Origin of the sequence: Brachybacterium sp. (genome assembly GCF_036379615.1) — a bacterium.
Classification (GTDB): Bacteria; Actinomycetota; Actinomycetes; order Actinomycetales; family Dermabacteraceae; genus Brachybacterium.
Window position 1 is genome coordinate 1 of the sequence record NZ_DASVGJ010000068.1, and the last position, 57,040, is coordinate 57,040.

General features: G+C 69.1%; 54 protein-coding genes. 6 read left to right on the forward strand and 48 right to left on the reverse strand.

Translation table 11 applies throughout. The features are described from left to right. Window positions 1-720: nucleoside hydrolase (locus VF289_RS14965; protein ID WP_330884709.1), on the forward strand; the 720-nt coding region annotated here is incomplete at its 5' end. Between the two features lie 3 nt (window positions 721-723). Here VF289_RS14965 and VF289_RS14970 read toward each other — a convergent pair. The 3 genes from VF289_RS14970 to VF289_RS14980 all read right to left on the reverse strand — a co-directional run bounded on the left by VF289_RS14970 (window position 724) and on the right by VF289_RS14980 (window position 4,466). Then, the gene (locus VF289_RS14970) at window positions 724-1,743 is read right to left on the reverse strand and encodes a MaoC/PaaZ C-terminal domain-containing protein (RefSeq protein WP_330884710.1); all 1,020 of its coding nucleotides are present in this window, start codon (window positions 1,741-1,743) and stop codon (window positions 724-726) included. Further along, window positions 1,740-3,080 (reverse strand): 3-oxoacyl-ACP reductase, encoded by a 1,341-nt coding sequence (locus tag VF289_RS14975; RefSeq protein WP_330884711.1) that lies wholly within the window; start codon window positions 3,078-3,080, stop codon window positions 1,740-1,742. Before VF289_RS14975 ends, VF289_RS14970 begins: the two co-directional genes overlap by 4 nt. Before the next feature lie 63 nt (window positions 3,081-3,143). Then, window positions 3,144-4,466, reverse strand: a complete 1,323-nt coding sequence (locus VF289_RS14980; RefSeq protein WP_330884712.1) for an acetyl-CoA C-acetyltransferase — start codon at window positions 4,464-4,466, stop codon at window positions 3,144-3,146. 117 nt (window positions 4,467-4,583) lie between these two features. On the opposite strand from VF289_RS14980, the gene VF289_RS14985 reads away from it, so the two are divergent. From VF289_RS14985 to purL, 3 genes are all read left to right on the forward strand, one after another. Beyond that, window positions 4,584-5,258 (forward strand): TetR/AcrR family transcriptional regulator, encoded by a 675-nt coding sequence (locus VF289_RS14985; protein WP_330884713.1) that lies wholly within the window; start codon window positions 4,584-4,586, stop codon window positions 5,256-5,258. Then, entirely contained in the window at window positions 5,255-7,423 is a 2,169-nt protein-coding gene (locus VF289_RS14990) for an acyl-CoA dehydrogenase (protein WP_330884714.1), read from the forward strand. The genes VF289_RS14985 and VF289_RS14990 overlap by 4 nt, the downstream gene beginning before the upstream one ends. A 161-nt stretch (window positions 7,424-7,584) precedes the next feature. Beyond that, window positions 7,585-9,921, forward strand: a complete 2,337-nt coding sequence (gene purL / locus VF289_RS14995; protein ID WP_330884715.1) for a phosphoribosylformylglycinamidine synthase subunit PurL — start codon at window positions 7,585-7,587, stop codon at window positions 9,919-9,921. A 40-nt stretch (window positions 9,922-9,961) separates the two neighbouring features. Here the strand turns inward: purL and VF289_RS15000 are convergent, their stop codons facing one another. The 22 genes from VF289_RS15000 to VF289_RS15105 form a co-directional block, all read right to left on the reverse strand. Further along, window positions 9,962-11,083, reverse strand: coding sequence for a polysaccharide pyruvyl transferase family protein (locus VF289_RS15000; RefSeq protein WP_330884716.1), 1,122 nt, complete (start codon window positions 11,081-11,083; stop codon window positions 9,962-9,964). Window positions 11,084-11,090: 7 nt separating this feature from the next. After that, window positions 11,091-13,157, reverse strand: coding sequence for an S-layer homology domain-containing protein (locus VF289_RS15005; RefSeq protein ID WP_330884717.1), 2,067 nt, complete (start codon window positions 13,155-13,157; stop codon window positions 11,091-11,093). Between the two features lie 281 nt (window positions 13,158-13,438). Then, window positions 13,439-14,098 carry a 50S ribosomal protein L17 gene (gene rplQ, locus VF289_RS15010; RefSeq protein WP_330884718.1) on the reverse strand — a complete coding sequence of 220 codons (660 nt, stop codon included), beginning with the start codon at window positions 14,096-14,098 and terminating at the stop codon, window positions 13,439-13,441. A gap of 27 nt (window positions 14,099-14,125) precedes the next feature. Further along, on the reverse strand, window positions 14,126-15,121 hold the full coding sequence (locus VF289_RS15015) for a DNA-directed RNA polymerase subunit alpha (RefSeq protein WP_330884719.1): 996 nt from the start codon (window positions 15,119-15,121) through the stop codon (window positions 14,126-14,128). A 153-nt stretch (window positions 15,122-15,274) separates the two neighbouring features. Continuing rightward, on the reverse strand, window positions 15,275-15,679 hold the full coding sequence (rpsK, locus tag VF289_RS15020; protein ID WP_062947608.1) for a 30S ribosomal protein S11: 405 nt from the start codon (window positions 15,677-15,679) through the stop codon (window positions 15,275-15,277). Between the two features lie 112 nt (window positions 15,680-15,791). Further along, the gene (gene rpsM, locus VF289_RS15025) at window positions 15,792-16,166 is read right to left on the reverse strand and encodes a 30S ribosomal protein S13 (RefSeq protein ID WP_330884720.1); all 375 of its coding nucleotides are present in this window, start codon (window positions 16,164-16,166) and stop codon (window positions 15,792-15,794) included. A gap of 222 nt (window positions 16,167-16,388) precedes the next feature. Beyond that, entirely contained in the window at window positions 16,389-16,502 is a 114-nt protein-coding gene (rpmJ, locus tag VF289_RS15030; protein WP_010532506.1) for a 50S ribosomal protein L36, read from the reverse strand. A gap of 22 nt (window positions 16,503-16,524) precedes the next feature. Continuing rightward, window positions 16,525-16,746, reverse strand: a complete 222-nt coding sequence (gene infA, locus VF289_RS15035) for a translation initiation factor IF-1 (protein WP_330884721.1) — start codon at window positions 16,744-16,746, stop codon at window positions 16,525-16,527. A gap of 342 nt (window positions 16,747-17,088) precedes the next feature. Then, on the reverse strand, window positions 17,089-17,937 hold the full coding sequence (gene map / locus VF289_RS15040; RefSeq protein ID WP_330884722.1) for a type I methionyl aminopeptidase: 849 nt from the start codon (window positions 17,935-17,937) through the stop codon (window positions 17,089-17,091). Next, entirely contained in the window at window positions 17,934-18,545 is a 612-nt protein-coding gene (locus tag VF289_RS15045; protein WP_330884723.1) for an adenylate kinase, read from the reverse strand. Before VF289_RS15045 ends, map begins: the two co-directional genes overlap by 4 nt. Continuing rightward, entirely contained in the window at window positions 18,542-19,846 is a 1,305-nt protein-coding gene (gene secY, locus VF289_RS15050; RefSeq protein ID WP_330884724.1) for a preprotein translocase subunit SecY, read from the reverse strand. The genes VF289_RS15045 and secY overlap by 4 nt, the downstream gene beginning before the upstream one ends. Before the next feature lie 165 nt (window positions 19,847-20,011). Beyond that, window positions 20,012-20,479, reverse strand: a complete 468-nt coding sequence (rplO, locus tag VF289_RS15055) for a 50S ribosomal protein L15 (RefSeq protein WP_330884725.1) — start codon at window positions 20,477-20,479, stop codon at window positions 20,012-20,014. Between the two features lie 4 nt (window positions 20,480-20,483). Then, window positions 20,484-20,666 carry a 50S ribosomal protein L30 gene (rpmD, locus tag VF289_RS15060; RefSeq protein ID WP_330884820.1) on the reverse strand — a complete coding sequence of 61 codons (183 nt, stop codon included), beginning with the start codon at window positions 20,664-20,666 and terminating at the stop codon, window positions 20,484-20,486. After that, window positions 20,663-21,349 (reverse strand): 30S ribosomal protein S5, encoded by a 687-nt coding sequence (gene rpsE / locus VF289_RS15065; protein WP_330884726.1) that lies wholly within the window; start codon window positions 21,347-21,349, stop codon window positions 20,663-20,665. The genes rpmD and rpsE overlap by 4 nt, the downstream gene beginning before the upstream one ends. Window positions 21,350-21,386: 37 nt before the next feature. Beyond that, window positions 21,387-21,773: a 50S ribosomal protein L18 gene (rplR, locus tag VF289_RS15070; RefSeq protein ID WP_330884727.1), complete on the reverse strand. Its 387-nt coding sequence runs from the start codon at window positions 21,771-21,773 to the stop codon at window positions 21,387-21,389. Window positions 21,774-21,775: 2 nt separating this feature from the next. Next, complete coding sequence (gene rplF / locus VF289_RS15075; protein WP_330884728.1) at window positions 21,776-22,318, reverse strand: 50S ribosomal protein L6; 543 nt, start codon at window positions 22,316-22,318, stop codon at window positions 21,776-21,778. 19 nt (window positions 22,319-22,337) lie between these two features. Then, a complete protein-coding gene (gene rpsH / locus VF289_RS15080; RefSeq protein ID WP_330884729.1) occupies window positions 22,338-22,736 on the reverse strand; it encodes a 30S ribosomal protein S8 in 399 nt (132 codons plus the stop codon). 72 nt (window positions 22,737-22,808) lie between these two features. Continuing rightward, window positions 22,809-22,994, reverse strand: coding sequence for a type Z 30S ribosomal protein S14 (locus VF289_RS15085; protein WP_010550318.1), 186 nt, complete (start codon window positions 22,992-22,994; stop codon window positions 22,809-22,811). A gap of 1 nt (window position 22,995) precedes the next feature. Further along, the gene (gene rplE, locus VF289_RS15090) at window positions 22,996-23,565 is read right to left on the reverse strand and encodes a 50S ribosomal protein L5 (protein WP_330884730.1); all 570 of its coding nucleotides are present in this window, start codon (window positions 23,563-23,565) and stop codon (window positions 22,996-22,998) included. Window position 23,566: 1 nt separating this feature from the next. Beyond that, entirely contained in the window at window positions 23,567-23,953 is a 387-nt protein-coding gene (gene rplX, locus VF289_RS15095; protein WP_330884731.1) for a 50S ribosomal protein L24, read from the reverse strand. A gap of 1 nt (window position 23,954) precedes the next feature. Further along, window positions 23,955-24,323, reverse strand: coding sequence for a 50S ribosomal protein L14 (gene rplN / locus VF289_RS15100; RefSeq protein WP_096798618.1), 369 nt, complete (start codon window positions 24,321-24,323; stop codon window positions 23,955-23,957). 340 nt (window positions 24,324-24,663) lie between these two features. Beyond that, window positions 24,664-24,828 (reverse strand): hypothetical protein, encoded by a 165-nt coding sequence (locus VF289_RS15105; protein WP_330884732.1) that lies wholly within the window; start codon window positions 24,826-24,828, stop codon window positions 24,664-24,666. Between the two features lie 59 nt (window positions 24,829-24,887). Between VF289_RS15105 and VF289_RS15110 the strand changes: the two genes are divergently transcribed. Next, window positions 24,888-25,295 carry a hypothetical protein gene (locus tag VF289_RS15110; protein WP_330884733.1) on the forward strand — a complete coding sequence of 136 codons (408 nt, stop codon included), beginning with the start codon at window positions 24,888-24,890 and terminating at the stop codon, window positions 25,293-25,295. Between the two features lie 184 nt (window positions 25,296-25,479). Here the strand turns inward: VF289_RS15110 and rpsQ are convergent, their stop codons facing one another. The 14 genes from rpsQ to ngcE form a co-directional block, all read right to left on the reverse strand. Further along, complete coding sequence (gene rpsQ / locus VF289_RS15115; RefSeq protein WP_330884734.1) at window positions 25,480-25,815, reverse strand: 30S ribosomal protein S17; 336 nt, start codon at window positions 25,813-25,815, stop codon at window positions 25,480-25,482. 20 nt (window positions 25,816-25,835) lie between these two features. After that, window positions 25,836-26,069, reverse strand: coding sequence for a 50S ribosomal protein L29 (rpmC, locus tag VF289_RS15120; RefSeq protein WP_330884735.1), 234 nt, complete (start codon window positions 26,067-26,069; stop codon window positions 25,836-25,838). Next, on the reverse strand, window positions 26,069-26,488 hold the full coding sequence (rplP, locus tag VF289_RS15125) for a 50S ribosomal protein L16 (RefSeq protein WP_096802415.1): 420 nt from the start codon (window positions 26,486-26,488) through the stop codon (window positions 26,069-26,071). The genes rpmC and rplP overlap by 1 nt, the downstream gene beginning before the upstream one ends. 5 nt (window positions 26,489-26,493) lie before the next feature. Continuing rightward, complete coding sequence (gene rpsC / locus VF289_RS15130) at window positions 26,494-27,336, reverse strand: 30S ribosomal protein S3 (RefSeq protein WP_330884736.1); 843 nt, start codon at window positions 27,334-27,336, stop codon at window positions 26,494-26,496. Between the two features lie 10 nt (window positions 27,337-27,346). Continuing rightward, on the reverse strand, window positions 27,347-27,700 hold the full coding sequence (gene rplV / locus VF289_RS15135; protein ID WP_330884737.1) for a 50S ribosomal protein L22: 354 nt from the start codon (window positions 27,698-27,700) through the stop codon (window positions 27,347-27,349). Window positions 27,701-27,753: 53 nt separating this feature from the next. Continuing rightward, window positions 27,754-28,035, reverse strand: coding sequence for a 30S ribosomal protein S19 (gene rpsS / locus VF289_RS15140; protein WP_015776373.1), 282 nt, complete (start codon window positions 28,033-28,035; stop codon window positions 27,754-27,756). An 18-nt stretch (window positions 28,036-28,053) separates the two neighbouring features. Continuing rightward, window positions 28,054-28,890: a 50S ribosomal protein L2 gene (rplB, locus tag VF289_RS15145; RefSeq protein WP_330884738.1), complete on the reverse strand. Its 837-nt coding sequence runs from the start codon at window positions 28,888-28,890 to the stop codon at window positions 28,054-28,056. Window positions 28,891-28,936: 46 nt separating this feature from the next. Continuing rightward, window positions 28,937-29,239 carry a 50S ribosomal protein L23 gene (gene rplW / locus VF289_RS15150; RefSeq protein ID WP_330884739.1) on the reverse strand — a complete coding sequence of 101 codons (303 nt, stop codon included), beginning with the start codon at window positions 29,237-29,239 and terminating at the stop codon, window positions 28,937-28,939. Further along, a complete protein-coding gene (rplD, locus tag VF289_RS15155) occupies window positions 29,236-30,183 on the reverse strand; it encodes a 50S ribosomal protein L4 (protein ID WP_330884740.1) in 948 nt (315 codons plus the stop codon). Before rplD ends, rplW begins: the two co-directional genes overlap by 4 nt. Before the next feature lie 5 nt (window positions 30,184-30,188). Beyond that, window positions 30,189-30,869: a 50S ribosomal protein L3 gene (gene rplC / locus VF289_RS15160; RefSeq protein ID WP_330884741.1), complete on the reverse strand. Its 681-nt coding sequence runs from the start codon at window positions 30,867-30,869 to the stop codon at window positions 30,189-30,191. An 11-nt stretch (window positions 30,870-30,880) separates the two neighbouring features. Next, window positions 30,881-31,189, reverse strand: a complete 309-nt coding sequence (gene rpsJ / locus VF289_RS15165) for a 30S ribosomal protein S10 (protein WP_010550334.1) — start codon at window positions 31,187-31,189, stop codon at window positions 30,881-30,883. Between the two features lie 338 nt (window positions 31,190-31,527). After that, window positions 31,528-32,439, reverse strand: a complete 912-nt coding sequence (locus VF289_RS15170) for a carbohydrate ABC transporter permease (RefSeq protein WP_330884742.1) — start codon at window positions 32,437-32,439, stop codon at window positions 31,528-31,530. Beyond that, on the reverse strand, window positions 32,436-33,410 hold the full coding sequence (locus VF289_RS15175; RefSeq protein ID WP_330884743.1) for a sugar ABC transporter permease: 975 nt from the start codon (window positions 33,408-33,410) through the stop codon (window positions 32,436-32,438). The genes VF289_RS15170 and VF289_RS15175 overlap by 4 nt, the downstream gene beginning before the upstream one ends. Continuing rightward, window positions 33,407-34,867, reverse strand: a complete 1,461-nt coding sequence (gene ngcE, locus VF289_RS15180; RefSeq protein WP_330884744.1) for an N-acetylglucosamine/diacetylchitobiose ABC transporter substrate-binding protein — start codon at window positions 34,865-34,867, stop codon at window positions 33,407-33,409. The genes VF289_RS15175 and ngcE overlap by 4 nt, the downstream gene beginning before the upstream one ends. 174 nt (window positions 34,868-35,041) lie before the next feature. Here ngcE and VF289_RS15185 point away from each other — a divergent pair, with 174 nt between their 5' ends. Continuing rightward, window positions 35,042-35,986 (forward strand): general stress protein, encoded by a 945-nt coding sequence (locus tag VF289_RS15185; RefSeq protein WP_330884745.1) that lies wholly within the window; start codon window positions 35,042-35,044, stop codon window positions 35,984-35,986. A gap of 238 nt (window positions 35,987-36,224) precedes the next feature. Here VF289_RS15185 and tuf read toward each other — a convergent pair whose 3' ends face one another. The 9 genes from tuf to rplL form a co-directional block, all read right to left on the reverse strand. Next, window positions 36,225-37,412, reverse strand: coding sequence for an elongation factor Tu (gene tuf / locus VF289_RS15190; RefSeq protein WP_330884746.1), 1,188 nt, complete (start codon window positions 37,410-37,412; stop codon window positions 36,225-36,227). A 130-nt stretch (window positions 37,413-37,542) separates the two neighbouring features. Further along, window positions 37,543-39,690 (reverse strand): elongation factor G, encoded by a 2,148-nt coding sequence (gene fusA / locus VF289_RS15195; RefSeq protein ID WP_330884747.1) that lies wholly within the window; start codon window positions 39,688-39,690, stop codon window positions 37,543-37,545. 90 nt (window positions 39,691-39,780) lie between these two features. Then, entirely contained in the window at window positions 39,781-40,251 is a 471-nt protein-coding gene (gene rpsG / locus VF289_RS15200; protein WP_299298842.1) for a 30S ribosomal protein S7, read from the reverse strand. After that, window positions 40,251-40,625: a 30S ribosomal protein S12 gene (rpsL, locus tag VF289_RS15205; protein WP_087484111.1), complete on the reverse strand. Its 375-nt coding sequence runs from the start codon at window positions 40,623-40,625 to the stop codon at window positions 40,251-40,253. Before rpsL ends, rpsG begins: the two co-directional genes overlap by 1 nt. A gap of 572 nt (window positions 40,626-41,197) precedes the next feature. Then, the gene (locus VF289_RS15210) at window positions 41,198-42,448 is read right to left on the reverse strand and encodes a transglycosylase family protein (RefSeq protein WP_330884748.1); all 1,251 of its coding nucleotides are present in this window, start codon (window positions 42,446-42,448) and stop codon (window positions 41,198-41,200) included. A 464-nt stretch (window positions 42,449-42,912) separates the two neighbouring features. Further along, window positions 42,913-46,797, reverse strand: a complete 3,885-nt coding sequence (locus tag VF289_RS15215; protein ID WP_330884749.1) for a DNA-directed RNA polymerase subunit beta' — start codon at window positions 46,795-46,797, stop codon at window positions 42,913-42,915. Between the two features lie 114 nt (window positions 46,798-46,911). Beyond that, complete coding sequence (rpoB, locus tag VF289_RS15220; protein ID WP_330884750.1) at window positions 46,912-50,400, reverse strand: DNA-directed RNA polymerase subunit beta; 3,489 nt, start codon at window positions 50,398-50,400, stop codon at window positions 46,912-46,914. Between the two features lie 463 nt (window positions 50,401-50,863). After that, a complete protein-coding gene (locus tag VF289_RS15225) occupies window positions 50,864-56,239 on the reverse strand; it encodes a S8 family serine peptidase (protein ID WP_330884751.1) in 5,376 nt (1,791 codons plus the stop codon). 332 nt (window positions 56,240-56,571) lie between these two features. Then, window positions 56,572-56,961, reverse strand: a complete 390-nt coding sequence (gene rplL / locus VF289_RS15230) for a 50S ribosomal protein L7/L12 (RefSeq protein ID WP_330884752.1) — start codon at window positions 56,959-56,961, stop codon at window positions 56,572-56,574. Between the last annotated feature and the right edge of the window lie 79 nt (window positions 56,962-57,040).

Below are 57,040 nucleotides of genomic sequence, written 5' to 3' on the forward strand. Positions count from 1 at the left end.
CTCGGCCACGCGAGCGTGCCCGAGCCGACCCGCGCCGGGGACCCCCGCAGCGGTGCGCAGCTGTGGGTGGACCTCGCCCGCGAACGACCCGGCGAGCTGGTGGGTCTCGTGCTCGGCCCGCACACGAACCTCGCCCTCGCCCTCGAGATCGAGCCCGAGCTGCCCCGGCTGCTGAAGCGCCTGCACATCATGGGTGGGGCAATCAATCATCGCGGCAACACCGGCCCTACCAGCGAGTGGAACATCGCCGTGGATCCCGAGGCGGCCCTGCGGGTGCTCGCCGCCTTCACCGGGGCGCCGCAGCGGCCGGTGCTCGGCGCGCTCGAGGCGACCGAGGGGGTGCGCTTCACCGAGGACACCCTGGAGAGCTTCCGCGAGCTGGCCGCGACCACCCAGCACCCGGTCGCGCAGATCCTGGTCGATGCGCTGCGCTTCTACTTCGAGTTCCATCAGGCCGACGGATTCGGCTGGATGGCGCACGTCCATGATCCGCTGGTCGCCGCGCACGCGGTCACCGGCGACTTCGCACGCACCCGCCCGCTCGCGGTGGACGTGGAGCTGGTGGGCACCCTGACTCGCGGCCAGACCGTCGGCGACGAGCTGGGCCGCTGGGGCAGGGTCCCGAACGTCGAGGTGCTCACCGACGTGCGGCCGGAGAAGTTCGTGGAGCATCTGCTGCAGACCCTCCACGCCGGGCTGGCCCGCCCCTCCGGCCGCTGACCGTCATGCCTCCAGCGTCGTGACCTCCACGGTGAAGCATCGGTGAGGGCCCTTGTCGCCGCGTCCGGCGCGCCAGCCGGTGCAGGCCACAGCGCCGCCTGCCGCATCGTCCTGGTAGGAGACGAGGACCGTGCCCGGCAGTGTGACCGGGGCGTCGAAGGTGACGTCCCAGCGCAGCGGCCGGGAGAGGTCCACCCGGGACTCGGTGAATGCCCGCGAGGCGGTGTACATCCCGTGGGCGATCGCGCGCGGGAACCCGAAGGCCTTCGCCGAGACGGCGGAGAGATGGATCGGGTTCACGTCCCCCGAGACCGCCGCATAGCGTCGGCCGATGTCCGCTCCGAGCGACCAGCGCGCCGTGGGTCGCGGCGGCTCGAACTCCCGACGCTCCGAGGGTCCTCGGCCGCCCGAGCCTGCGGTCGGGTCTCCGGTCGGGTCACCGGCAGATGCACCGGCCGAGGGTGCGGTCCCCGAGGGCGCGGCCGGTGCGGGATCCGAACTCGTCCCGGATCCGCCGCGCACCAGGTAGGTGGACACATCGGTGGCGATGATCTCGCCGTCCTCGCCGAGGATCGTCGAGACGGCCTCGAAGGTGCGGCCCTTGCGGTGCGGGAGCAGATCCCGCACCCGGCATTCGACGTCGACCAGCTCGCCGACCTGCACCGGGCGGTGCTGGAGCACCTGGTTGCGCAGGTGCACGAGCCCCAGCAGCGCGAAGGGGAAGTCCCGACGCGCCATGAGCGCGAGGGAGAGCGGGAAGGCGAGCACGTGGAGCACCCCCGGGTGGACGAGATCCGTGGCCGGACCTCCCATCAGGTGGTCGAAGTCGCGGGCCCGCTCGGCGTCGATCCGCACCTTCCGCACGCGGTAGGCGATCGTGGGCAGCTGCGGGCCACCGCTCCTGCTCGCTCCCCGACCGGATCGCGGGTCGAGTGCCGCGGCGTAGATCGCGGGGAACGACGGGACATCGGCGAGGTCTCGGATCTCCTCTGCGACCTGGCCGGGCGCGCGCCGGGCGCTCACTTGCCCACCATGTTCTGGCCGCACACGCGCAGGGTCTCCCCGCGGATGCCGCCCGCCTCGGCGGAGCACAGGAAGGCGATCGCCTCGGCGACGTCGACCGGCAGTCCGCCCTGCTGGAGGGAGTTCACCCGACGGGCGACCTCGCGGGTCAGGGCCGGCATCTTGGCGGTCATCTCGGTCTCGATGAACCCGGGGGCGACCGCATTGGCCGTGCCGCCGAGCGCCTCGAGCCGCGCGGCGAGCGCGTCGACGAAGGCGATGACCCCTGCCTTGGAGGCGGCGTAGTTGGTCTGCCCGCGGTTGCCGGCGATGCCGCTGGTGGAGGCCAGCGACACAACGCGCGGCTGGGCGCCGAACACGTCACCGGCCTCGATCAGCGCCTCGGTGAGCGTGATCTGGCTGGTGATGTTCACCGCCAGCACCGGATCCCAGCGGTCCGGGGTCATGTTGGCCAGCAGCTTGTCCCGGGTGATGCCGGCGTTGAGCACCACCGCGTCCAGGGTCAGGCCCCGCTCGCGGAGGAAGGCGACCAGACGCTCCCCCGCCCCCTGCGAGGTGACGTCGAGCTGGATCGGGACCGCGCGCAGCTCGTTGGCGAGGCGGGACAGCTCGGTGCCGGCGCCGGGGACGTCCAGCACCACGAGCTTCGCGCCGTCGGCCGCGAGGGTGCGGGCGATCGCTGCGCCGATCCCGCGGGCCGCCCCGGTGACCAGGGCGGTGCGTCCCGCGAGCGGCAGCGAGGGGTTCTCGGTCTCGCTGCCGGCCGTCGAGGAGGCGGTGAGGAACTGCCCGGTGATGAAGGCGCTGCGGGCGGAGAGGAAGAAGCGCAGCGCTCCGAGCGCGGCCGGGGCGTCGAGGGCGACGCCGTCCTCGATCAGGATCCCGTTGGCGGTCGCTCCGCCGCGCATCTCGTGGGCGAGGGAGCGCAGGAATCCCTCGACCCCGCCCCGGGCGGCGGCACGGGCCGGGTCCGCCTCCCCCGCCGGGCGGGAGATCGTCACCACCCGCGCGCCGGGCGCGAGCGTGCGCATCGCCCCGGCCAGCGGCATCACGAGCGGGCTGAGGTCCGCGGGAGCGGTGATCTCGTCGAGCACGACGACCACCGAGCCGACGCGCCGCAGCTCCTCGAAGCGGCGACGCACGTCGGCCCCCTCCTCCAGGAGCAGGTGGGCGATCCGGTCGGCGCCGGCGGAGTCGCCGAGCACCACGACCGGCCCGAGCACCGGTGCGGGACGGTCCGCGCGGCGCAGGAGCTTCGAGGGTCGGGGCAGTCCCAGCTGCTTGGCCAGGGCCCCGCCGGGAGCGGAGCGGATGAAGCGGGTGTAGGTATCAGTCATGGGAACCTCCGGGTCAGGAGTGCGAAGTGCGGTCGAGGACGGCGCGGACGGGCCCGTACGGGCTCAGTCGGTGACGGACTCGAGCAGCACCACGGTGCCCTGCCCGGCGGCGGCGCAGACAGAGATCAGACCGCGCTGGACGATCCCGGTCTCCTTCGCCCGCTCGTGCAGGAGCTTGGCGAGGGTGGCGACCAGCCGGCCGCCGGTGGCGGCGAAGGGGTGGCCGGCGGCGAGGGAGGAGCCGGCGACGTTGAGCTTGGAGCGGTCGATGCTGCCCAGCGCCCCGCCGCGGCCCAGCCGCTCCCGGCAGAACTCGTCGGACTCCCAGGCCTTCAGGGTGGTCAGCACCGTGGAGGCGAAGGCCTCGTGGATCTCGTAGAAGTCGAGGTCCTGCAGGGCCAGGCCGTTGGCGTCCAGCAGCTCGGGCACCGCATAGGCCGGGGCCATCAGCAGGCCCTCCTCGCCGTGCACGAAGTCGACGGCCGCACTGCGGGTGTCGACCACGCGCGCCAACGGGGTGAGCCCGTGCTCGGCCGCCCACTCCTCGCTGCCCATCAGCACCGAGGAGGCGCCGTCGGAGAGCGGGGTGGAGTTGCCGGCGGTCATGCTCGGCTCGGTGACCTGCGGGGACTTCACGCCGAACACGGGCTTCAGAGAGCCGAGCTTCTCGAGCGTGGAGTCGGGGCGCAGGTTCTGGTCGCGGGAGAGTCCGCGGTAGCCGGTGACCAGGTCGTCGAAGAAGCCGGCATCGAACGCTGCGGCGAGCTTCTGGTGGGAGGCCAGCGCCAGCTCGTCCTGGGCCTCGCGGGTGATCCCCCACTGGGCGGTGGTCTGGGCCTGGTGCTCGCCCATCGACAGCCCGGTGCGGGGCTCCCCGTTGCGGGGCGGGACCGGCGCGAGATCCGCGGGACGGATCGCCGAGAGCGCCTTGACCCGCTGCATCGCGGTCTTCGCGGCGAAGGCGCGGTGGAGGATCCGACGCAGTCGCGGGGTGACCTCGATCGGGGAGTCCGAGGCGGAGTCCACGCCGCAGGCGATGCCGGAGTCGATCTGGCCCAGCTGGATCCGGTTGGACACGTGGACCACGGTCTCGAGGCTGGTGGCGCAGGCCTTGGACATGTCGATCGTGGGCGTGCACGGGTCCAGCGGGGTGCCGAGCGCGCTCTCGCGGGTGAGGTTGAGGTCCCCGGCGAGCTTCAGCACGGCACCACCGGCGATCTCGCCGAGCTTCTCCCCCTGCAGCCCGTAGCGGGCCACGAGGCCGTCGAGCGCGGCGGTGAGCATGTCCTGGTTGGAGATGCCGGCGTAGGGGCCGCCGGAGCGGGCGAAGGGGATCCGGTTGCCGCCGAGGATCAGGGCGTCGCGCGGGAAGTCGTTCTGGGTCACTGGGTGCACCTCTTCGTGGTCACTGGTCGCTGCGGACGATCGCGGGCCGGAGCGCTCCGGCGCGACTTCTCCGGAACACTTTACATAGGACCGACGGTACTTGATACCCTAGGTTCTGTGAACGCGACGACGCAAGCCCCCGTGGACGGCCGATCAGCCCGCTGGGCCCGCCACCGGGAAGAGAGACGTGCCGAGCTGCTCGACGTGGCCCGGCACCTCATCCACGAGCGAGGCCCCGACGTGACCATGGAGGACATCGCCGCGGCCTCCGGCACCTCCAAGTCCATCGTCTACCGCTACTTCGAGGACAAGGCGCAGCTGCAGCGCGCCCTGGGGCGCAGCATCCTGTCCACCATGCACGGCAAGCTGCTGGAGGAGATGCGCGCCCTCGAGTCCCGCGTGGGCCGCGAGCCCGAGCCCGACGAACGGATCCACGCGATGATCCGCGCCTACGTCGAGACCGCCCAACGCTCCCCCGGGGTGTATCGCTTCGTCACCCGTCCCAGCGACGGGCTGAACCACTTCCTCTCCTCGGTCTCCCGGCTGGTCACCACCTTCCTGCCCGCCGAGATCCCGGCGCCGCAGGTCTGGGCCCACGGCTCCGTCGGCTTCGTCGAGCGCGCCGTCGACGTCTGGATGACCGGCCATGAGGGCGCCGACGGCACAGCCGGCACCGGTCCCACAGCCGACACCGGCGACTCCGCCTCGTCAGCAATGCCCACCACCTCACTCACCTCCGATCAGCTCGTGACCCATCTGGTCACCTGGCTCATGAAGGGACTGCACGCATGACCACCGAATCCCGCACCGCCCACACCTCGACCGCCGCCACGGACACCTCGGACGCCACCGACGTGCCCACCACCGCGAATCCCACCGGTCCGATCCCGATCCCCCCGGGCGGCGACCCCCGTCTCGACGTCGCACAGGTCTCCGAAGCGCTGCTGGGGAAGTGGGCCGGCGCCCGTCGCGCCGCCCGAGAGCGCGCTGCCCGCCCGGAGCTGCACCGCCCGCTCGACGCCACCGTCGCCGAGCACCGCGAGCGGGTCTTCGCACAGCTCCAGCAGCTCGCCGCGGAGGACGTCTCCCGCCTGATGCTCCCCGAGCACCTCGGCGGCCCCAATGACAACGGCGGCAATGTCGCCAGCTTCGAGGAGCTGGTCGTCGCCGACCCCTCCCTGCAGATCAAGGCCGGGGTGCAGTGGGGTCTGTACACCTCCGCGATCATCCAGCTGGGCAACGAGGAGCAGCAGCGCGCCTGGGTGCCCGATGCGATGGACCTGACCACCCCCGGTGCCTTCGCCATGACCGAGATCGGTCACGGCTCCGATGTGCAGTCGCTCGCGACCACCGCCACCTATGACGCGGCCACGCAGGAGTGGGTCATCCACACCCCCTTCCGCGCCGCCTGGAAGGACTTCCTCGGCAACGCCGCGATCCACGCGAAGGCCGCGACCCTCTTCGCCCGCCTGATCACGAACGGCGTGGACCACGGAGTGCACTGCTTCTACGTGCCCGTGCGCGACGACGAGGGCCAGCTGCTGCCGGGCGTGGCGAGCGAGGACGACGGCGAGAAGGGTGGGCTCAACGGCATCGACAACGGCCGCCTCGCCTTCGATCACGTGCGCATCCCCCGCACCAACCTGCTGAACCGCTACGGCGACGTCGCCCCCGACGGCACCTACACCTCCCCCATCGAGTCCCCCGGACGGCGCTTCTTCACCATGCTCGGCACGCTCGTGCAGGGCCGCGTCTCGCTGGACGGCTCCGCGATCCGCGCCAGCCAGCTCGCCCTGCACATCGCGATCACCTACGCCACCCAGCGCCGGCAGTTCAGCGCCGCCGATCCCACCCAGGAGACGGTGCTGATGGACTACCAGGCGCATCTGCACCGCCTGCTGCCCAAGCTCGCCGCGACCTATGCCGGCGCCTTCGCGCACGAGCAGCTGCTGCTGGCCTTCGACGACGTCTTCTCCGGGCGGGAGGAGGATCCCGAGTCCCGCGAGGATCTCGAGACCCTCGCCGCGACCCTCAAGCCCACCTCCACCCGGTTGGCGATGGACACGATCCAGGAGTGCCGCGAGGCCTGTGGCGGCTCCGGGTTCATGGCGGAGAACCAGCTGGTGGGCCTGCACCAGGACCTCGACGTGTACACGACCTTCGAGGGCGACAACACCGTCCTGCTGCAGCTGGTCGCCAAGCGCCTGCTCTCGGACTACACCTCCGAGCTCAAGAACGTGGATCGCGCCGGGATCGGCCGCTTCATCGCCCAGCGGGCCGAGGTGCTCGCCAAGCGGCACACCCCGTGGGCGCGCCTCGGCCAGAGCGTGAGCGACCTCGGCAACTCCCGGCGCGCCTTCGACTCGATGCGCCAGTCGGAGTTCCAGGAGGAGATGCTCGCCGACCGTGCGCGGATCAAGGTCGAGGAGGTCGCGCTCGCCCTGCGCGGCGCCGCGAGGATGAGTCCGGCCGACGCCGCCGCCGAGGTCAACAAGCACCAGGTGGAGATGCTGGAGGCGGCTCGCGCCCATGCCGACCTGGTCCGCTGGCGAGCCTTCACGGCCGGCATCGAGGCGCTGACCGACGAGGGCTCTCGCGCCGTGCTCACCGACGTGCGCGACCTCTTCGGGCTCACCGCGATCAACGACGACCTGGCCTGGTTCCTGCTCAGCGGCATGATCTCCACCCAGCGCGGCCGACAGATCGAGAACGACCTGCGCCGGCTGCTGTGGCGGCTGCGCCCGCACGTGCTCGACCTGGTCGCGGCCTTCGACGTGCGCCCCGGCCACGTACGGGCTCCGATCGCCCTGGGCGGTGAGCAGGAGCGGCAGGACGAGGCGGCCGCCTACTTCCGTGCACAGCGGGCCAGCAACGACGCCCCGGTCAGCGAGAAGGTGCTGCGCGACCGTGAGAAGAAGGCCCGCCGCACGGCGGCGAGGAGCGCCGGGAAGCGCTGAACCGGAGTCCGACGCGGTCCGCCGGCGCGGAGCCGCGTCGGTCTCAACAGACGCACCGGCGCGCCCTGCCGTCCGTCGCGCTCGTAGACTGGGAGGACCGCGCCGGGCCCATCGGCCCCGCCGCTCCCCCAGCCCTCGTGACGAACGGACCCGAACCCGCGATGACCGCTGAGAACGCCCTCTCCACCCCGGACCGCCGGACCTCCCCGGCCGGGGACGTCGACACGGTCGAGCACGCCGTCTCCACCCCGGACCAGGCGCAGCCCTTCGCCGAGCTCGGGCTCAAGGAGGACGAGTACGAGAACATCCGCGAGCTCCTGGGCCGCCGCCCCACCACCGCGGAGCTGGCCATGTACTCGGTGATGTGGTCGGAGCACTGCTCCTACAAGTCCTCCAAGAAGCACCTGCGCACCTTCGGCACGCACACCACCGAGAGGATGCGCGAGAAGCTGCTGGTGGGCATGGGCGAGGACGCCGGCGTGGTCGACATCGGCGACGGCTGGGCGGTGACCTTCAAGGTCGAGTCCCACAACCACCCCTCCTACGTGGAGCCCTATCAGGGTGCGGCCACCGGCGTCGGCGGCATCGTGCGGGACATCATCTCCATGGGCGCCCGCCCCGTGGCCGTGATGGATCAGCTGCGCTTCGGCGCGATCGACCATCCCGACACCGCGCGCGTGGTCCACGGGGTGGTCTCCGGTGTGGGCGGGTATGGCAACTCCCTCGGCCTGCCGAACATCGGCGGCGAGACCGTCTTCGACTCCGCGTACCAGACCAACCCCCTGGTCAATGCCCTCGCCATGGGCGTGATGCGTCATGAGGACATCCGCCTCGGCGCGGCCACCGGCGCCGGCAACAAGGTGGTGCTGTTCGGTGCGCGCACCGGCGGCGACGGCATCGGCGGCGCCTCGATCCTCGCCTCGGAGACCTTCGAGGAGGACGGCCCCGTCAAGCGCCCGAGCGTCCAGGTGGGCGACCCCTTCATGGAGAAGGTGCTCATCGAGTGCTGCCTCGAGCTGTACGCCGCCGGCACCGTCGCCGGCATCCAGGACCTCGGTGCGGCCGGCATCTCCTGCGCCACCAGCGAGCTGGCCGCCAACGGCGGCTCCGGCATGCACATCCACCTCGAGGAGGTGCTGCTGCGCGACCCGAGCCTGAACGCCGGCGAGATCCTGATGAGCGAGTCCCAGGAGCGCATGATGGCCATCGTGAGCCCTGAGAAGCTCACGGAGTTCCAGGCGATCGCCGCGAAGTGGGACGTCGAGGCCGCGGTGATCGGCGAGGTCACCGGCGACGGCCGCCTCACCATCGACCATCACGGCCACCGCATCGTGGACGTTGATCCGGCGACGGTCGCGATCGACAGCCCGGTCTACGACCGCCCCTACGCACGCCCCGACTGGCAGGACGCCCTGCAGGCGGACGCCGCCGAGGCACTCCCCCGGCCCGGGACCGCCGAGGAGCTCGCCGCGACGCTCCGCACCCTGATCGCCTCCCCGAACCTGGCCTCCACGGGCTGGATCACCGACCAGTACGACCGCTACGTGGGCGGGAACACGGCGCTGGCGATGCCCGACGACGCCGGCGTGCTCCGGATCGACGAGACCACCGGACGCGGCGTCGCCCTGGCGACCGACGCGAACGGCCGGTACACCAAGCTCGATCCGCGCACCGGCGCCCAGCTGGCGCTGGCCGAGGCCTACCGCAACGTCGCCACCTCCGGTGCGGTGCCGCTGGCGATCACGGACTGCCTGAACTTCGGCTCGCCCGAGGATCCGGGACCCATGTGGCAGCTGGTCGAAGCGATCGGCGGGCTCGCCGAGGCCTGTGAGGCCCTCGAGGTCCCCGTCACCGGAGGCAACGTCTCCCTGTACAACTCCACCGGCGAGCCCGGTCTGATCGACTCCGCGATCCACCCCACCCCGGTGGTCGGCGTGCTCGGCGTGTTCGAGGACGTCGCTCGCCGGGTGCCCTCGGGCTGGCAGGCCGAGGGCGACTCGGTGCTGCTGCTGGGCACCACCCGTGAAGAGCTCTCGGGCTCCGCCTGGGCCGACGTCGCCCATCAGCACCTGGGCGGTCTGCCGCCGCAGGTCGACCTCGAGGCCGAGCGCTCGCTGGCGCGGGTGCTGATCGCCTCGGCCGAGCAGGGCCTGGGCTCGGCGGCCCACGACCTCTCCGAGGGCGGCCTCGCCCAGGCACTGGTCGAGTCGGTCACCCGCTTCGGGATCGGCGCACAGGTGGATCTCGCGAGAGTGCTCGAGCGGGACGGCGGGGACCTGTTCACCGCCCTGTTCTCCGAATCCCAGGCGCGTGCGCTGGTCTCCGTCCCGGCGGCGCAGGAGGAGCGGCTGACGGCACTGGCCGCCGAGCACGGCGTCCCCGTGCTGCGCCTGGGCACCACCGGCGGCCATGCCCTGGATGTCGAGGGCGTGGGCTCCTTCACCGTGGGCGAGCTGCGGGAGCTGCGCGAAGGCACCCTGCCGCGCTACTTCGGCTGATGTGCGGGCCGGGGCGGGTTCTCGCCCCGGCCGCAGCCCCTCAGCCCTTGCCGGGATACAGGGCGCGCGCCTCGGCCAGCTTCGCCGCGACGGGCCGACGGAAACGGCCAGGGGCCCGCTGGGACCGCAGCGTCCCGAGGGTGCGCTCCTCGGCGGCGGTGACCGTCCATCGTGACCCGAGCTCGGCGATCGAGCGGTGCTTGATGTCGTAGTACCCGGTGTCCCCCACCAGCGCCACACCCCGGGCGCCGTGCAACGAGGCGACCAGGTGATGGTGGAAGCGCGTGCTGATCCACAGCTGGTGAGGGCCCATCTCCAAGCCGTGGCGCCACATGCCGGCGAAGGGGACGAAGCCGTCCTCCGCCACCAGGTCGGCGAGGGCCGCGTAGCCCGGATGATCGGTCCCGGGGATCGCCTCCACATACCGCACCCGCTCCCGCGGGATGCCCAGGGTGCGCACGGCCTCCCGGGCGTAGGCGATGTTGCGATCGAAGGCGCCCTCGTCCTGGAGGTCGTCCTGGATGCACAGCACCACCTCCTCCACCTCTCCGGGGCGCGGACGAGGTCGCCTCGGGGGGATGCTGCCGGTGAGATAGGCATCGTCATAGCCGCGCGGGATCCCGAGCAGCTCCGCGCTCGGCGCATCCCGCACCGAGACGTGCCCGAAGCCCTCGAAGGACGCCGGGCCCGCCGGCATCAGTCCTTGGCCGGTGGCCAGCAGCCGCGCCCCGGAGACCTCTGCGACGGCTCGCAGGGCATCCAGCACCCACGAGTTCTCCGCCCAGCGGGCGTTCTGCCACCCGCCGCCCAGCACGTGCAGGGTGTCTGCCTGGTGGAGCTCCTCCAGCAGCAGGTCGAAGTGCGGGGACCCGAGCTCCCGCACCAGATCGCCGACGGGCCTGCTCTCGTGATGGAGCGCCGCATCCAGGGTGCGGAAGACGGCATCGGTCGCCACCAGGCCCGGATGCATGCCGCCGAACAGCGCCGAGGTCATCCCCGGGAAGCGGGTGTCGAGCCAGACCTCGGCATGGGGTCTGCGGCGGGCGAGGAACCGCAGCCAGCGAGCGGTGATCAGCTCGTCCCCGTAGTTGGGGAACCCTGCCCAGGAGACCAGGTGGATGCGTTCGCGGGAGCGCCCCCGGCGGCGTCGACGATCTGGCACGGTGAGCTCAGAGCCTCCCGGTCACGTCGAGCCAGCGCATGAAGAACGCAGCGATCTGCTCCCTGGTCACCGGGGCGGTCGGGCGGAAGGTGCCGTCCGCCCAGCCACGGGAGATCCCCGTCCGGGACATCCAGCGGATCGGCTCCGCGAAGACATGGCTCGTGGGCACGTCCGAGAACCCGGTGGACCCGCCCGGGACCGACGGGGACCCGGCGGCGCGGTAGAAGAAGGCGGCCACCTGATCACGGCGGGTGGTGTTCCCCGGACGGAAGGTGCCGTCCGGCCAGCCGTCGGTGTACCCCTCCTCCTCGGCCCAGGCGATCTCGGCGTAGAACGACGCGCTCGTGGCCACGTCGCGGAAGGGCGAGGTGCCCGGCGCGGTGTAGGCCGGCTCCCCCATGGCACGGTAGAGGAACGCGATCATCTCGTCGCGCCGGCAGTTCCGGAACGGACGGAAGGTGTTGTCGGGCCAGCCCGTGGTGATCCCGCGCTCGGCGAGCGCACCGATCTCCAGGAAGAACGCGTTCGTCGGCGGGACGTCACGGAACGACGGGGTGACGAAGCGGTTCCGGCCGTCCTCCCGGACCGCGACGCCCTTGTCGAAGGCCTGCACATATCGGTCGCCGTCCTGGCGGAAGTGGGCCCTGGGGCGGCCCCATGCGCTGGACCAGTTCGCCAGGAACGAGGCGGTCGTCGCCCGCCCCCGGGCATCCAGCCCGCTGCCGGAGACGACGATGCCGTCGGTGAGCCGGGTGACGGTGTGGGAGCCCTCGGTGCGCGCGGCGTGGGTGACGGTGCCGAGCCGGTCCGTGCCCCCGCCCGCGCGGAAGGCCTCGTAGTGGTTGCGCCACCCGCCATCGATGCGGGTGTTGATCCCCCAGCGGAGATCCGCCATCCGGGAGTAGAGGGAGTTGCCGGGGCAGCTGGTGTAGTTCACATCGCGATGTCCGAAGAACCGTCGCTGACGGGTCACGGTGCCGCGCGACCAGCGGGTGCCGTCGGTGCCCACCGTCCAGGAGTCGGTCTCGTCCGCATTCGTGCGGAAGGCCGACAGCAGCTTCCACGCCGCGACCTCCATCACCGCGGTCTGTGCTGCGGTGCTGGCCGCCGTGCTCTGGTGGTCTCCCATCACGGAGATGCCGAAGCTGCCCGTGTTGAAGCCGAGCGCATGGGCACCGATGATGTGGCGGTGCAGCCCGCCCTTACGACCTTCGAAGACCTGTCCGAAGCGGTCCACCAGCACGTTGTAGCCGATGTCCGCCCAGCCGAGGGTCTGCGTGTGGTACGCGAGGATCCCGCGCACCAGCTGCGGTGAGCTGGCCCGGCTGTAGCCGTTGCTCCCGGCGGTGTGGTGGAGCACGACGGACTTGAGCTCGTCCGCTCCCCGGGTGCTGCCGGTCCAGGACTCGTTCGCACCCCAGGAGGCACGGGAGATGACGGAGGGAGCACCGGGACCGAGGGCGAGGGTGCTGCTCGCACTGGTGCTGAAGCGCTGCACGCCCGTGTCGGTGCTCGTGTCCGCATCGGTCGGGGACGTGGTCAGCACATGCGCGGTGAGATGCTCGGAGACGTCCGTCCCATCGCTCACGGCGAGGACCTCGATCTCGTCCACGGCACCCAGCCAGACCGGCTCGGCGGAGGGGCGTCCCGCACCGGCCTCCTCGGCTCCGGACTGCGCATCGGTGCCTCCCGCCTCGGCGGCGACGAGCTCCTCCTCGACATCGAGGTCGTACCACTGGCCCCAGGTGCCGTCGCTCTGGGAGAGGCCGCGTGCCCGCAGCTGCTGGGGCGCTTCGCCTGTCCAGGTCGCCCCGACCATCGTCGCGGGGCCCGTGAGCACGCGCACCGTGCCGACGCCGTCGACGTCACGATCCGGTGCCTCCGCCAGGGGGAGGTCGACGATGCGCGTATCCCCATCGGTGACCGACGGGTCGGCGATCGCGGGTGCCGTGGCCACCGCGGTGACGGCCAAGGGGACGCCGAGTGCGGTGGTGGCGAACAGCGCGCGCCGGGAGAGCGAGGACGACTCGGCGTCACGACCGGGGCGGGCCGGGGGAAGGTGCCGCTGCGACATGGGAGAGCTCCGAACAGTGGGGGGTGCATCGACCGGGGACGGCGCCGGACCGATGGTTCGTACGGCCGTGAGCGCGCTCTCCCCGCGCCCACCTTACCCACCGCCCCTCCTGCAGAACGTTTCAGCATGGTCACGGATCAGAGGCGTCGATGACATCGCCGAGGGCGGGCCCCCGGAAGCGGACTTCCCGGGACCCGCCCTCGGCGGTGTCGTGAATGTTGAGGTCAGAGCGCGTGCGCGCCCGGACCTCCGCCGCGAGCATGCTCACGGCACAGTGCGGATCAGGCCTCGTCGGCCTCATCGGCGGCAGGCTTCGCGTTGACGAAGCCGGCAGCCTCCGCAGCCTCGGCGGTGCGGAACCAGACCTCGGCGACGGTGCGGTCGTACCAGGGCGACTCCGGGGTGTGGAACTTCATCGAGTCCTCGTTGCCCTTGATGTCGAAGCCCTCGGGCGGGGTCTCGCCCTTGTAGGAGTCCTCGCCGTAGGGCGCGGTGCTCTCCTCGGCAGCGGCGGCGTCATCGGCCGTGGACGCGTTCTTGGCGGCGCCCTCGGCCTCCTTCACCACGGCCTGCTTCGGGGAGTACTCCTCGGTGACCAGCTCGATGACGGCCATCGGGGCGTTGTCGCCGCGACGGGGTGCCACCTTGGTGATGCGGGTGTAGCCGCCGGGACGCTCCGAGAAGGTCGGGGCGATCTCCTCGAACAGCGTGTAGACGACGCCCTTGTCACGCACGGTCTGCATGACCCGGCGACGAGAGGCGAGATCACCCTTCTTCGCCTGCGTGATGAGGCGCTCGGCGTGGGGGCGCAGGCGCTTGGCCTTCGTCTCCGTGGTGGTGATGGCCTTGTGACGGAAGAGCTCGGTGGCGAGGCTGGCGAGGATCATCCGCTCATGCGCGGGGGATCCGCCGAGCCGCGCGCCCTTGGTGGGTGCAGGCATGGTCGTTCTCCTTGAAGAAAATAAAGGTCAGTACTGGTCGCCGAAGTCGTCGGAGTAGGAGTCCAGGGCCGACGGATCGAATCCGGCCGGGGAATCCTTCAGCGACAGCCCGAGGTCGGCGAGCTTCGCCTTGACCTCGTCGATGGACTTCTGGCCGAAGTTGCGGATGTCGAGCAGATCGGCCTCGGAACGGGCGGTCAGCTCGCCGACGGTGTGGACACCCTCGCGCATCAGGCAGTTGTACGACCGGACCGTGAGGTTGAGGTCGTTGATCGGCAGCGCCAGATCGGCGGCCAGCGCCTGATCCGTGGGCGAGGGGCCGATCTCGATGCCCTCCGCCTCCTGGTTCAGCTCATGGGCCAGCCCGAACAGCTCGACGAGCGTCTTGCCTGCCGAGGCCACCGCGTCACGGGGGCTGATGGCGGGCTTGGACTCGACGTCGACGATCAGCTTGTCGAAGTCGGTGCGCTGCTCGACACGGGTCGCCTCGACCTTGTAGGTCACCTTGAGCACGGGCGAGTAGATCGAGTCGACCGGGACCCGGCCGATCTCTCCGTCGACGCCCTTGTTCTGCGCGGCGGAGACGTAGCCGCGACCGCGCTCGACGATCAGCTCGATCTCCAGACGGCCCTTCTCGTTCAGGGTCGCGATGTGCAGGTCGGGGTTGTGGATCTCCACGCCGGCCGGCGGGGTGATGTCGGCGGCGGTGACGCGACCGGCTTCCTCACGACGCAGGTACATCACGACGGGCTCGTCGTTCTCCGAGGAGACGACGAGGTTCTTGACGTTGAGGATGACCTCGGTGATGTCCTCCTTGACGCCGGGGACGGTGCTGAACTCGTGCAGCACCCCGTCGATGCGGATCGACGTGACCGCGGCACCGGGGATGGAGGACAGCAGCGTGCGACGCAGGGAGTTGCCGAGGGTGTAGCCGAAGCCCGGCTCGAGCGGCTCGATGACGAACCGGGAGCGGTTCTCCGACACGACCTCTTCGGTCAGCGTGGGGCGCTGTGCAATGAGCACTGTGGATCCTTTCCGCGAGCGTCCGCCATATGACGCTCAGAAGGGGGCGGTGGGCCTAGAAGGTGGGTGGTGTCCAGGGTGCCGGGCGCGGGACTGCCGCACGGCACGCCTCGGTCGGGGCGGAGCACAGGGGCTCCGCCCCGACCGATGAGGTCAGACGCGGCGGCGCTTGGCCGGGCGGGTGCCGTTGTGCGGCTGCGGGGTGACGTCCTGGATCGAGCCGACCTCGAGGCCGGTCGCGGTGAGCGAGCGGATCGCGGTCTCGCGGCCGGAGCCCGGGCCCTTGACGAAGACGTCGACCTTCTTCATGCCGTGCTCCTGCGCCTGGCGGGCAGCGGCCTCGGCGGCCATCTGCGCGGCGTAGGGGGTCGACTTGCGCGAGCCCTTGAAGCCGACCTGGCCGGCGGAGGCCCAGGAGATGACGGCACCGGTCGGATCCGTGATGGACACGATCGTGTTGTTGAACGTGCTCTTGATGTGGGCCTGGCCGTTGACGATGTTCTTCTTGTCCTTGCGGCGCGGCTTGCGCGCGGCGGCCTGACGGGTCTTGGTTGCCATTCGGCAGAACTCCTCTGGTGGATGTGGGGTGCGCCGGATCCCTCAGCGGCGCGAAGTGACTGCGGGCTCCCTCGGGGACGGAGCCTGGCGGCCGATCAGCGGTGTGCGCTGATCAGCGAGCCTTCTTCTTGCCGGCGACCGTGCGCTTCGGACCCTTGCGGGTGCGCGCGTTGGTCTTGGTGCGCTGACCGTGCACGGGCAGACCGCGACGGTGGCGCAGGCCCTGGTAGCTGCCGATCTCGACCTTGCGACGGATGTCCGCGGCGACCTCGCGGCGCAGGTCACCCTCGATCATGTAGTTCTCTTCGATGTGATCGCGCATCTTGACCAGGTCCTCGTCGCTGACCTCGCGGACGCGCAGATCGCCCGAGACGCCGGTCGCGGCCAGGGTCTCCAGGGCGCGCGTGCGGCCCATGCCGAAGATGTACGTCAGGGCGACTTCGAGGCGCTTCTCGCGCGGAAGGTCCACTCCCACCAGACGTGCCATGTGCAGATTCTCCTACTGTCTCGGAGGCCTGAGACGATCCCTCGTCCACGGGTCTGTTCCCGGGACGCCGCAGCCTCCGGACTGCGGGTGACCGGCTGATGCCGGTGGAGTCGTCTCTTCTCTTGTGTGGTGCCCGCGGGGCGGGCGGTGCCCCAGAGGGGCGGTGCCGCATGATGCGGCGGTCACGGCAACGCGTGGCTGCGGGGCACAGGGCCCCGTGGATCAGCCCTGGCGCTGCTTGTGACGGGGGTTCGAGCAGATGACCATGACGCGCGAGTGGCGACGGATCACCTTGCAGTTGTCACAGATCGGCTTGACGCTCGGCTTGACCTTCATTGCTTTCCTTCTCCCGGGACGATCACTTGTAGCGGTACACGATGCGGCCCCGGTCGAGGTCGTAGGGGCTCAGCTCGACGACCACGCGGTCCTCGGGAAGGATGCGGATGTAGTGCTGGCGCATCTTCCCGGAGATGTGCGCGAGCACCATGTGCCCGTTGTCGAGCGTCACCCGGAACCGCGCGTTCGCGAGCGCCTCCGTGACCACGCCTTCGACCTCGATCACGCCGTCCTTCTTCGCCATGCCTCCCCAATCTCTCGCCTCCGGCTGCCCGGGGCCGAGTTCCGCATTCCTGATTGCTCAGGTCGTGCTCACCGACCGTCAGGTGACGGTGCGGTGGTCGACTCGGGTGATGCCTCGACGTCTCGTCGGCCTCGCTGGACGACTCGGCGGAGCCGGTCGACCTGTCGGCGCGACGGGACTGCACGACCTGCGAGGGGACGATGCGCACGGAGCACACCCGATGGACCAGCCTACACGCGCGACCCGGATCCGGCGAGAGCTGGGGACGATGACGCCGCTCACGTCACAGTCACGTCATGTCACAGTCACGTCATGTCGCGGTCACGGCGCCGTGACCGCGAGTCAGCCGTCGATGTCGGCCAGGGGATCCGGGGCGGCGGTGATCCCCCGCAGCGCGAGCTCGGCGGCCCCGCCGTCGCCGGCGGTGAGGACCAGCAGGCCGTGCTCGGTCACGGCGACCGAGTGCTCGGCATGGGCGGCACGGCCGCCCGCGGTGGCGCGCACCGTCCAGTCATCGTCCTCGAGCTCCCAGTTGCCCGGCCCATGGATCAGCATCGGCTCGATCGCCAGGCACATCCCGGGCCGCAGCTTGGGTCCACGGGCCCGGGTGCGGTAGTTCATGACGTCGGGCGCCTGGTGCATCGCGGAGCCGATGCCGTGCCCGCCGAAGCCCTCGAGGTGCGAGAGGGACTCCCCCGCCTCCTCGGCGACGTAGTCCTCGATCGCGGCCCCGATCTCCCCCACCCGCTCGGCGGAGGCGAGTGCGGCGATGCCGGCCCACAGCGCACCCTCGGTGATGCGGACCAGCTCGGCATCGGCGACGGAGCGGGGCTCGCCGACCACATGGGTGCGGGCGGCGTCCGAGTGCCAGCCATCGATGATCAGGCCGCCGTCGATGGAGACGATGTCCCCCTCGACCAGGGGGCGGTCGCCGGGGATCCCGTGGACCACGACGTCGTTGACGCTGATGCACAGGGTGGCGGGATACCCCTGGTAGCCCAGGAAGTTGGGCGTGGCGCCCTCGTCCCGGATCATGTCGTGCGCGAGCGTGTCCAGCTGGTCCGTGGTGACTCCGGGGCGGATGCTCTGCGCGAGCATGTCGTGGACGCGGTGCAGCAGCTTCCCGCTGCGCCGCATCACCAGGATCTGCTCGGGAGTCTTCAGCTCCACGCGCTCGGGCAGGATGCTCATCGGCCGGCGAGGGCCTCGCGCAGTGCGACCGTGACCTCGTCGATCGAGGCCATGCCGTCGACCCGGCGCACCAGGCCGCGCTTCTCGTAGACGTCGATCAGCGGAGCGGTCTGCTCCGCGTAGACGTCGAGACGGTGACGGATCGTCTCCTCGGTGTCATCGCTGCGGCCCTGCTCCTTGCCGCGCTCGACGAGTCGGTCCACGACCTCCTCGGTCTCGACCACGAGCAGGAGCACGGCGTCGAGTCCGGTGCCGAGCTCGGAGAGCATGCCGTCGAGCGCCTCGACCTGGTCGAGGGTCCGGGGGTAGCCATCCAGCAGGAAGCCGTCCTGGGCGTCGGCCTCGCCGAGCCGCGAGCGGACCATGTCATTGGTGACGGAGTCAGGGACGTACTCGCCCTTGTCCATGTAGGACTTCGCGAGAACTCCGAGCTCGGTCTCCCCGGCGACGTTCGCCCGGAAGATGTCACCGGTCGAGATCGCCGGGATGGACAGCTCCTCGGCGACGCGCTCGGCCTGGGTGCCCTTGCCCGCTCCGGGCGGGCCCACGATCAGCAGGCGGCGCGAGGAGCTGGTGCTGGCGGAGGTGTCGGTGGAGGGGGTGGTCACCGGAGGATCCCTTCGTAGTGGTGCTGCTGGAGCTTCGCATCGATCTGCTTCACGGTGTCGAGCCCGACGCCGATGATGATCAGCAGGGAGACGCCGCCGAGCGGGAAGTCCTGCGAGGTTCCGAGATAGACGAGTGCGATCAGCGGGATCAGGCAGATCACCGCGAGATACACCGCGCCGGCGGACTGGATCCGGTTGATCACGTAGCGCAGGTAGCGCTCGGTGGGCCGGCCGGCGCGGACGTTGGGGACGAAGCCGCCGTACTTCTTCATGTTGTCCGCGATCTCCTCCGCATTGAAGGTGATCGAGGTGTAGAAGAACGCGAAGAAGACGATCAGGGCCACGTAGACGACGGCGTAGATCCAGGAGAAGGAGATGCCCATCACCAGGTGCGCGTTCACCCACTGCACCCAGGGGGCCGTCGGGTCGCCGAAGGAGGTGGCCATCTGCGGCAGCGCCAGGATCGACGCGGCGAAGATGACGGGGATGACGCCAGCCTGGTTGACCTTCACCGGGATGTAGGTCGAGGTCCCGCCGTACATGCGGCGGCCCACCATGCGCTTGGCGTACTGGACGGGGATCCGTCGCTGTGCCTGCTCGACGAACACCATGCCCACCATGATCGCCAGGGCGAGCAGGATCACCAGGGAGAAGGTGAGCCATCCCTGCATCTCGAAGACCTGGCCGAAGGATGCGGGGAAGGCCGCGGCGATGGAGGCGAAGATCATCAGCGACATGCCGTTGCCGACACCACGCTCGGTGATCATCTCGCCCATGAACATGATCAGCACGGTGCCGACGGTCATGGTCATGACCATGGTCAGGAGCACCGGGATCGACTGGTCCGGGACCAGCTCGAGGTTGCACCCGACGAAGAAGTTGCCCGAGCGCACCAGCGTGATGATGGTGGTCGACTGCAGCACGCCCAGACCGATGGTGAGGTACCGGGTGTACTGGGTGAGCTTCGCGGTGCCGGAGGCTCCCTCCTTGTGGAGGGCCTCGAAGCGCGGGATCACCACGCGCAGCAGCTGCACGATGATCGAGGCGGTGATGTAGGGCATCACGCCGAGGGCGAAGATGGACAGCTGCAGCAGGGCACCGCCGGAGAACATGTTGACCATGCCCAGGACGTTGGATCCCCCGGCCGAGGCCGCTTGGTCCGCGCACATCATCACGTTCGTGGCGTCGAATCCCGGGGTGGGGATGAAGACGCCAAGGCGATAGACGGCGACCAGACCGAGCGTGAAGAAGATCTTCGCCCTCAGCTCGGGAGTGCGCAGCGCGCGCACGAACGAGTTCACCTGTTTCCCTCCTGAAGGTCCGGGGACGGGACCAGGGTGGCACGATATGTCCCGGTGCCGCGGGATGTGCGCGGCCATCGGACCGGCCCCGAGATGACGCCGGATATGGCGACAGGGCACCGCGGTGCAGAGTATTCTGCGCCACGGTGCCCCGTCAAAAGAAACTCACGCGGTGGTGACGGACCCGCCAGCCGCCGCGATCTTCTGCTCCGCCGAGGCGGAGAACTTCTGGGCGGTGATCTCGAGCTTGACGCTCACCTCGCCGGAACCGAGCACCTTGACGGGCTGGTTCTTGCGCACCGCACCCTTGGCGACGAGATCCTCGACCGTGACGGTGCCGCCCTCGGGGAACAGCTCCTGCAGGGTCGCCAGGTTCACGACCTGGTACTCGACGCGGAAGGGGTTCGTGAAGCCGCGGAGCTTCGGCAGCCGCATGTGCAGCGGCACCTGCCCGCCCTCGAACAGCGCCGGCACCTGGTACCGGGCCTTGGTGCCCTTGGTACCGCGACCGGCGGTCTTGCCCTTGGAGGCCTCACCACGACCGACGCGGGTGCGTGCGGTCTTGGAACCCGGCGCGGGGCGCAGGTCGTGAAGCTTCAACGGCGATGCTGTGTTCTGGTCTTCAGTGTTCATGGAGTCAGTCCACCTCTTCGAACGTCACCAGGTGGGTGACGGTGCGGATCATGCCGCGGATCTCAGGGCGGTCTTCCTTCACCACGGTGTCACCGATGCGCTTCAGGCCGAGGCCTCGCAGGGTGGCTCGCTGGCTCTGGTTGCCGCCGATCTCGGATCGGGTCTGGGTCACTTTGATCTGCATCAGGCACCCACCTTCTCCGCGCGGGCCGCGGCGCGACCCTCTGCCTGTGCCCGCAGGAGCGCCGCCGGGGCGACGTCCTCGACCGGAAGGCCACGACGTGCGGCCACGGCTTCCGGCTCCTCGAGCTGCTTGAGCGCATCGACGGTCGCCCGCACGATGTTGATCTGGTTGGTCGAGCCGAGCGACTTGGAGAGCACATCGTGCACTCCGGCGCACTCGAGCACGGCGCGGACCGGACCGCCGGCGATCACACCGGTGCCCGGGGCGGCCGGGCGCAGCAGGACGACGCCCGCCGCATCCTCGCCCTGGACGGGGTGCACGACGGTGCCCTGGATGCGCGGGACGCGGAAGAAGTTCTTCTTCGCCTCCTCGACACCCTTGGCGATCGCCGCGGGCACCTCCTTGGCCTTGCCGTAGCCGACGCCGACGGTGCCGTCGCCGTCACCCACCACCACGAGGGCGGTGAAGGAGAAGCGGCGGCCGCCCTTGACGACCTTCGACACGCGGTTGATGCTCACGACGCGCTCGAGGAATGCCGACTTCTCGGCCTCCTGACCGCGACCGCGACCACCCTGGCGACCACCGCGGTCGCCGCCCTGGCGTCCGCGATCGTTGCTGTTGTTGGTGGTGTTGTCGTCCCGCCGGCCGGAGGCCGCGGGACCGTTGCTTCGCTGCTGTGCAGCCATATTCAGATCCTCTTCTCGTCCTGTGTCCGGGCGGCGATCACAGCGCCAGGCCTGCCTCGCGGGCACCGTCTGCGACGGCGGCCACGCGACCGTGGTACTTGTTGCCGCCGCGGTCGAACACGACGGAGTCGATCCCGGCGGCCTTGGCACGCTCGGCGACCAGGGTGCCGACGGTGCGGGCCTTGTCCGCCTTGGAGCTCTCGCTGCCGCGCAGGTCCGCCTCCATGGTCGAGGCCGACGCGAGGGTCTTGCCCAGGGAGTCGTCGACGACCTGGACGAAGACGTGGCGCGCCGAGCGGGTGACCACCAGGCGGGGACGCTGGGCGGTGCCGATGACGCGACGACGGACCCGCAGGTGACGACGGCCGCGCGAACGCAGCTTGCTGCCGCGGATGCCCTTGGTGTGCTTGAGTGCGTAACCCATGGTCACTTACCAGCCTTTCCGGCCTTGCGGACCACGATCTCGTCGGCGTAGCGCACGCCCTTGCCCTTGTAGGGCTCCGGCTTGCGGATCTTGCGGATGTTCGCCGCGACCTCGCCCACCTGCTGCTTCGAGATGCCGCTGACCGAGAACTTGGTCGGGGACTCGACGGCGAAGGTGATGCCCTGGGGCGCCTTCACCACGACGGGGTGGGAGAAGCCGAGGGCGAACTCGAGGTCCGTGCCCTTCGCGGTGACGCGGTAACCCGTCCCCACGATCTCCAGCTTCTTGGTGAAGCCCTCGGTGACACCGAGGACGATGTTGTTGATGAGAGTGCGGGTCAGGCCGTGCAGGGCCTTGCTCTCGCGCTCCTCGTCGGGACGACGCACGATGATGGTGCCGTCCTCACCGCGCTCGACGGTGAGGGGAGCGGGCACCTCGTGCTTCAGCTCCCCCTTGGGGCCGGTCACCGTGACGGTGCGACCCTCGATGGTGACGTTCTGCACTGCTGCCGGTACTGCGACCGGTCGGAGTCCGATGCGGGACATAGCTGTTCTCCTCTCCCGCTCACCAGATGTAGGCGAGGACTTCCCCACCCACACCCTTCTTGGCAGCCTGCCGGTCGGTCAGGAGGCCGGAGGACGTGGACAGGATCGCCACGCCCAGGCCGCCGAGGACCTTGGGCAGGTTGGTGGACTTCGCGTACACACGCAGGCCCGGCTTCGAGATACGACGGATCCCGGAGATGGCGCGCTCACGGCTGTCCGAGTACTTGAGCTCGAGGACGAGATTCTTGCCCACCTCGGCCTCCTCCTCGGTCCAGCCGAGGATGTAGCCCTCAGCCTTCAGGATGTCCGCGATGCGAACCTTCAACTTCGAGTACGGCATGGACGCGGTCTCGTGGTACGCCCCTGAGGCGTTACGGATGCGCGTCAGCATGTCCGCGATCGGGTCGGTCATGGTCATGTCTGTTGCTTCTTCCTCACCTGGTTTCCCTCATGCGCGATGAGTGCGCCGAGGGACCTATGGCGGTAGTCCTTACCAGCTGCTCTTGGTCACGCCGGGCAGTTCTCCGCGGTGAGCCATCTCGCGAAGGCAGACACGGCAGAGACCGAACTTGCGGTACACCGAATGGGGGCGACCGCAGCGCTGGCACCGGGTATAGGCGCGGACCGCGAACTTGGGCTTGCGCTCCGACTTCTTGATCAGGGCTGTCTTGGCCATATCAGTTCTCCTTGAAGGGGAAGCCGAGCAGCTTGAGCAGCGCGCGCCCCTCGTCGTCGGTCTTCGCGGTGGTCACGACCGTGATGTCCATACCGCGGACGCGGTCGATCTTGTCCTGGTCGATCTCGTGGAACATGACCTGCTCCGTGAGACCGAAGGTGTAGTTCCCGTTGCCGTCGAAGTGCTTCGGGGACAGGCCGCGGAAGTCACGGATGCGGGGCAGCGCCGTGGACAGCAGACGGTCCAGGAACTCCCACATACGGGCGTTGCGCAGGGTGACGTGGGCACCGATCGGCATGCCCTCGCGCAGCTTGAACTGCGCGATGGACTTGCGAGCCTTGGTGACCTGGGGCTTCTGGCCGGTGATGGCCGCGAGATCCTTGATGGCGCCGTCGATGACCTTGGAGTCGCGAGCGGCGTCGCCGACGCCCATGTTCACGACGATCTTGGTCAGACCGGGCACCAGCATGACGTTCTCGTAACCGAACTGCTCGGTCAGCTGCGTCTTGATGGTCTCGTTGTACTTGCTCTTCAGACGCGGGGTGGGCGCCTGGGTGGCGGTCTCGCTCATCTCAGATGTCCTTCCCGGAGCGCTTGGCGAAGCGGACGCGCACCTGCTTGGTGCGGCCGTTCTCGAGCTCGAGGGTCTCGACGCGGTAGCCGACCTTGGTCGGCTTGTTGTCCTCCGGGTCGACCAGAGCGACGTTGGAGACGTGGATGGACGCCTCACGCTGCTCGATGCCGCCCGCTCCGCCGGCCTGGTTCGGCTTGACGTGGTGGGTACGGCGGTTGATGCCCTCGACCAGCACACGCTGGGTATCGGGGAACACCTGCAGGACGCGGCCCTGCTTGCCCTTGTCGCCGGACTCGAGGCCGCGCGCGGCGGCCTTGTCACCATCGCTGGTGCGACCGGTGATCACCTGGACGAGGTCGCCCTTCTTGATCTTCATCTTTGCCATGTCACACCACCTCCGGTGCCAGCGAGACGATCTTCATGAAGCGCTTGTCCCGCAGCTCGCGCCCGACCGGGCCGAAGATGCGGGTGCCGCGCGGCTCGCCGTCGGTCTTGAGGATGACCGCTGCGTTCTCGTCGAAGCGGATGTAGGAGCCGTCGATCCGACGGACCTCCTTGGACGTGCGGACGACGACCGCCTTGACGACGTCGCCCTTCTTGACGTTGCCACCGGGGATGGCGTCCTTGACGGTCGCCACGATGGTGTCGCCGATGCTGGCGTAACGGCGACCGGAGCCACCGAGAACACGGATGCAGAGAATCTCCTTGGCACCCGTGTTGTCGGCGACCTTCAGTCGCGACTCCTGCTGAATCACTCGTTCTCCTATCGTCTCACCGGTTCTCTTCCTGCTCGCGGGAGCGAGCGGGCCGAGCCTGGCGGAACGGAATCTGGACAATGCGTGCTGCACAGCGCCGCCCCAGGCCGCTTCTCGGACCGTGGACGCTGCCGGCGACAGCTCCCGGGCACGAAGAAACCCTCGGCCGGACTCAGGCACTGGCGTGGTGAACGCGGGGCGTTCGCCTCTGGTGCGAGGTCTCCGACGAGGACGGATCTGGTGGCCCGGATCCTGTCGCGGAAGTCCGACCCCGGCACCACGCAGGTGCGGGCACGGTCCTCCGGCAACCGTTCAAGACTACGCGCCCGCGCCTGCGCTGTCACCCCTTGGGGCGGGGCTCCCCCGTGTGTGCTTGCTCTCCCGCCTCGTCCTCGGGGTCGACGGGCTGCTCGAGGTCCCTCAGGGGCGGGAGCTCGACGGCGGCGACGAGCAGCGCACGGTCCGCGTCGGAGATCTCCGCGACGGGGATGTCGACCCTCGGCACCGCGGCGTGCTGAGCGCGAGCGACTCGTGGGACGGGCCGTACAGGCGTAGGTTCGGACCATGATCGACACCGACATCGCGCGCCGCCTCCAGGCGGCCGGCCTCCCATGGACTCCGACAGACGGCGATCTGTTCGTCATCGACAACGCCCAGCTGCGGGAGGAGCCTTTCATGCTCTCCTCGATGGTCGTCGAGACCGGCCGCAGTCGCAGCGGGCGTGCCGTGTTCCGCTTCAACGGCACCACCGAGTGGGCGCTGGACTCCGTGGAGCAGGACGAGGCCGTCTGGCTCCCCCGCGAGGACCAGCTGCGGCACGCGCTCGGCGAGGCCTTCCTCGCCCTGCACCGGCACGAGGACAGCACGTTCTCCGTGACGCTGCGCGCCGCGGACGGCACCTCGCGCGAGGTCCCGGCCCCGCACGCGGAGGACGCCCTGGCCGGCGCGCTGCTGATCCATCTCACCCGCTGAGTCACCCCGCTCCTGAGGCACCCCGCTCCTGACGCACCGTGGTCCTGAGGCACCGTGCTCTGAGGCACCGCGCTGCTCGGGCACCCCGCCGCCCGACCGAGCACGACGAGAAGGGCCGGTCATCCCCTGCGGGAGGACCGGCCCTTCTCAGGAACCGTCGGTGGTCACGAGGACCACCGCTGGATCACTTGGCGCGCTCGAGGATCTCCACCAGACGCCACCGCTTGGTCGCGGAGGTCGGGCGGGTCTCCATGACCAGGACACGGTCGCCGATACCGGCGGCGTTCTCCTCGTCGTGGGCCTTGAACTTGCTCGTCTTGGTCGTGACCTTGCCGTAGCGGGCGTGCTTCACACGCTCCTCGACCTCGATCACGATCGTCTTGTCCATCTTGTCGGAGACCACGAAGCCGCGAACGGTCTTGCGGTACGGGCGCTCGGACGAGGACGCGTGCGCGCCCTCCTTCTCGAGAGCCTCGATCTCCTCGACGGCCGGGGTCTCGGCCTTGGTGTTGTCAGTCATCTCTGTTCCTCGCTTCGCGGTCACTCGGCGGCGCCGGGCGCCTGACGGATGCCCAGCTCGCGCTCGCGCAGGATCGTGTAGATCCGTGCGATGTCCTTCTTGACGGACCGCAGACGGCCGGGGCTCTCGAGCTGACCGGTCGCGGACTGGAAACGAAGCTTGAACAGCTCGTCCTTCGCCTTCGCCAGCTCCTCGGCCAGCTTCGCGTCGTCCAGCTTGTCGAGTTCATCGGCGGTGAGCTTGGTCGCTGCCATCAGATGTCACCACTCTCTCGGCTCAGGATGCGGCTCTTCATGGGGAGCTTGTGCTGCGCCAGGCGAAGTGCCTCGCGAGCCACCTCCTCCTCGACGCCGGCGATCTCGAACATGACCCGTCCCGGCTTGATGTTGGCGATCCACCACTCGACCGAACCCTTACCGGAGCCCATGCGGACCTCGGCAGGCTTCTTGGTGAGCGGACGATCGGGGTAGATGTTGATGAACACCTTGCCGCCACGCTTCATGTAGCGGGTCATGGCGATACGTGCAGCCTCGATCTGGCGGTTGGTGACGTAGGCCGGCGCGAGCGCCTGGATGCCGTAGTCGCCGAATGCGAGATCGGTGCCGCCCTTGGCCATGCCGGTGCGGTGCGGTCGGTACTGCTTGCGGTGCTTGGTCCTGCGAGGGATCAGCATGTCGCTCAGGCCTCCGTTCCGGGCTGCTGTGCGGGAGCGGCGGCCTGCTCGGCGGGAGCCGCGGCCGGAGCAGCGGACTGCTCGGCGTTGTCCCCGCGACGCGCGGTGGCGTTGCGCTCGTTACGACGGCCGCGCGGACGCTCCGCACGCGGGCCGCGTCCGCCGGAGCGGGGACCCTGCGAGGCGGCCTGCTGAGCCGCGAGCTCCTTGGCGGTGACGTCGCCCTTGTAGATCCACACCTTCACGCCGATGCGGCCGAAGGCGGTGCGGGCCTCGTAGAAGCCGTAGTCGATGTTCGCGCGGAGGGTGTGCAGCGGCACGCGCCCCTCGCGGTAGAACTCGTTACGGCTCATCTCGGCGCCGCCGAGGCGGCCGGAGACGGCCACTCGGATGCCCTTGGCACCGGCGCGCTGCGCGGACTGCATGCCCTTGCGCATCGCACGGCGGAAGGAGACGCGGGCGGCGAGCTGCTCGGCGATGCCCTGAGCGACCAGCTGGGAATCGGCCTCGGGGTTCTTGACCTCGAGGATGTTCAGCTGGATCTGCTTGCCGGTGAGCTTCTCGAGCTCGCCGCGGAGGCGCTCGGCCTCCGCGCCACGACGCCCGATGACGATGCCCGGGCGGGCGGTGTGGAGATCCACGCGCACCCGGTCACGGGTCCGCTCGATCTCGATCTTGGAGATGCCGGCCCGCTCCATGCCCTTGGACATGAGGTTGCGGATCGCGACGTCTTCCTTCACGTAGTCGCGGTAGCGCTGACCCTCCTTGGAGGAATCGGCGAACCACCGGCTGCTGTGCTCCGTCGTGATCCCGAGACGGAACCCATTCGGATTGACCTTCTGGCCCATACGGGACTCCTTACTTCTTCACGGGAGCGACGACCACGGTGACGTGGCTGGTGCGCTTCTTGATCTGGAAGGCTCGACCCTGTGCACGCGGCTGGAACCGCTTCATGGTCGGGCCCTCGTCGACGAATGCGGCGGAGACGGCGAGTTCGCGCTCATCGAAGCGCTCCCCTGCCTGATCTGCCTTCACCCGCGCGTTGGCGATCGCGGACTCGACGAGCTTGAGGACGGGGTCGCTGGCGGACTGCGGGGCGAACCGCAGAATGTCCAGGGCCTCGGCCGTGCTCTTGCCACGAATCAGGTCCACAACGCGGCGAGCCTTCATGGGCGACATGCGGAGGTACCGCACCTGCGCCTTGGCTTCCATTGCTGTCCTGCTTTCTTCTGGATGTCGGGACGTGCTGCCGTACTGACTCGAGGTCAGCGACGGCGGCCCTTTCTGTCGTCCTTCTCGTGGCCCTTGAAAGTCCGCGTGGGAGCGAACTCGCCGAGCTTGTGGCCGACCATCGACTCGGTGACGAACACCGAGACGTGCTTGCGACCGTCGTGCACTGCGAAGGTGTGGCCGAGGAAGTCCGGGGTGATGACCGAACGACGCGACCAGGTCTTGATGAGGTTCTTGGTGCCCTTCTCGTTCTGGACATCCACCTTCTTCTGAAGGTGGTCGTCCACGAAGGGGCCCTTGGCGATACTGCGAGGCATAGTCTCTGATTCTCCCTATCAGCGCTTCTTGCCGGACCGACGACGGCGCACGATGAGCTTGTCGCTCTCCTTGCCCGGCCGACGGGTACGGCCCTCGGGCTGACCCCAGGGCGACACCGGATGGCGACCACCGGAGGTGCGGCCCTCGCCACCACCATGCGGGTGATCGTGCGGGTTCATGACCACGCCACGCACGTGAGGGCGCTTGCCCTTCCAGCGCATGCGGCCGGCCTTGCCCCAGTTGATGTTGGACTGCTCGGCGTTGCCGACCTCGCCGATGGTGGCGCGGCAACGAGCATCCACGTTGCGGATCTCGCCGGACGGCATGCGCAGCTGCGCATACGGCCCTTCCTTGGCGACCAGCTGCACGGAGGCGCCGGCGCTGCGGGCGATCTTGGCACCGCCACCGGGGCGCAGCTCGATCGCGTGGATCACGGTGCCCAGGGGGATGTTGCGCAGCGGCAGGTTGTTGCCGGGCTTGATGTCGGCCTCCGGACCGTTCTCGATCCAGTCGCCCTGACGCAGCTTGGCCGGCGCGAGGATGTAGCGCTTCTCGCCGTCCAGGTAGTGCAGCAGCGCGATGCGCGCGGTGCGGTTGGGGTCGTACTCGATGTGAGCGACCTTGGCGTTCACGCCGTCCTTGTCGTGACGGCGGAAGTCGATCACGCGGTAGGCCCGCTTGTGGCCACCGCCCCGGTGACGGGAGGTGATACGACCGTTGTTGTTACGACCGCCGGACTTGGACAGCGGGCGGACCAGCGACTTCTCCGGCGTCGATCGGGTGACCTCGACGAAGTCGGCGCCACTCGAGAAACGACGACCGGGCGTGGTCGGCTTGCTCTTACGAATTGCCATGTGGGATTCCCTCAGACTCTCTTCGGCTCCTCGGATATCGGCCGCCTCAGGCGACCGACCCTCCGAAGATGTCGATGGCTCCGTCAGTCAGGGTGACGATGGCGCGCTTGGTGTCCTTGCGCTTGCCGGTCCCGAAGCGCGTGCGGCGCGTCTTGCCCTGACGGTTGATCGTGTTGACCGAGGAGACCTTGACGTCGAAGACCTTCTCGACGGCGATCTTGATCTCGGTCTTGTTGGCGTCGGCAGCCACCAGGAAGGTGTACTTGCCCTCGTCCATCAGCCCGTAGCTCTTCTCGGAGACGACCGGGGCCAGCAGGATGTCGCGGGGGTCCTTGTTCAGCGCGCTCACTTGGCGGCCTCCTCATCCGACGAGGCGGACTCCTTGACCGCGTTCACGAAGCCGGCGGCCTTGGCGGCCTCCTCGCTCGCGAACCAGACCTCAGCCTTGGTGCGGCCGTACCACGGGGAGTCCGGGGTATGGAACTTCATCGAGTCCTGGTTGCCCTTGATGGTGAAGCCCTCAGGGGCGGAGCCATCGGCCTGAGCGGCCGCGGATCCCTCACCGAAGGGCGCCTCCTCGGCGGCAGCCGGAGCGGCCGGAGCGGCGGCGGGGGCCGCAGCAGCCTTCGCCGAGGCGAAGGTCGAGGTGGACAGGGCCAGGGTCGCCTGGGCCACGAAGTCCTCGAGCGCACCGGAGGTGAAGACCACGTCGTCGGAGAGCATGACGTCGTAGGTGTTCACCTGGTCCGCGTAGAGGACATGGGTGGAAGGCAGGTTGCGCGAGCTGAGCGCGCCCAGGTCGTCGTCGCGACGCACGACCACCAGCAGGTGGCGACGGTCCGAGACGTTGGCCAGGGTCTGGCGCACGGCCTTGGTCGAGGCGACCTCGCCCGCGAGGAGCGAGGAGACGACGTGGACGCGGCCGTTGCGGGCCCGATCCGAGAGGGCTCCGCGCAGGGCGGCGGCCTTCATCTTCTTCGGGGTGCGCTGGCTGTAGTCGCGCGGCACGGGGCCGTGGACGACGCCACCGCCGGCGAACTGCGGCGCACGCAGCGAGCCCTGGCGGGCACGACCGGTGCCCTTCTGCTTCCAGGGCTTCTTGCCGCCGCCGCGCACCTCGGCGCGGGTCTTGGTCTTGTGGGTGCCCTGGCGACCTGCCGCCTGCTGGGCGACGACCACCTGATGGATCAGGGGCACGTTGGTCTGCACGTCGAAGATCGACGCAGGCAGCTCGACGGAGCCGGACTTCTTACCGGCCGGATCGAGCACGTCGACAGTCAGATTCGCTGCCATCGGGCTCAGGCCTCCTTCGCGGGGGTCTTGACAGCCGAGCGGACGAGCACGAGGCCGCCCTTGGGGCCCGGGAGGGCACCCTTGACGAGCACGAGGCCCTTCTCGACGTCGACCGCGTGAACGGTCAGGTTCTGGACACTGGTGCGGTCGCCGCCCATGCGGCCAGCCATGCGCTGACCCTTGAACACGCGACCGGGGGTGGAGGCGCCGCCGATGGAACCGGGCTTGCGGTGGTTGCGGTGCGCACCGTGGGAGGCGCCGACACCGGCGAACCCGTGGCGCTTCATGACGCCCGCGGTGCCCTTGCCCTTGGAGGTGCCGACGACGTCGACCTTCTGGCCGGCCTCGAAGATCGAGGCGTCGATCTCCTGACCGAGGGTGTACTCCGCAGCGTTGACGGTGCGCAGCTCGACGAGGTGACGGCGCGGGGTCACGCCGGCCTTCTCGAAGTGGCCCTTCAGCGGTGCGGACACCTTGCGCGGGTCGATCTGCCCGTAGGCGATCTGCACCGCGTCGTAGCCGTCGGTCTCGACGGAGCGGACCTGGGTGACGACGTTCGCACCGGTCTGCACGACGGTGACCGGGACGAGCTTTCCGTTCTCGTCCCAGACCTGCGTCATGCCGAGCTTGGTGCCGAGCACGCCCGCGACGGGGGTGGCCTTCTGGCCGGTCAGTTCGTTGCTCATGTCCACCACCCTCAGAGCTTGATCTCGATGTTGACATCCGCCGGCAGGTCGAGACGCATGAGCGAGTCCACGGCCTTGGGCGTGGGATCGACGATGTCGATCAGTCGCTTGTGCGTGCGCATCTCGAAATGCTCACGGGAGTCCTTGTACTTGTGCGGCGACCGGATGACGACGAACACGTTCTTCTCGGTCGGCAGCGGCACCGGGCCCACAACAGTCGCGCCGGCACTGGTGACCGTGTCGACGATCTTGCGCGCCGAGCTGTCGATCACCTCGTGGTCGTACGACTTGAGCCGGATGCGGATCTTCTGTCCCGCCATGGCGTCCTGTCTCTCTTCTTCGTCTGGCATGGATGCAGCCGCTCTCCGGTACCCGAGGACGGGCGTGTCGGCCCCTGCGGGGCACATGAGCCCAGCACGAGGCCGCCGAGGATCGGCTGCTTCTGCGACTGATCCCTGTGACGATGCGCGATCCGAGCCAGGGGCAGGGTTCGCATCCTCGGGACGGGCCTCATCCGGTGATCATTCGCCGAGGGAGACCCTCGGAGAACGGAACCGGGCATGTCGGCCCGCGCAGACAACTTGAACAGTCTGCCAGAGACTCATGCGGTCCCACAAGAGAGAGGGGGGTGCACCGGGTCACATGCACCCCCGCCTGCTCACTTGTTCGTGCTCGGCCCGATCCCGCCCTGCAGCTGGCGCTGGAAGATCATGTAGACGATCAGCACCGGGAGGATCGTGATCGTCACGGAGGCGAACATCGCTCCCCAGTCGGAGTCGTATCCCTGCTGCGCCTGCATGTTCGCCAGGCCCTGGGCGAGCACGTACTTGTCACGATCCGTGTTCAGCACGATCGGGATGAGGAACTGGTTCCACAGTCCCAGGAAGTTGAAGATCGTCACGCTGGCCATGCCCGGGCCCGCCATCGGCAGCATCACCTGGAAGAAGGTCCGGAAGTCACCGGCGCCGTCGATCGCCGCCGCCTCTCCGATCTCCTCCGGCAGCTGCCGGAAGAAGGCGTAGAGGAAGAAGACGGTGAACGGCAGCGCGAAGCCCACGTACGCCAGGATCAGCCCGATGTACGTCCCGCGGATGTGCAGGGACTCCATGATGAAGAACAGCGGCACTACGGCGAGGAACAGCGGGAAGGTGAGCCCGGCGATCAGCGAGTAGTAGAGGATCCGTCGGCCCGGGAACTCGTAACGGGCCAGGACGTAGGCGCACATCGCCCCGAGCAGCATCACCAGGAACAGCGCACCGCCGACGACCAGGATCGTGTTGCCGAAGAACCGTCCGATCCCGGCTTCCGTCCAGGCGTTGGTGAAGTTCTCGACCTTCCACTTCTCGGGCATCGAGAACGGTGAGGAGAGGATCTCGCCGGAGGACTTGAACGAGCTGAACGCCGTCCAGAGCAGCGGGAGGATCACCACCAGAGCCCAGATCGTGAGGACCACCTGCGCGATGACGGTGAAGATCCGGTCGCCGGTGCTGGCGCGCCGACGGCGCGGGCTGGGGCGTGACTCGGCGGAGGGACGTCCGACGGCCGCGGGGTGCTGCAGATCGGCGCTCATCGGTCCTCCTTCTTCTGGCGCGTGCCGAAGAGGACCAGGACAGCCATCAGCATCGTCAGCAGGGCCATCACCACGCCCATGGCGGAGGCCAGACCGAACCGCGACTCGCTGAACGCGGTCTGGTACAGGTACCGCGAGACCACCTCGGTGCTCTTGCCGAGGCCTCCGTTGGGAGTCATGACGTTGATGTACACGAACATGTCCAGCGCCATGATCCCCATGTACACCGCGGCGGTGGAGACGTTCTCCCGCACCATCGGCAGGATCACCGCGACCGAGAGTCGGAACCGACCGGCCCCGTCGATGCGGGCCGCCTCGACCACCTCCGAGGGGATCGACTTGATCGCCGCGACGAAGAGCACCATGTAGAAGCCCACCAGCGACCACACCACCGCCGCCATGATCGCGGCGAGAGCGAAGCGTCGATCACCCAGCCACGCGATCTGGATGTCCAGTCCGACCAGGCCCAGCATCCCGTTGAGCAGGCCGCCGTTCGGGGAATAGATGAAGGCGAAGAGGATGCCGATGACGACGGCGGGGATGACGTAGGGGAAGAAGCTCACGACCCGGAAGATCGTCGCTCCCCGGATGCCGCGGATCGCTCCGCGGGTGTCCCCGCCGACGGTGACCAGGATCGCCAGCGCGAAGGCCAGGGTGATCGTCACCGTGGGCAGCACGACCAGCATGATCAGGTTGTTGCGGAGCGCCTTGCGGAAGACAGGGTCCTGGAAGAGCGTGACGTAGTTGTCCAGGCCGATGAACTGGGGTGCTCGCGCGAGCCCGCGCCAGTCGGTGAGCGAGTAGTAGAACGCCTGGAGGAACGGCGAGACCACGAAGACGACGTAGACCAGCATCGGCAGCCCCAGGAAGAGGGCGAAGAACAGGATGCGGGACGGTGTGAGGCGAGGCCGCCTCCCCCGGGAGCGCGGAGCGCTCTCCGGGAGAGCGGCCGTGGGGACTGCAGCCATCATTCGACGTCGAACTTCTCGATGCTGTCGTCCTCGCGGATCTTGTCCACCGCCTCCTGGGAGCGCTCACGGGCCTCATCGGCGGTGATGTCGCCGTTGAGGAACTCCGCCCACAGCGGCTTGAAGACCTCGCCCATCCCGTACCAGTCGGTGAAGTTGTAGGTGAAGACGTCCTCGCCGGCGGTCTCGATCATGGAGCTCACCGAGGACAGGGCGGTCGAGCCGAAGCCGTCCTCGGGGATGGTGTCCTTGACGATGGTCATCGATGAGGTGAGCTTCGAGAAGTTCTCGCACTGCTCCTTGGAGAGCATCACGCGCAGGAACTCCAGCCCGCCCGCGCCGTTGGCCGCCTCGCTCGGGACCATGAACGGCTCACCGGCCGCACCGTGGATCGCTGCGCCGCCCATCGCCGCCCCGTCGGAGAGCATCGGAGTCGCGACCCCGGTCATGGCGTAGTCCTCGGGGGTGGTGCTGCGCTGCTCGTTCTCGATCCAGGATCCCGAGGGGTACATGACCGCACTGCCGGTGACCCACTCCGTCTGCGCCTCGGTGTGCTTGATGCCGGCACCGCCGGAGAGGAAGTACCCCGCCTTGACGGCCTCCTCGATGGCGGCGAAGGCATCGACGACGGTGGACTGCTCGTACGCGGCCGCGTCGAGCGTGTCCAGGGCCGTGGCGACCTCGCGGCCGCCCTCCTTGATCGCCATCGACAGGGCGAGCTCGTGGTAGTAGTCCGCGGCGTTCTGCCCGCCCCAGGCGAACAGCGCGAGGTCCTCCCCCTTGGCGGCCTCACCGATGGTCATGACGTCATCCCAGGTGGCAGGCGCCTCCCATCCCTTGTCCTCGAACTGCTTGGCCGAGTACCACAGGGCGAACACCGTGTACATGTAGTTCAGCGCGTAGAGCTTGCCGGAGTACGTGCCCGGCACGAGGACTCCCGGCAGCAGAGAGTCGCCGATGGTGCCGCCGTCGAGCGAGGGTGCTTCGATCAGGGCGGCGAGCTCTGCGAGGCTGCCCTCGGAGATCAGGGCGCTCGCGTTCATGGACTGGGCGCCGGAGTTGTCGAACAGGTCCGGCGGATCACCGCCGATGAAGCGGGGCTGCAGGTCGGGCTGGATGTTCACCGTGGAGGAGACCTCCGCGGTCGCCTCGGGGTAGAGCTCCTCGAACTTCGTGCCGGCATCCTTGGCGTACTGGTCTCCGTAGCCGCCGTTGAAGATGACCACGTCGACGGTCGAGTCCGCCTCGATGCCGAAGGGGTTCTCGTCGCTGACCTCGCCTCCGCCCTCGGCGACGGCTCCGCCGCCGCCCGTGTTCTCCTCACCTCCGCCGCCGCCGGTGGCGCAGGCGCTGAGCGCCACGGCTCCGGTGCCGAGGGACGCGAGCGAGAGGAACCGGCGCCGGGAGGCGCCCAATCGGTCCAAGGGGGTCTCGAGCTGGGAATCGCGCTGTACGTCCATGATCGCCTCATTCGTGGATCGTCGTTGATTACGAGTGCTGGAAGGACCTTAGTACGCAGTGGACACCTGTCGCGTTGAATCCCCCGGACGCGCCCTCAATCGTTACCTGCGGCGTCCACCTCCCGTTCGGATCGTCTCCAGGTTCCTCCCCCACGACTGATCTACCGTAGGAGCATGACCCAGTCGCCGCAGTCCCCCCGCGCCACCTCCCCGCTGACCGCGCGCCTGTACCACCTCGAGTACCCGCGCTCCCTCGGGGTCTACAGCACGTACCAGGAGGTGCAGTCCGTGGTGGACACCCTGGCGGACAATCACTTCCCGGTGCAGAGCACGCTGATCGTGGGCACGGACCTGAAGCTCATGGAGCGGGTGACCGGACGGAAGACCTGGGGTCGCGTGGTCGGTCAGGGGGTGCTGTCCGGGCTGTGGATGGGGCTCTTCCTGGGCCTGCTGCTGCTCCTGATCACGCCCGGGGACCTCATGATCGTCGTCTCCAGCGTCGTCATGGGCATGGTGTTCTTCACCGTGTGGTCGGTGATCGGGTACGCGATGACCGGCGGCAAGCGGGACTTCACCTCGATGACCGCGACCATCCCGATGCAGTACGAGCTGCTGGTCGAGCACAAGCACGCCGAGCAGGCGCGGAGCATCCTCGCCGAGTCCGGCGCCGCCCCCGCCCCGATGCGCATGGCGGCCCCCTCCCCCGGACATGCCGCTGCTCCCGGGCAGGCCCCCGCCCCCGGGCAGTTCCCGGAGCGGCCCGCGGTCCCGCGGCCGGCCGAGTCTCCGCATCGGGGCACGCCGACGGGGTACGGCACGCCGGCCGGGCCGACGGGATACGGCGCACAGGCCGGGCCGGCGCCGGCGCCCGGCGCGGCCTCCCCGTCGTCCGCCGCGCCGCCCCGTCCCTCCTACGGCCGGCCCGCGGCGGAGACCACGGCACCGGAGTCCGCGCGCAGCGCCCGGCCCTCCTTCGGCCAGCCGGCCGGCACCCCCCTGCCCGAGAGCGCCTCCCCTGCCCCGTCCCGCGGTGGTGACTCCTTCGGCGTCTCACCGGGCCGCGGCGAGGGCTCCCCTGCCGCGCCGGAGGAGCAGGAGCAGGACGGCCCCGCTCGCTGAGTCCCGCTGAGCCGGAGCTCTCGAGCGCTCCTGCCCAGGCGGCCCCCTCTCCCCCACGCCGTGAGCGTCGGGTCGGGAGGGGGCCGTCCGTCGTCCGGGGCGTCCGCCCTCCGCGGCGACGTGCACCTCAGCGCATGCGAGAGGGCCCCGCACCGGTCTTCCCGGTGCGGGGCCCTCCTGTGCTGTTCAGCTCTCGCCGAGCGAGCGCCTCACGGCTGCGGGGTCTCCCCCGCGGTGATCACTTGGTGATCTTGGTGACGCGGCCGGAGCCCACGGTGCGGCCACCCTCACGGATGGCGAAGCCGAGGCCCTCCTCCATGGCGATCGGCTGGATCAGCTCGACCGTCATCTCGGTGTTGTCGCCGGGCATGACCATCTCGGTGCCCTCAGGCAGCGTGATGACGCCGGTGACGTCGGTGGTGCGGAAGTAGAACTGCGGGCGGTAGTTCGAGTAGAACGGGTTGTGACGCCCGCCCTCGTCCTTGGACAGGATGTAGACCTGCGCCTCGAAGTCCGTGTGGGGGGTGATGGTGCCGGGCTTGGCCACGACCTGGCCGCGCTCGACGTCCTCACGCTTGGTGCCACGCAGCAGCAGACCGCAGTTCTCGCCGGCCCACGCCTCGTCCATCTGCTTGTGGAACATCTCGATGCCGGTGACGATCGTCTTCTGCGGCTCGCGGATGCCGAGGATCTCGACCTCGGAGTTGATCCCGAGCTTGCCGCGGTCGACCTTGCCGGTCACGACGGTGCCGCGGCCCTGGATCGTGAAGACGTCCTCGATGGGCATGAGGAAGGCCTGGTCGAGATCGCGGACCGGGTCCGGGATCTTCTCGTCCACGGCCTCCATGAGCTCCTCGACGGACTTGACCCACTTCTCGTCGCCCTCGAGCGCCTTGAGTGCGGACACCTGGATAACCGGTGCGTCCTCGTCGAAGCCCTGAGCACCCAGCATCTCGCGGACCTCCATCTCGACGAGCTCGAGGATCTCCTCATCCTCGACCATGTCGGACTTGTTGAGGGCTGCGAGCAGGTACGGCACGCCGACCTGCTTGGCGAGCAGAACGTGCTCACGGGTCTGAGCCATCGGGCCGTCGGTGGCGGCGACCACGAGGATCGCGCCATCCATCTGAGCGGCGCCGGTGATCATGTTCTTCACGTAGTCGGCGTGGCCCGGGGCGTCGACGTGCGCGTAGTGGCGCTTGTCGGTCTCGTACTCGATGTGCGAGACGTTGATCGTGATGCCGCGCTGCTTCTCCTCGGGCGCGTTGTCGATCGTGTCGAAGTCACGCTTCTGGTTGACCTCGGGGAACTTGTCGTACAGAACCTTCGAGATCGCAGCGCTCAGCGTGGTCTTGCCGTGGTCGACGTGACCGATGGTGCCGATGTTGACGTGCGGCTTGGTCCGCTCGAACTTGGCCTTCGCCATGATGGTGTCCTCCTAGGACTTCTAATCGTGGTACTTCTGGATCGGGAACGGATCCCGCCCTGGTGGGCGGAGGTCCGACGGGAGCTGCGGGGGAAGCAGGAGAAGGAGACTACCTGTTTCCCCCGACTCCTCACTCGCCCCGGGTCTTCGCGACGATCTCCTCAGCGATGCTGGAGGGGACCTCCGAGTAACTGTCGAACTGCATGGTGTACATCGCACGACCCTGGGTCTTGGACCGCAGGTCGCCGACGTACCCGAACATCTCCGACAGCGGGACGAGAGCACGGACGATCTTGACCCCGCTCGCGTCCTCCATCGACTGGACCTGACCTCGCCTGGAGTTCAGGTCGCCGATGACATCTCCCATGTACTCCTCCGGAGTACGGACCTCGACGTCCATGAGCGGCTCGAGGATGATCGGCTGCGCCTTGCGCAGGGCCTCCTTGGCCGCCATGGAGCCGGCGATCTTGAAGGCCATCTCCGAGGAGTCGACGTCGTGGTATGCGCCGTCGAGCAGGGAGGCCTTCACGTTCACGACCGGGTAGCCGGCCATGATGCCGCCCTGGAGGGCGTCCTGGATGCCCGCGTCCACGCTCGGGATGTACTCGCGCGGGATACGACCGCCGGTGACCTTGTTCTCGAACTCGTAGAACACGCCCTCCTCGGCATCGGTCAGCGGGCCGAAGGTGAGCTGCACCTTCGCGAACTGGCCGGAGCCGCCGGTCTGCTTCTTGTGGGTGAAGTCGAACTTCTCCACCGTCCGCTTGATCGTCTCGCGGTAGGCCACCTGCGGCTTGCCGATGTTGGCCTCGACGTTGAACTCGCGACGCATGCGGTCCACGAGGATGTCGAGGTGCAGCTCGCCCATGCCCTTGATGACGGTCTGGCCGGTCTCCTCGTCGAGCTCCACCTGGAAGGTCGGGTCCTCCTTGGCGAGCTTCTGGATGGCCACACCCAGCTTCTCCTGGTCACTCTTGGTCTTGGGCTCGATCGCGACCGAGATGACCGGCTCCGGGAAGCTCATGGACTCCAGCTGGATCGGGTTCGCCGAATCGGTCAGGGTGTCACCGGTGGTGGTGTCCTTGAGGCCGATGAACGCGTAGATGTGGCCCGCGAAGGCCTCCTCCACCGGGTTCTCCTTGTTGGAGTGCATCTGGAACAGCTTGCCCACGCGCTCCTTCTTGCCGGTGGTGGCGTTCAGGATCTGATCGCCCTGCTTCACCTGGCCGGAGTAGACGCGCACGTAGGTGAGCGAGCCGAAGAACGGGTGCGCCGCCACCTTGAAGGCGAGCCCGGAGAAGGGCTCGTCCCAGTCGGGCTTGCGGGTGAGGACCGTCTCCTCGTCGCCCGGCTTGTGACCCTCCATCGGGGGCACGTCCAGGGGCGAGGGGAGGTAGTCGATGACGCCGTTGAGCATGGGCTGGACGCCCTTGTTCTTGAAGGCGGTGCCGCAGAAGACCGGGTACGCCTCGGAGTTGACGGTCATCGACCGGATACCGGACTTGAGCTCGTCGAGCGTGAGGTCGCCCTCCTCGAGGTACTTGTCCATGAGCTCCTCGGAGCTCTCGGCCACGTCCTCGACCAGCTTGGCGCGGTACTCCTCGACCACGTCCGCCAGGTCCTCCGGGATCGGGATCTCGCGCTGCCACTGGCCGAGCGAGGGGTCACCCTTCTTGGAGTTGATCGCCGGCATGTCCTCCTCGAGGGTGTCCGGCCAGTCGTAGGCCTTCATCTCGACGAGGTCGACGATGCCGGTGAAGTCGTTCTCCGCACCGATCGGGACCTGCATGACCAGCGGCTTCGCACCGAGGCGGTCCACGATCGTCTTCACCGTGAAGAAGAAGTCGGCGCCCAGCTTGTCCATCTTGTTGACGAAGCAGATGCGCGGGACCTCGTACTTGTCGGCCTGGCGCCAGACGGTCTCCGACTGGGGCTCCACGCCCTCCTTGCCATCGAACACGGCGACGGCGCCGTCGAGCACGCGGAGCGAGCGCTCCACCTCGACGGTGAAGTCGACGTGCCCGGGGGTGTCGATGATGTTGATCTGGTTGTCGTGCCAGTAGCAGGTCGTCGCGGCCGACGTGATCGTGATGCCGCGCTCCTTCTCCTGCTCCATCCAGTCCATCGTCCCGGCGCCGTCGTGGGTCTCGCCCATCTTGTAGTTCACGCCGGTGTAGAAGAGGATGCGCTCGGTCGTGGTGGTCTTCCCGGCATCGATGTGAGCCATGATGCCGATGTTGCGGACCTTGTTCAGGTCGCTGAGCACTTCAAGTGCCACGGGCTGTGCCTTTCTGGAGAACGGATGCTGGTGGAGCTGCCGGAGGGCGGTCGGTGGGGCCCACCCGCAAGGGCGGGCCCCACTGTGGACTCACCAGCGGTAGTGAGCGAAGGCCCGGTTGGACTCGGCCATCTTGTGGGTGTCCTCGCGACGCTTGACAGCGGCGCCGAGGCCGTTGGAGGCGTCCAGGATCTCGTTCATCAGACGCTCGGTCATCGTGTTCTCGCGGCGGGCACGGGAGTAGCTGACCAGCCAGCGCAGCGCCAGCGTGGTGGAGCGGCCCGGCTTGACCTCGATCGGGACCTGGTAGGTCGCACCGCCGACGCGGCGGGAGCGGACCTCGAGGGAGGGCCGGATGTTGTCCAGCGCCTTCTTCAGGGTGACGACCGGGTCCTGGCCGTTCTTCTCACGGGCGCCCTCGAGCGCGCCGTAGACGATGCCCTCGGCGACGGTCTTCTTGCCGTCCAGGAGGATCTTGTTGATGAGCTGCGTGACGATCGGCGAGCCGAAGACGGGGTCGACGGCGAGCGGGCGCTTGGGAGCGGGGCCCTTACGAGGCATTACTTCTTCTCCTTCTTGGCACCGTAGCGGGAGCGGGCCTGCTGGCGACCCTTCACGGACTGGGTGTCCAGAGCGCCGCGCACGATCTTGTAGCGCACGCCGGGCAGGTCCTTCACACGGCCGCCGCGGACGAGCACGATCGAGTGCTCCTGAAGGTTGTGGCCCTCGCCGGGGATGTACGCGGTGACCTCGACGCCGGTCGACAGCTTCACGCGAGCGATCTTGCGCAGCGCCGAGTTCGGCTTCTTGGGGGTCTGGGTGTAGACGCGCGTGCAGACACCGCGGCGCTGGGGCGAACCCTTGAGCGCGGGCGTCTTCGAGGAGGACGAACGAGCGTCCCTCCCCTTGCGCACCAACTGCTGAATAGTGGGCACAGCTTCTCTTCCTGTTCGGCCACCGGCGCTGTTCACGCCGACAGATCGACAACTTCGGCCGTTCTCACGGCCGGCGACCCGACTCGCCGCCTCCCCGGCCCGGGAGGCTCTGCGGATCGACCCGCCCGACAGGTGATGGCACCTGGCGGGCGTCCTGGAGGACCGTGATCGATGCCCACGGGCGGGAGACCGGGCCAGGTCTCCGACTCGCAATCGGGCACGCCGCGAGGATCCGCTCCTCGCGGGGGACACCCCCCGCAACCCCTGAGGGCCACGAGTCAGTCCCGGGTCACGACCAGAGGGCACTCCGGACGCACGTTGAGTCTACTGACGCGCCCGGGATGCGGTCAAAGCTTCCTTGGACTTCCGACGCAGATCACATGACGCCACATGTCCTCCGACTTGCCTCACGTCGGACGGAGGCGGTACCGCGCGCACAGAGACTCTCGCCCTGCGCCTGCCCCTGTCGCGCGGCCGGCGACGTCCTGAACGGCCCAGAACGCGGCGAGCGCGCCGCACGGGGTGCGACGCGCTCGGGCGCTGGACGAGGGGGATCCCCCGCAGCAGCTCGCTCAGCGGATGCCGAGCTTGGAGGTGCAGGACGGCCAGGCGCCCCAGCCCTGCTGGGCCTGGACCTTCTGGGCGATGTCGATCTGCTGGGCGCGGGTGGCCTGGTTCGCGGTCGAGGCGTACTTGCCGCCGCCGAAGGCGGTCCAGGTCTGGGCGCTGAACTGCAGGCCGCCGTAGTAGCCGTTGCCGGTGTTGATCGACCAGTTGCCCCCGGACTCGCACTGGGCGATTCGGTCCCAGACCCCGCCGGAGGGAGCGGTCGGCGCGGAGGCCCCGGTGTTGCCGGAGGACTCCGAGGAGCCGGAGGACGACTCCGAGGACGACGAGTCCGACGAGGAGGACTCCGAGGAGGAGCGGTCCGAGCTGCGGTTCGACTTGGTGCTCGTGGAGCGCTGCTCGGGCTCCGGCGCGGGGGCCGGCTTCTCCTTGGTGCCCTTGGCGACGACCTCGGTGACGGGCTCGGAGACGACCTCCTCCGAGACCAGCTCGGACTCGGTGACCTCTCCGTCCACGACCGTGTCGAGGAAGACCTTCTCGGTGGAGCCGGCCTTGCCCTCGGTGGTGGTCTTGGTGGTGCCCTCGTACAGGGAGTCGTCCTCGACGGTCTTGGTCTCGAACGGGATCTTCTCGTTCTCGGTGCGCTCCTTCTCGCGCACGCGCTGGATCTCGTGCGTCGCACCGTCCTCGAGCACGGTGTCGCGGGGGACGTCCGCGGTGTCGGTGTCCTCGATGTTGCGGAGCACCTTGTCCATCGCCTCGCCCACGGTCAGCGCGGTGACCTCGAAGGTGTCCTCGCCGTACTGGCCCACGAAGGTGACGGTCTTCTGGGTGACGACCTCGATCTGTCCGTCGGCCTCGCTGAGTGTGCTCTCGGGCTTCGGGGTGATGGCGGCGCCCTCGGCGGTGTACTCGGCCTCCTCGAGGGCGTCGGCGACAGTGTCACCGGTGGTCAGCAGCTCCTGCTCCGCGCCGTCCACCGTGACGGTGACCGGGGTGCGCTGGATGACCTGGATGTCGATGCCATCGGTGACCGCCTCCTCGAGGCCCGGCAGCACGAGGTCGGTGTCCTTGACCTCGATGCCCTGCGCCGCGAGCAGGTCGCCGACGGTGGGCTGCGTGAAGGTGCGCACGGTGCTCTGCTCACCGTAGACGCTGAGCTGGGCCTCGTTCGACATCGCGAAAGCGGTGCCACCGCCTCCGACGGCGACGACTGCAACGGTCGCGGCGCCGATGATCCACGGGGTCTTCTTCACTGGTCCACCTGTTTCCTGCCGCGTTCGCGCGGCGTAGCCTGTCGTTCCCTGAGCGTCGGACCCCGCGGGGCGGGGCCTGCAGCTCCGGCACGCGCGCACCGCCTGTCAGGGGCGCAGCAGGAAAGCTTGCGTGGGAACTGCCTGGGTCCATGCTTTCGCGGTTCGGACGGATCCGTAAGGGCCTCGGCAAGACCTTGAGGAAGCACCCACGAGGGCTTTACCCTCTCGTGAACTTCGGGGTCTGCCAGGTCACCCTGCACCTCCCTGTGCGCTCCCTGGGCGCGACCTGGCCCACAGCCGGTCGTCCGCCCGGGCATCGGTCCCGGGCGCGACATCCGTGAAGCGCCGGGGTCCGACCTCGCCAGCGGCGGAGAACCCACGGCCGCCAGGACGCACAGGACGGGCGGCCCCACCCGGAGGTGGGACCGCCCGTCTCATGCCGCGCTCAGCGCCGGATCACCGGATCACCGGAAATCCGTGCGGAACGGATCGGCGTAGTCGATGTCGTCGAGGTTGACGGCACCGGTCTGGCCGAAGCCGGAGAAGTCCAGCTCGTCGTAGCCGGGCACCTGGTACATCTGCGCCTTGGCCTCATCGGTGGGCTCGACCGCGATGTGGCGGAACCTCGACAGGCCGGTGCCCGCCGGGATGAGCTTGCCGATGATGACGTTCTCCTTGAGCCCCATGAGCTGATCGCTCTTGCGGTTCAGGGCGGCCTCGGTGAGCACGCGGGTGGTCTCCTGGAAGGAAGCCGCCGACAGCCACGACTCGGTCGCCAGGGACGCCTTGGTGATGCCCATCAGCTCCGGACGGCCCGAGGCCGGCTGACCGCCCTCGGAGAGGACCCGACGGTTCTCCCGCTCGAAGGTGACCCGCTCGGCGAAGTCGCCGGGCAGCAGACCGGTGTCGCCGGACTCGATGACCGTCACGCGACGGAGCATCTGGCGCACGATGACCTCGATGTGCTTGGCGTGGATGTCCACACCCTGGCTGATGTACACCTTCTGCACCTCGTCGACCAGGTGCTGCTGCACGGCCCGCGGGCCGAGGATGCGCAGGACCTGCTTCGGGTCCACCGAGCCCTGGGTGAGCTGCTGGCCGACCTCGATGTGGTCGCCGTCGGAGACCAGCACGGTGACGCGCTTGGAGACCGTGTAGGACACGGGCTCCGAGCCGTCGTCGGGGGTGACCGTGAGGCGGCGCTGCTTGTCGTTCTCCTCGATCTCCAGGCGACCGGAGAACTCGGAGATCGGCGCGAAGCCGGCCGGGGTGCGGGCCTCGAACAGCTCCTGCACTCGCGGCAGACCGTGCGTGATGTCGCCGTCCGCGCTGGCCACACCACCGGAGTGGAAGGTACGCATGGTCAGCTGGGTGCCGGGCTCACCGATCGACTGGGCCGCGACGATGCCGACGGCCTCGCCGATGTCGACCAGCTGGCCGGTCGCGAGCGACTTGCCGTAGCACTGGGCGCAGGTGCCGACCGCCGAGTCGCAGGTGAGCACGGAGCGGATCTTGACCTCGCGCACACCCGCCTCGACGAGCTGCTCGATGAGCACGTCACCGAGCTCGGTGCCTGCCGGCGCCGCCTCGGTGCCCTCGGCGCCGATGGCCGCGGTGGCCAGGACGCGCCCGTACACCGTGGACTCGGCGTGCTCGTGGGTGCGCAGCGCGCCGGCCTCCTCGACCGCGATCGGCAGGACCAGGCCCTTGGTGGTGCCGCAGTCGTCCTCGCGGACGATGACGTCCTGCGAGACGTCCACGAGACGACGGGTCAGGTAGCCCGACTGAGCGGTCTTCAGCGCCGTGTCCGCCAGGCCCTTGCGGGAGCCGTGCGAGGCGATGAAGTACTCCAGGACCGAGAGCCCCTCCTTGTAGTTGGAGAGGATCGGGCGCGGGATGATCTCGCCCTTCGGGTTGGTCACCAGGCCGCGCATACCGGCGATCTGGCGGATCTGCATCCAGTTGCCTCGCGCCCCCGAGTGGACCATGCGGTAGATCGCATTGGTCGCCTCGAAGTTCGCGCGCATGGCCTCGTCGACCTCATTGGTCGCCTCGGTCCAGATGTCGATCAGCTCGGCGTTGCGCTCGGTCTCGGAGACCAGACCGAGGTCACGGTTCTCCTGGACCTGCGCGGCCTTGGACTCGTACTTCGCGATGATCTCCGCCTTGTTGGGCGGGGTGACCACGTCGGACAGGGCGAAGGACGCTCCCGAGCGGGTGGACCACGAGAAGCCGTAGGTCTTCAGCGCGTCCAGCGACGCGGCGACCTGGCCCTTGTCGTAGCGCTCGGCGAGTGCGTTGACGATGCCGCCCAGACGCTTCTTGCCGACCTGCTCCTGCACGAAGGGGAAGTCCACCGGCAGCGTCTCGTTGAAGTAGACGGCGCCCAGGGTGGTGGTCAGGACCACCGCGTCACCCTCGGTCCAGCCCTCGGGGGCCTCCCAGTCGCTCGGCGGAGCGGTGTCCGTGAAGCGGATCGAGACCGGAGCGTTCAGGTGCAGCTCGCCGCGGTCGAAGGCCATGATGGCCTCGGCCACCGAGGCGAAGGAGCGCCCGGTGCCCGGGACGTCCTCGCGCACCGTCGTGAGGTGGTACAGACCGATGATCATGTCCTGGGCGGGCATGGTCACGGGGCGACCGTCGGACGGCTTGAGGATGTTGTTGCTCGAGAGCATCAGGATCCGGGCCTCGGCCTGCGCCTCTGCCGAGAGCGGCAGGTGCACGGCCATCTGGTCGCCGTCGAAGTCCGCGTTGAACGCGGCGCAGACCAGCGGGTGCAGGTGGATGGCCTTGCCCTCCACCAGCTGCGGCTCGAACGCCTGGATGCCCAGACGGTGCAGGGTGGGCGCACGGTTCAGCAGCACCGGGTGCTCGGTGATGACCTCTTCGAGGACGTCCCACACCTCGGGGCGCGCACGCTCGACCATCCGCTTGGCGGCCTTGACGTTCTGGGCGTGGCTGAGCTCGACCAGACGCTTCATGACGAAGGGCTTGAACAGCTCCAGCGCCATGCCCTTGGGCAGACCGCACTGGTGCAGGCTCAGCTGGGGGCCGTTGACGATGACGGAGCGGGCGGAGTAGTCCACGCGCTTGCCCAGCAGGTTCTGACGGAAGCGCCCCTGCTTGCCCTTGAGCATGTCGGAGAGCGACTTCAGCGGGCGGTTGCCCGGTCCGGTGACGGGACGGCCGCGACGACCGTTGTCGAACAGCGAGTCGACCGACTCCTGCAGCATGCGCTTCTCGTTGTTCACGATGATCTCGGGCGCGCCGAGATCCAGCAGCCGCTTGAGGCGGTTGTTGCGGTTGATCACGCGACGGTACAGATCGTTGAGGTCGGAGGTCGCGAAGCGGCCGCCGTCCAGCTGCACCATCGGACGCAGGTCCGGCGGGATCACCGGGACGGCGTCCAGCACCATGCCGACGGGCGAGTTCGTGGTGGTGAGGAAGGCGGAGACGACCTTGAGGCGCTTGAGCGCGCGGGCCTTCTTCTGCCCCTTGCCGGTGGCGATGATCTCGCGCAGCAGCACGGACTCGGCCTGGAGGTCGAAGTCCTGGAGCCGGCGCTGGATCGCCTCGGCGCCCATGCCGCCCTCGAAGTAGGTGCCGTAGCGGAGCTTCATCGCGCGGTAGAGCTGCTCATCGCCCTCGAGGTCAGCGACCTTGAGGGTCTTGAAGCGCTCCCAGATGCGGGTGATGCGGTCGATCTCCGCGTCGTACTTCTTGCGGATCTGGGCCTGCTCCCGCTCGCCGGAGTCGCGGACCTTGCGCTTCGCGTCGGCCTTGGCACCCTCCTCCTCGAGCTGGGCGAGGTCCTTCTCCGCGGAGAGCGCGCGGTTGTTGATCGCCGAGTCGCGCTCGTTCTCGAGCTCCTTGAGCTCGAGGTCGAAGCGCGCCTGGAGATCCGGCATGTCGTCGTGGCGAGCCTGCTCGTCCACGGCGGTGATCATGTACGCGGCGAAGTAGATGATCTTCTCGAGATCCTTCGGCGCGAGATCCAGCAGGTAGCCGAGACGGCTCGGCACGCCCTTGAAGTACCAGATGTGGGTGACGGGAGCGGCGAGCTCCACGTGGCCCATGCGCTCACGGCGCACGGAGGACTTGGTGACCTCCACGCCGCAGCGCTCGCAGATGATGCCCTTGAAGCGCACGCGCTTGTACTTGCCGCAGTAGCACTCCCAGTCCCGGGTGGGGCCGAAGATGCGCTCGCAGAAGAGGCCGTCCATCTCGGGCTTCAGGGTGCGGTAGTTGATGGTCTCCGGCTTCTTGACCTCGCCGTGGGACCAGCCGCGGATGTCATCGGCCGTGGCCAGGCCGATGCGCAGCTCGTCGAAGGTGTTGACGTCGATCACAGGTGTCCTTCTCTCGATCGGAAGAGTGGTGTCTGAGGGAACGGGGGTCGAGGGCGGGGCTCAGGGGGCGGGAGCGGCGCGGGGCCGCTCCCGGCGGGACTGAGCCCGCGTCCCTCAGACCTCTTCGATGGAGCCGACGCCCTCGTGGGGCCGGCGGGACAGGTCGATGCCGAGCTCCTCCGCCGCGCGGAAGACCTCCTCGTCGCTCTCCTTGACGTCCTGTGCGGTGCCGTCGCTGGACAGCACCTCGACGTTCAGGCAGAGGGACTGCATCTCCTTGAGGAGCACCCGGAAGGATTCCGGGATGCCGGGCTCGGGGATGTTCTCGCCCTTGACGATCGCCTCGTAGACCTTGACGCGGCCGGCGATGTCATCGGACTTGATGGTCAGCAGCTCCTGCAGGGCGTAGGCGGCGCCATAGGCCTCCAGGGCCCACACCTCCATCTCGCCGAAGCGCTGGCCGCCGAACTGGGCCTTACCGCCCAGCGGCTGCTGCGTGATCATCGAGTACGGGCCCGTGGAGCGCGCGTGCAGCTTGTCGTCCACCAGGTGGTGGAGCTTCAGCAAGTACATGTAGCCCACGGAGATCGGGTCCGGGAACGGCTCGCCGGAGCGGCCGTCGAACAGACGCGCCTTGCCGTTCTCCTTGACCATCCGCTCACCGTCCCGGTTGGGGCGGTGGTTGGCGATCAGGCCGGTGACCTCGTCGGCGGTGAGACCGTCGAAGACGGGGACCGCGACCGGGGTGCCGGGCTCGCCGTGCAGCGCAGCCTCGGGAAGATCGGCGGCGGCGGCGTCGGCGGGATCCAGATCCCAGCCGGCCTTGGCGACCCACCCGAGGTGGGTCTCCATGACCTGGCCGATGTTCATGCGGCCGGGCACACCCATCGGGTTCAGGATGATGTCGATCGGGGTGCCGTCCTCCAGGAACGGCATGTCCTCGACCGGCAGGATCTTCGCGATGACGCCCTTGTTGCCGTGACGGCCGGCGAGCTTGTCACCATCGGTGATCTTGCGCTTCTGGGCGACGTAGACGCGGACCATCTCGTTGACGCCGGTGGGCAGGATGTCCCCGTCCTCGTCGTCGTTGAAGACCTGCACGCCGATGACGGTGCCGGACTCGCCGTGGGGGACGCGCAGCGAGGTGTCGCGCACCTCGCGGGCCTTCTCGCCGAAGATGGCGCGCAGCAGGCGCTCCTCGGGGGTCAGCTCGGTCTCGCCCTTGGGGGTGACCTTGCCGACCAGGATGTCGCCCGGCTCGACCTCGGCGCCGATGCGGATGATGCCGCGCTCGTCGAGATCGGCGAGCACGTCGTCGCCGACGTTCGGGATGTCCCGGGTGATCTCCTCACGGCCGAGCTTGGTGTCGCGGGCGTCGACCTCGTGCTCCTCGATGTGGATCGAGGTGAGGACGTCGTCCTGGACCATCCGCGAGGACAGGATGATGCCGTCCTCGTAGTTGTGGCCCTCCCACGACATGAACGCGACCAGCAGGTTCTTGCCGATCGACAGCTCGCCCTGATCGGTCGAGGGACCGTCGGCCAGGATGGAGCCGGCCTCGACGCGGTCGCCCTCGTCGAAGAGCACGCGCTGGTTGTAGGAGTTGCCGGCGTTGGAGCGCTGGAACTTCCCGATCGGGTAGGTCTGACGGGTGCCGTCATCGGCCATCACCACGATGAGATCCGCGGAGAGCTCCTCGATGACGCCGCCCTTGGCCGCGGTGATCACGTCACCGGCGTCCACTGCGGCGCGACGCTCCATGCCGGTGCCGACCAGCGGCATCTCGGAACGGAGCAGCGGCACGGCCTGGCGCTGCATGTTCGAGCCCATGAGCGCACGGTTGGCGTCGTCGTGCTCGAGGAAGGGGATCATCGCGGTGGCGACGGAGACCATCTGACGTGCGGAGACGTCCATGTAGTCCACGTCCGCGACGACGACCAGGTCCGGCTCGCCGCCGGGGAGGCGCACCAGGACCTCCTCCTCGAGGAAGCGGCCCTTCTCATCGATCTTGGCGTTGGCCTGCGCGATGATGTGGCGATCCTCGTCATCCGCGGTGAGGTAGACGACCTCATCGGTGACGTGGCCGTCGACGACCTTGCGGTACGGGGTCTCGATGAAGCCGAAGGGGTTGATCCGCGCGAAGGTCGCCAGCGAGCCGATCAGGCCGATGTTCGGGCCCTCAGGGGTCTCGATCGGGCACATGCGGCCGTAGTGCGACGGGTGGACGTCACGGACCTCCATGCCGGCGCGGTCACGGGAGAGACCGCCGGGGCCCAGCGCCGAGAGGCGACGCTTGTGGGTCAGGCCCGACAGCGGGTTGTTCTGGTCCATGAACTGCGAGAGCTGGGAGGTTCCGAAGAACTCCTTGATCGCGGCGGTGACCGGACGGATGTTGATGAGGGTCAGCGGCGTGATCGCCTCGACGTCCTGCGTGGTCATGCGCTCGCGGACGACGCGCTCCATGCGGGACAGGCCGGTGCGGACCTGGTTCTGGATCAGCTCGCCGACCGCGCGGATGCGACGGTTGCCGAAGTGGTCGATGTCATCGGTCTCGACGCGGACGGGCCGGGCGTCCTTGCTCGTGTACTCCGAGACGCCGTCGTGCAGCGCGACGATGTACTTGATGGCGGCGACGACGTCCTGGACGCGCAGGGTCGACTCGGAGAGGCTGCCCTCGAGGCCGAGCTTCTTGCCGATCTTGTAGCGGCCGACCTTCGCGAGGTCGTAGCGCTTGGTGTTGAAGTAGAGGTTGTTCAGCATCGCCTCACCCGCATCGCGCGTGGGCGGCTCGCCCGGGCGCTGCTTGCGGTAGATGTCGATGAGCGCCTCGTCCTGGGAGGCGATGCGGTCCTTCTCGAGCGTGGAGCGCATCGACTCGAACTCGCCGAACTCCTCGAGGATGTCGCTGTGCGACATCCCCAGGGCCTGCAGGAGCGTGGTGACGGACTGCTTGCGCTTGCGGTCGATGCGCACGCCGACCTGGTCGCGCTTGTCGATCTCGAACTCGAGCCAGGCGCCGCGCGAGGGGATGACCTTCGCGGAGAAGATGTGCTTGTCGGAGGTCTTGTCGATCGACTCCTCGAAGTACACGCCCGGGGAGCGGACCAGCTGCGAGACGACGACACGCTCGGTGCCGTTGATGATGAAGGTGCCCTTGTCGGTCATGAGCGGGAACTCGCCCATGAAGACCGTCTGGGTCTTGATCTCACCGGTCTCGTTGTTCATGAACTCCGCGATGACGTACAGCGGAGCCGCGTAGGTGAGGTCCTTCTCCTTGCACTCGTCGACCGTGTACTTCGGGTCGTCGAAGGTGTGATCGCGGAACGACAGCGACATATTGCCGGCGAAGTCCTCGATCGGGGAGATCTCCTCGAGGATGTCCGCGAGACCGGAGGTCTGCGGGACGTCCTCGCGACCGGCGGCGGAGGCCTCAGCGGCACGCTCCTGCCAGCGCTCGTTCCCGAGCAACCAGTCGAACGAGGTGGTCTGCAGACTCAGCAGATCCGGGACCTCGATGGGGTCGCCGAGCTTCGCGAAGGTGACGCGAGGGGAGGCGGTACGAAGTGCGATGTCAGTGGTGCGATCGGTGCTCGAGGCAGCCAAGGGGGGTCCTTCCACAGGCCGATGACGGAATCCCAGGCGCGGTGAACGACCCATCAGGGCAGAGGAGCAGGCAATGCGTCGAGCATTGGCAGAGCAACGGATCCGACGGGAGGCACACAGCGCAAGGGATGACCATACACATAATCGCGGATGGGCGCAAGGGTCGCGAACGCGACCGGCCCATCCGCGTCGGCCGCTATATGCCTGGCGCGGGTGTTCTCCGGTGCTTCCTGCCCGTCTGGCTCGACCGGCCCGGCGGTGACATCACACCGGGCACATGCGGCAGGAACAGCTCTGTACGCAAAAAATGATGGAGGGAAAACCGTCAGGAGTCAAGCATGTGGCCGTTCCACGGGAGTGTCGCGCCACGTCAGCGGGCGGCCGTCCGGGGCGAGGACCAGCGCGCAGGAGGACGGCGGCGGTCCCCCGGGGAGGCCCGCCGCCGTCTCGGTGCGGCGCCGTCTCAGTGCCGTCGCCGCGCCCTCAGGAGTCCGCCGAGGAGCAGCAGGGCACCGGCCGCGGCGAGCGGGCCGAGCGCCTCGGTGCCGGTACGGGCGAGCGGGCCGCCGGGCCCACCTCTGTCCCCGCTGGTGCTCTCCCCCTCGGCGCCGGCGCCGGGGGTGTCTCCGCTGCCGGGCGCGTCTGCACCGCCACCACCTGCACCCGGGCCGCCTCCCTCTCCGCCCGGCGCACCGGCCGGGAGGATCAGGTAGCTGCCCTGGGACGGGCCGGTGACGCTGAGCACGCCGCCGGACCAGCTCGCCGCGACCGGGACCCGGGAGCCGTCGGGCAGCAGGCGCAGGGCGGTGTCGCCCTCGGCGCCCGGCACGGTGATGACCGCTTCGAGGGACCCATATGCGGTGGTGAGCTCCAGGACGCGGCCCTCCCCCTCGGCCGCCTCGATCGCCACGGTGAGCGTGTCGTCGCTGCGGAAGGTGGCCGTCGCCGTGACCTCGCCATCGGCGAGCGTGACCCGCTCGAGGGTGAGCGACACCGCGATCGTGAGCTCGAGCGGGTCCCCGGCGGCATCGACGAGCAGGTCGCCGGAGTCGTCGACCGCGAGCAGGGTGACCTGCTGCTCCCCCTCGACGAGCACGGTGCCCGGAGCGAGGCGCGACGAGAGCCCCGCCTCGGTCGCCGCGTCGGCGTCCCCGTCCAGCGTGAGCTCGTACTGCGAGAGCACCGCCTGGGCGAGGGTCGACTGGGCGCCGAGCTCCTCGCGATGGATGCTCAGCTCGACCTCGGCGGGTCCGCTGATCCCGACCTCGGCCTCGGAGGGCGCGACCTGGAAGTCCAGTGCCCGGGTGGTGGTGCCGCCCGCCAGGTCGGTCGCGACCACCGTGAGGGTGTGGGAGCCCTCGGCCAGATCCGTCGTCGCCACCCTCGCCGTCAGCGTGTCCTGGACGGCGCGGGTGCGGGCGCCGGTCGCCGTGACCTCGGGGGTCGGATCCGCAGCAGAGTCCGTCGCCTCCTGGTCGGTCGGCTCGGCATCAGCCCGGCCATCCTCCGTTGCGGCGTCCGCCTGGCCATCCTCCGACTCCTCGCTCTCCAGCTCGCGCAGGTCGAACAAGGCGTCCTCGACGGTGTGCTCCTGGGTGGCGAGGTCGGTGATCTCGTCGTGGACCACCTCGCCGTCCAGCAGCACCTGCAGCCCGGCCAGGTTCTCGTCGCTGGCGGAGACCTCGATCTCGCGGTCATCGCCGACGGTCTCGCCGTCGCGCAGGTTCGCGATGTCGAGGCGGGGGACGTCCTGGTCCAGGACCACCGGGATCAGGCCCAGCAGCACGTTGCCGTTGGAGTCGGAGAACTCGAGCAGCAGGGTGTCCCCGTCGGCGACGGTGATCTCGGTGGAGAAGTCACGGGTGTTCGACTCCTCCCCCGGGCTGCCGAGGTCGAAGCGCTCGATGATGATCGAGTCGTTCAGCGAGAGGCCATAGCCCCAGCCGTCATCGGAGGCGGTGCCGGCCACGGCCACCTGCTCGGAGTCCGTGTACAGCGTGCCGCCGACCAGCGTGGGCTCCTGGACCTGCAGCGTGGGGGCGGTGACATCGACGTGCAGGCGGATCCCGCGGTCGTAGCGGACCTGGCCGTCCTGGTCCTGGATCACCATGCGGAAGTGGTTCTCTCCGGTGGCGACGGGAAGGTCGACGGCGAAGACGCCGTCCTCCCCGATCGACGCCGAGATCGGCTCCGCATCGACGTACCGGCCGTCCTCCCCTGCTCGGCTGCCCGGGGTCAGGGTGATGGACCCGCCGGCCGGGTACTCGCCGCGCAGCGTGAAGATGGTGCCGTCGGGGGAGACGTCCGCCGTGCCGCCGGGCACGAAGCAGGTCGCGGAATCGACCATGCAGTCCGCGTTGGTGATCTCGGACATCGCCCATCCGCTCTGCTGGGCTCGGCCCGAGATCGCGAAGGACTCCGAGGTGGTGTTCACCCCGTCCGAGGCGGTCAGCGTGAAGGCGGCGGCGGCCTGCTTCGGGGTCACGGTGATCTCGAAGGAGCCGTCGGCGGCGACCTCACCGGCGGTCTGCCCGGAGGTGATCGAGAGCTCGGCGCCCTGGCGCTCGTCGGTGAGCGTGCCGCGCACGGCGAGAGTGCCGTCCTCATCGAGGACGGCGGCGCCCTCGGCGTCGGTCGCCATCTCGGTGACCGTGAGCTCCGGTGCGGTCGCGTCGTAGGTGACCGTGAGGCTCTGCTCCTGGACCACCTCGCCCTGCCCGTCCAGGCCCTGGACCACGATCTCCTGCGGCCCCTCGTCCAGCGGGACGAGGTGGCGGAACCGGCCCTCGGGCGTCTCGACGGTCTCCTCGCCGACGCGCACCGCGACGATGTCGGAGGAGACGTAGCCGGTCAGCTGCAGCGCATCGTCGCTCACCAGCAGCGACTGCGGACCGAGCACCTCCTGCTCGAGCTGCGTGGCGTCCGCGATCAGCATCGTCGACTGCTCGAACACCTTGGTGCCCGCGCCCAGGTTGAAGCCTGCGTCGAGCACCGACACGGTGACGAACGGGACGGACTCGGGGTCGACCTGGATCGCGTAGCTGCCGTCGGGCGCCTCGGTCACCGGGATCTCGTCACCGGCGGCGCCGGTCACGGTGGGCGGGGCGAGGAGACCGGAGCCGGTCTCCACCACCTCGAAGGAGAGCAGGCCGGCCTCGTAGGGCCCGAACTCGATCTCGGGCGGGGTCGCGTCGATCCCGAAGTCGAAGTCGGTGCTCTGCCACTCCTGCTCCGGGCCGAGCCGGGTCTCGACCCGGTAGGTGTACCGGCCGTCCGGCAGCGCGGCGTGGTCCACGGCCTGCGGATCGTAGATCGTGCCGTCGAAGGTGGCGCCGGTCCACTGCAGCACCCGCGGGTCCTCGTGAAGGGTCCAGTCCCCCAGCAGGGAGCGGTAGAGGCCCTGCTCCTGGCCGAGCACCTTCAGCTCGTCGCCTGCGGAGTCCAGAACGGTGTACCGGAGGTCGGAGGCGTTGCGCATCGGCACGAGGTTCGGCGCGATGACGTCCATGTCCCCATCGCCGTTGGGAGAGAGCCAGAACTGCCCGTAGTCACTGGTCAGCGGGAGGGTGGAGCCACCCCACGAGGTGATCAGCTCGCTCTGGACGCCGACGCCCTCGAGCTGCTCGCCCTCGGGCAGGATGATCGGTTCGGCGTTCCAGTCCCCGGCGAAGCCGAGGAAGGGCACGGCGAGATCCGGCTGGGTCGCCCCCGAGGAGAGGAACTGCACCCAGCCGCCGGTGAAGTGGTCGCCGCCGGACTCGGGACGGACGGTCACCTCGACGCTCACGCTGCCACCGGCGGGCACCGTCACGGTGTCCGGGGTGGAGACGGAGCCGCCCGAGCTGCGCACGGTGGTGGCGGCGCCCGCTTCGTTGGTCTCGGCCAGCAGCATGACCTCGGGGAGGGTGAACTCCAGGTCGGTCTCCGCACTGCTGGTGAGCGTGATCGTGAAGGGGGCGGAGCCGTCGATCTCCCGCAGGGCGGCCGCGCCCTCGCCGTCGACGGTGGCGATCACGCGCGAGGTCAGCGCGCGGTCCACCTGGGCGAGGCCCGCGCCGACCTGCCGCGGGGAGGCCGAAGGCGTCGTGGCCCCCTCCTCCGTCGGGATCATGGCGGTGTTCATCAGCATGACCTTGGCAAGATCGACCCGCTCCGCCCCGGTGACCTCGGGACGGGTCTGCTCGAGGTGCTGCAGCACGAGCGCCGTCATCCCGGCGACGTTCGGCGACGCCATCGAGGTGCCGGAGTTCGAGCCGTAGGTGTCGTCGTTGTAGGTCGAGTACACGGAGCCGCCGATGCCGGCGATCTCGGGCTCGAAGTCCAGGGTGGGCGTCGCGCCCCAGGAGGTGAAGTAGGACGGGCGCAGCCCCTCCGGGCTCGGACGCACGTCGACCTCGTCGGTGATCCGCAGCGTGGTCTCCCCTGCGGCGACCGCGGCCACCAGCTCGAGGCCCGCGGACCGAGGCAGGGTGATCCCCGGCAGGGTGAAGGTCTCCACCCCCGCCATGCCGAAGGGCTCATCGGCGGTGTTGTAGAGGACGACGCCGCCCGCATCGGCGGCGATCGCGTTCTCGTACTTCTCGGTGAAGGAGATCTCGCCGCGGGCGATCAGCGCGTAGTCGCCGGCGAGGTCCATGCCCGCGGTCTCCTCCGCGGTGGCGAGCCCGAGGTCGACCAGCCGATGGGGTGCGCCGTCGTGGGTGCCGGTCGCGGGCGAGTACGGGATCCCCTCGCTCTGATCGTTCACGTACGCCATCAGCTGGGTGAGGGCGGCGTTGTCGATCGAGGCGACGGTGAGGGCGGAGCCCAGGGTGCCCGGGGAGCCGACGGTGCCGTCGTCGTGGAGTCCGTAGAGATCATCGGCCACGCCGCCGGCGGAGAAGTTCTGCTCGTCGTTGCCGGCCGCGATCACGGAGACCACCCCTGCATCGCGGGCGGCCTCGATCGCCAGGGAGCTCGCGTCGGAGGCGTTCTTGTGACCGTTGGAGGCGCCGAGGGACATGTTGATGACGTCGGCGTCGAGCTTCACCGAGTCCTCGATGGCGGCGACGATGTCGGAGTCGGTGGCGCCGCCGCCGGCGTTGGAGAACACCTTCATCGCCAGCAGCTGGGCGTTGGGGGCGACCCCGTCCAGGTCGCCGGTCTCGAGGAAGTCCCCGGGCTGGTCACCCGCGGAGCCGTTGGCGGCGGCGATGCCGCCGACGTGCTGACCGTGCGCCTCGACGACGCTGTCCTTGATCACGAAGTTCTCGTCGGCGTAGTTGTAGCCGTCGGGCACCTTGCAGGTGAAGCCCGCCTCCGCCGCCTCGTTGACATGAGTGATCGCGGCCGCGGAGCAGTCGTCCAGGCGCAGTGCGTGGTGGCCGGGGTCGATGCCGGAGTCGATGATCGAGATGACCATGCCGGTGCCGTCGACCCCGTGGTCCTCGAAGGCCGCGGGCACGCCCTGCAGCTCTCGTGCCGTGTGCTCGGTCCGCTCGTAGACCCGCTCGCGGCGCACCGAGGCCACCTCCGGTTCGAGGGAGAGCGCCGCCAGGCGGTCGCCCGGGACCGTGGCGGAGAACCCGTTGACGAGATAGCCGAACTGCCGGTCGACCTCGAGCCCGTGCTCCTGGGACCAGGCATCCACCAGCTCCTGCTGGGCCTGCAGCCGGGCGCTCTCCTGAGCCGTCGAGAGGCGGGTGGGCTGGTCCTTCAGCAGCACCACCACGTCGACCGGCTCTGAGGAGAGCTCGTCCGCGGTGCCCGGGGCGTCCTCACCCGGAGTCTGGTCACCGTCGAGCGGTGCCGGCGCGGACGGTGGCGTCGGGGCCGGTGGAGCGGCGACAGCACCGGACATGCCCAGCCCGAGGGTTCCGATCAGCAGGGCGCCGGACAGGGCGAGAAGACGACGAACAGGCCGTGACGGCACAGGGACCCCCGAGCGATTCATGACAGAGAAGCGCTCAGCTTAGGGAGGTTCGCCCTGGCGCACGGCTCCTTCTTGTCACCCTGAGGTCACGAAAGGATGACGGGGGCGCGAGGCCGAGCCCGCCGCGGCACTGCACACTCCCGCTCGCTCCCGCGCACGGCATCGGGCATGCAGAAGGGCCGCCCCGCAGATGCGGGACGGCCCTTCAGGAAGCAGCGGACTGCCGTCGGATCAGGCGTGCGCCGGGCGCACGCCAGAGATCACTTGACGGAAGCGGTCGCGCCGGCCTCCTCGAGCTTGGCCTTGGCAGCCTCGGCGTCGTCCTTCTTGACACCCTCGAGGACAGCCTTGGGCGCCTCGTCGACGAGCGCCTTGGCCTCCTTCAGACCGAGGGAGGTCAGGGCGCGCACCTCCTTGATGACGGCGATCTTCGCGGAACCGGCCGAGTCGAGGATGACGTCGAACTCGGTCTGCTCCGCCTCCTCGGCGGCGTCGCCACCGGCAGCGGGGCCACCGGCGGCGGCAACGGCCACGGGGGCGGCGGCGGTGACGTCGAAGACCTCTTCGAACTCCTTCACGAACTCGGAGAGCTCGATGAGGGACATCTCCTTGAAAGCTTCGATGAGCTCGTCCTTGCTGAGCTTTGCCATGGTGGCGTTCCTTCCTGTTGGTGGGACCTGCGTCCCTGCGGTGTCAGGCGGCGCCTTCGCGCCAGGTCTAGCGGTCCGG

Excerpts from the sequence above, each read along its gene's own strand:
- VF289_RS14975 (WP_330884711.1), bottom strand. The coding sequence starts at position 3,080 with ATGACTGATACCTACACCCGCTTCATCCGCTCCGCTCCCGGCGGGGCC.
- VF289_RS15225 (WP_330884751.1), bottom strand. The coding sequence starts at position 56,239 with ATGTCCGGTGCTGTCGCCGCTCCACCGGCCCCGACGCCACCGTCCGCG.
- rplL (WP_330884752.1), bottom strand. The coding sequence starts at position 56,961 with ATGGCAAAGCTCAGCAAGGACGAGCTCATCGAAGCTTTCAAGGAGATG.
- VF289_RS14990 (WP_330884714.1), top strand. The coding sequence starts at position 5,255 with ATGACCACCGAATCCCGCACCGCCCACACCTCGACCGCCGCCACGGAC.
- rplC (WP_330884741.1), bottom strand. The coding sequence starts at position 30,869 with ATGAGCAACGAACTGACCGGCCAGAAGGCCACCCCCGTCGCGGGCGTG.
- rplE (WP_330884730.1), bottom strand. The coding sequence starts at position 23,565 with ATGAGCGAGACCGCCACCCAGGCGCCCACCCCGCGTCTGAAGAGCAAG.
- purL (WP_330884715.1), top strand. The coding sequence starts at position 7,585 with ATGACCGCTGAGAACGCCCTCTCCACCCCGGACCGCCGGACCTCCCCG.
- rpsQ (WP_330884734.1), bottom strand. The coding sequence starts at position 25,815 with ATGACTGACAACACCAAGGCCGAGACCCCGGCCGTCGAGGAGATCGAG.
- rpsH (WP_330884729.1), bottom strand. The coding sequence starts at position 22,736 with ATGACCATGACCGACCCGATCGCGGACATGCTGACGCGCATCCGTAAC.
- rpsS (WP_015776373.1), bottom strand. The coding sequence starts at position 28,035 with ATGCCTCGCAGTATCGCCAAGGGCCCCTTCGTGGACGACCACCTTCAG.
- rpmC (WP_330884735.1), bottom strand. The coding sequence starts at position 26,069 with ATGGCAGCGACCAAGCTCACCGCCGATGAACTCGACAAGCTGGACGAC.
- rplV (WP_330884737.1), bottom strand. The coding sequence starts at position 27,700 with ATGGAAGCCAAGGCGCAGGTGCGGTACCTCCGCATGTCGCCCATGAAG.
- rplP (WP_096802415.1), bottom strand. The coding sequence starts at position 26,488 with ATGCTGATCCCTCGCAGGACCAAGCACCGCAAGCAGTACCGACCGCAC.
- map (WP_330884722.1), bottom strand. The coding sequence starts at position 17,937 with ATGAGCATCCTGCCCGAGCGCGTGGAGCTGAAGACTCCCGAGCAGATC.
- VF289_RS15005 (WP_330884717.1), bottom strand. The coding sequence starts at position 13,157 with ATGTCGCAGCGGCACCTTCCCCCGGCCCGCCCCGGTCGTGACGCCGAG.
- rpmJ (WP_010532506.1), bottom strand. The coding sequence starts at position 16,502 with ATGAAGGTCAAGCCGAGCGTCAAGCCGATCTGTGACAACTGCAAGGTG.
- rpsJ (WP_010550334.1), bottom strand. The coding sequence starts at position 31,189 with ATGGCGGGACAGAAGATCCGCATCCGGCTCAAGTCGTACGACCACGAG.
- rplB (WP_330884738.1), bottom strand. The coding sequence starts at position 28,890 with ATGGCAATTCGTAAGAGCAAGCCGACCACGCCCGGTCGTCGTTTCTCG.
- VF289_RS15170 (WP_330884742.1), bottom strand. The coding sequence starts at position 32,439 with ATGAGCGCCGATCTGCAGCACCCCGCGGCCGTCGGACGTCCCTCCGCC.
- rpsC (WP_330884736.1), bottom strand. The coding sequence starts at position 27,336 with ATGGGCCAGAAGGTCAATCCGAATGGGTTCCGTCTCGGGATCACGACG.
- rplF (WP_330884728.1), bottom strand. The coding sequence starts at position 22,318 with ATGTCCCGCATCGGACTCCGACCGGTCGCAGTACCGGCAGCAGTGCAG.
- VF289_RS15110 (WP_330884733.1), top strand. The coding sequence starts at position 24,888 with ATGATCGACACCGACATCGCGCGCCGCCTCCAGGCGGCCGGCCTCCCA.
- rplO (WP_330884725.1), bottom strand. The coding sequence starts at position 20,479 with ATGAACACTGAAGACCAGAACACAGCATCGCCGTTGAAGCTTCACGAC.
- tuf (WP_330884746.1), bottom strand. The coding sequence starts at position 37,412 with ATGGCGAAGGCCAAGTTCGAGCGGACCAAGCCGCACGTCAACATCGGC.
- VF289_RS15085 (WP_010550318.1), bottom strand. The coding sequence starts at position 22,994 with ATGGCCAAGACAGCCCTGATCAAGAAGTCGGAGCGCAAGCCCAAGTTC.
- VF289_RS15185 (WP_330884745.1), top strand. The coding sequence starts at position 35,042 with ATGACCCAGTCGCCGCAGTCCCCCCGCGCCACCTCCCCGCTGACCGCG.
- rpsG (WP_299298842.1), bottom strand. The coding sequence starts at position 40,251 with ATGCCTCGTAAGGGCCCCGCTCCCAAGCGCCCGCTCGCCGTCGACCCC.
- rpsK (WP_062947608.1), bottom strand. The coding sequence starts at position 15,679 with ATGGCAACCAAGACCCGTCAGGCCGCCGCGCGCAAGCCGCGCCGCAAG.
- VF289_RS15175 (WP_330884743.1), bottom strand. The coding sequence starts at position 33,410 with ATGATGGCTGCAGTCCCCACGGCCGCTCTCCCGGAGAGCGCTCCGCGC.
- rplD (WP_330884740.1), bottom strand. The coding sequence starts at position 30,183 with ATGGCAGCGAATCTGACTGTCGACGTGCTCGATCCGGCCGGTAAGAAG.
- infA (WP_330884721.1), bottom strand. The coding sequence starts at position 16,746 with ATGGCGAAGAAGGACGGCGTGATCGAGGTCGAAGGCGTGGTCACGGAG.
- rplQ (WP_330884718.1), bottom strand. The coding sequence starts at position 14,098 with ATGCCTGCACCCACCAAGGGCGCGCGGCTCGGCGGATCCCCCGCGCAT.
- ngcE (WP_330884744.1), bottom strand. The coding sequence starts at position 34,867 with ATGGACGTACAGCGCGATTCCCAGCTCGAGACCCCCTTGGACCGATTG.
- rplR (WP_330884727.1), bottom strand. The coding sequence starts at position 21,773 with ATGGGTTACGCACTCAAGCACACCAAGGGCATCCGCGGCAGCAAGCTG.
- rpsE (WP_330884726.1), bottom strand. The coding sequence starts at position 21,349 with ATGGCTGCACAGCAGCGAAGCAACGGTCCCGCGGCCTCCGGCCGGCGG.
- rpsM (WP_330884720.1), bottom strand. The coding sequence starts at position 16,166 with ATGGCACGTCTGGTGGGAGTGGACCTTCCGCGCGAGAAGCGCCTCGAA.
- rplX (WP_330884731.1), bottom strand. The coding sequence starts at position 23,953 with ATGGCAAAGATGAAGATCAAGAAGGGCGACCTCGTCCAGGTGATCACC.